Source organism: Microbacterium paludicola, assembly GCF_015235415.1.
In the GTDB taxonomy this organism is placed as follows: domain Bacteria; phylum Actinomycetota; class Actinomycetes; order Actinomycetales; family Microbacteriaceae; genus Microbacterium; species Microbacterium paludicola.
This window is the reverse complement of record NZ_JADGLL010000018.1, coordinates 1-55982: the sequence shown is the minus strand read 5'-3', so window position 1 is coordinate 55982 and position 55982 is coordinate 1. Positions and strand designations below refer to the sequence as shown.

The following is a 55982-nucleotide window of genomic DNA, read 5'->3' as shown; positions in this document are numbered from 1 at the left end:
CCGGGGCCTCGTCGTCAGCGGGCCGAGACCCGCAGCCGGCGGAAGGCGTCCCACACCGACCAGACGCCGATGCCCACGATCACCACCCCGAGGAAGACGGTGAGCACCTGCAGCGCCGTCGCCGGGATGGGCAGGACGGTCTCGATGAACGCGGGGTGGATGAGCCGGCCCTGCACGAAGAGGATCATCGCCAGGATCGTGCCGACCGCGGTCACGACCGCGCTCGCGATCGCGAGGCCCCGCGTCCATCGACGGCGGATGTAGCCGAGGAGCCCGATCAGCGCGGAGGCGGCGGTGAGGGCGAGGCCGACGGCGATCCACCACGGCCACAGGTCGTCGTGCAGGAAGGGGATGCGCCGCCCCTCGGCGACCGGCCCGAACACCACGCCGAAGGCGCGGTCCCAGAACACGAAGCCCGTCGCGAGTGCGAGCCAGACGAACGAGGCGACGACGTCGCCGAGCGACTCGCGCCGCTGCGCGGTGAGCGGCAGCAGATCCGGGTTCCACGGGCCGATCCCCTTCGCGCGCTTCGGGCGGATGGCCGCATCGCGCTCGAGGATCGCGAACACGAGCGTCACCCAGAAGGCGACGTGCACGGCAACGGAGAGCGCCAGCCCGATGGCGCCGCCGATGATGCCGCCGATCCGGTCGCCGAGGTCGCCGGTCGCACCGTCGGCGAAGGCTCCGGAGAGCGCGCCGCCGAGCGCCGCGAAGGGAACGACGATCCAGAGCAGCAGGATGAGCAGCCGCTTCCAGTCGGCGAAGTACTTGGGGCCGATGAGGTGAAGCGGCCGGTCGCTGTACTTCGCGGCGAGGATCTCGGGGTCGCCGAGCTCGGTGAGCACGGCGCGCTCGGCGGCTGCATCCGGCTCGCCGCCGGCGAGGCGGTCGTCGAGCTGATCGGCGATGGAGGCGCGCAGCTCGGAGGCGATGTCGTCACGCGAGGCCTGCGGGACGGAGCGCGTGGCGGCCTCGACGTAGCGGTCGATGAGTTCGGACATTCGTGTTCCTCCTTGGAACGGGTTCAGTCGGAGAGTCCGCCGAGCGCGCCGGAGATCGCGCGCCAGTCGGAGAAGAGGATGTCGGCGAGGGCGGTGCCCTCGGTGGACGTGCGGTAGAACTTGCGGGGCCGCGCCTCGTCGGTGTTCCACTCGCTCGTGAGGTACCCCTGCTTCTCGAGCCGGCGCAGCAGCGGGTACAGCGTGTTGGCATCGGCGGGGAAGCCCGCCGCGTCGAGCTGCTCGAGCAGGCCGTAGCCGTAGCCGGGCGAGCGCAGCATGCTCAGGCAGGCAAGGACGAGCGTGCCCCGGCGCAGCTCCTGCCGGTGGGTCTCGATGTCGTCGCGTTCGCTCATGTCCATCACATTACTGTGTGGCACACACTATTGCAACGGCAACATTGTTAGTCGTTGCGATCTGGATAGCCTGACCGCATGCAGACCCTCGACGACGGCGCCGTCCTGCGCCGCGCCACCCCCGCCGACGTGCCGGGGATCTTCGCGCTCATCACCGAACTCGCCGTCTACGAACGCGAACCGGACGCGGTCGAGAGCACCCCCGAGCTGATCCACGAGGCGATGTTCGGCGAGCGGCCGACCGTCTACGGGCACGTCGTCGAGCGCGATGGCGAGATCGCCGGCATCGCGATCTGGTTCCTGAACTTCTCGACGTGGACGGGGCGCAACGGCATCTACCTCGAGGACCTGATCGTCAGCGAACGCCACCGCGGGCGCGGCTACGGCCTGGCGCTGATGCGGGCGCTCGCGCGCGAGTGCGTCGAGCAGGGCTACACCCGCTTCGAGTGGGTGGTGCTCGACTGGAACGAGCCGGCCATCCGGTTCTACCGGGCGATCGGCGCGGTGGGCATGGACCAGTGGAGGGTGCAGCGTCTCGACGGCGCGGCGCTCGCGGCGCTCGCGGCAGGCCGAGCCGGGCGGGGCAGGATGAGAGCATGCACCGCATCGACAGCCCCGAGCCTGCCGCGATGACGCCGCAGCTCTCCGACATCCTCGCCTCGCTGCGGGTGGTGTCGCTGCCGCTCGTGACGCGCTTCCGCGGGGTGGATCATCGCGAGGCCGCGCTCATCGAGGGGCCGGAGGGATGGGCGGAGTTCTCACCCTTCCTCGAGTACGGCGACGAGGAGGCGGCGACCTGGCTCTCCGCGGCGGTCGACTTCGCCTGGCAGCCGCAGCCCGAGGCGCGGCGCACCGCCATCCCCGTCAACGCGACGATGCCGGCCGTGGCCGCCGACCGGGTCCCCGACGTGCTCGCCCGATACGACGGCTGCCGCACGGTGAAGGTGAAGGTCGCCGAGCCCGGACAGTCGCTGGATGAGGATGTCGCGCGCGTGCGGGCGGTGCGCGCCGCGATGGGGCCCGAGGGGCGCATCCGGGTCGATGCGAACGGCGGCTGGAACGTCGACGAGGCCGAGCACGCCGCGCACGCGCTTTCCGAGTTCGACCTCGAGTACCTCGAGCAGCCGTGCGCCACGGTGGACGAGCTCGCCGAGCTGCGCGAGCGCCTTCACCGCTGGGATCTGCCGATCGCCGCGGACGAGAGCGTGCGCAAGGCGCAGGATCCGATCGCGGTCGCGCGCGCGGGAGCGGCCGACCTGATCGTCGTGAAGGCGCAGCCGCTGGGCGGCGTGCGGAGGGCCCTCGAGATCGTCGCGGAGGCCGGGCTGCCCGCGGTGGTCTCCAGCGCGCTGGACACGTCGATCGGCCTGTCGCAGGGCGCCGCACTCGCGGCCGCCCTGCCCGAGCTCGACTTCGACTGCGGCCTCGGCACCGCGTCGCTGCTCGCCGCCGACGTGGTGCGGGATCCACTCCTCCCCCGCGGCGGGGTGATCCCTGTCGGGCGACTCACGCCCGATCCGGCACTGCTCGACCAGCACGCCGCGTCGCCGGAGCGCCGACAGTGGTGGCTCGAGCGGATCGAGCGGTGCTACGCGGTGCTCGCAGGTCGCGGGGAGCCTGAGGTCCCGGCTTCGACTCGCTGACGCTCGCTCAGCCCGTTTCGACGTTCGTTCGCTGGCGCTCACTTCCGCTCAACGAGCGGGGGAAGGCTCAGCGATCTCGCTCGTTGAGCGGGGCGTCGGCGCGAGCGTGCGAGCCGAGAAAGACTGCGAGCGAGCCGAAGCCGCCCGGCACCTGCCGCGGTTTCAGTCCCGCGCGATGATGAGGTGGGCGATGCGGCCGACCTCCTGCGCGCGCGCCTCAAGAAGCTCCTTCTCCGGGAGGCCGGCCATGATCGCGCGGGTCGCCGCGCCCTCCCAGGCGGTGAGCACCGTGCGGGCGGCCTCGTGGGCGGGCAGCGCGAGGTGCAGGCCCTTCGCGTGTGCGATCTCCTCGAGCAGCTGCGCGATCTCGCCGAGCAGCTGCGCATCCTGAGCGAGGTACGCCTCCGCGGTCTTGGCGTCGCGCATCGCGCGGCCCTTGATCTCGCTCATCAGCAGCACCGCGAGCCGGACGTCGCCGGGGACGTCGAGCGCCTCGACGAGCCCGACCATGCCGGCCTCGTCGCCGTCGACCTCGGGGCCGCACTCGATCAGGGCGGCGACGCGTCGGCGCACGCCGTCGACCTGCTGGCTGGCGAATCGGCCGGCGAGCTCGACGAACAGCTCATCCTTCGATTCGAAGTTCGAGTAGAACGCGCCGCGGGTGAATCCGGCGCGCTCGCAGATGGCCTCGACCGAGGCCTCGCCGAGGCCGACCTCGGCGAACACCTGCGCGGCGGCGTCGAGCAGGCGCGCGCGGGTGTTCTCGCGGCTGCGGGTCTGCGGTCTCGCCGCCGCATCCTGCTCGCTCACTTCGTCCTGCTCTGCGTGCTGCATCCCGCTCCCCGGTTCATACCGAACGCTCAGCCCGGTTTGCCTCTCGGGCTATTACGATACACACTTGTATCGGATACAGCGCTGTATCGAAATCCCCTGTCAGTGCTCTTCCGGAGGCGCCCTGTGTCCACCCTGCTCTACTCGCTCGGTCGCTGGTCATACCGTCACCCGTGGCGCGTGCTGCTCGGTTGGCTGCTCATCCTCGCCGCCGTCGGCGGGGCCGCGGCCGGGCTGAACAAGGGGTTCGACAACGCCTTCTCGATCCCCGGGACCGAGGCGCAGGAGGGCCTGTCGCAGCTCAGCCGCACCTTCCCGCAGGTGTCGGGCACGAGCGCGCAGTTCATCGTCGTGGCCGCGGACGGTGACGACGTGACGGACGCCGCCTACCGCGATCCGATCGAGGACACGGTCGCCGCCCTCGAGGACGTCCCGGGCGTCAGCAGCGTCACCTCGCCGTTCGACGAGATGGTCACCGGCATGGTGTCGGACGACGACTCGGCCGCGATCGTGCGGCTGCAGTTCGAGGGGACGATGACCGACGTCACGGCCGACGACAAGGAGTCGCTCCACGTCGTCGTCGACGACCTCGCGGAGCAGCTCCCCGAGGGCGCGCAGACGGCGCTCGGCGGCGAGCTGTTCGCGACCGAGCTTCCCACCATCACGCTCACCGAGGCGGTCGGCGTGATCATCGCGCTGCTCGTGCTGATCATCACCTTCCGCTCCTTCGTGCTCGCCGGCCTCCCCCTCGGCATCGCGCTGATCGGCGTCGGCGTCTCCCTCCTCGGCCTCGTCGCCTCCACCCAGTGGGCGACGGTCTCGGCGACGACCCCGATGCTCGCCCTCATGCTGGGCCTCGCCGTCGGCATCGACTACTCGCTGTTCATCGCCGCGCGCCATCAGGATCAGCTCCGCGAGGGGATGGATCCGGAGGAATCGGCCGGGCGCGCGACGGGCACCGCGGGGTCGGCGGTCGTCTTCGCCGGCGTGACGGTGCTGATCGCCCTGATCGGCCTTGGCTTCGCGAACATCCCGTTCCTCACCACGATGGGCATCGCGGCGGCCGTGGCGGTCGCGATCGCCGTGATGATCGCCGTGACCCTCACCCCGGCGGTGCTCGGCTTCGTCAAGCACCGCGCCATCGGCCGGATGCCCAAGCCGAAGAAGGAGCGCGCCCCGCGCACGGGGTTCGCTGCCCGCTGGGTCGGCATGGTCACACGCCACCCCGTCGTCACGACCGTCGCCGTCGTCCTGGGTCTGGGTCTCATGGCCGCCCCCGTCGGCAGCCTCGCGCTGTCGCTCCCCAACGCGGGAGTGCTGCCCAAGGACAACGAGGCGCGCATCGGCTTCGACCTCACGTCCGAGCACTTCGGCGCCGGCTTCAACGGCCCGCTCATCCTCACCGGCACGATCGTGACGTCCACGGATCCGCTCGGGCTGATGAACGACCTGAAGGACGAGGTCGAGGCGATCGACGGCGTCAAGGAGGTCGCGCTCGCGACCCCGAACGAGACGGCCGACACCGGCATCGTGCAGATCGTGCCCGAGACCGGACCGGACGACCCGGCCACGAGCGAGCTCGTGCGCGAGCTGCGCGCCCACCACGACGAATGGCTCGACGAGTACGGGATCGACCTGAAGGTGACCGGATCCACCGCGGTCGGCATCGACATCTCCGACCGCCTCGGCGGGGCCCTGGTGCCGTTCGGGATCTTCGTTGTCGGGTTGTCGTTCATCCTGCTGATGATCGTGTTCCGATCGGTCTGGGTGCCGCTCAAAGCCGCCCTGACCTACCTGCTGTCGATCCTCGCCGCGTTCGGCGTGGTGGCCGCGGTGTTCTCGTGGGGCTGGGGCGCCGACCTGCTCCACGTCGCCCGCACGGGCCCGATCATCGCGTTCATGCCGATCGTCGTGATGGGCGTGCTGTTCGGCCTCGCCATGGATTACGAGGTGTTCCTCGTATCCCGGATGCGCGAGGACTACGTGCACGCCGGCCGCAAGAAGGGCTTCACACGGGACGTCGCGGTCGACGCGGTGCGCACCGGATTCGCTGCCTCGGCCCGGGTCGTCACGGCCGCCGCGGTCATCATGTTCGCGGTGTTCGCGGCCTTCGTCCCCGAGGGCGACTCGAACCTGAAGCCAATCGCGCTCGCGCTGGCGGTCGGCATCGCGATCGACGCGTTCCTCGTCCGGATGACGCTCGTCCCCGCCGTCATGGCGCTGCTGGGCGAGAAGGCGTGGTGGATGCCGCGCTGGCTCGACCGCATCCTGCCGCACTTCGACATCGAGGGCGAGGCGGTGGAGCGCGAGCGCGCCCTCGCCGACTGGCCGGAGCCCGGATCCACCGCGGTCATCGCCGCCGACGACCTCGAGGTCGCGGCCGAGGACACCGTGCTCGCGTCCGGCGTGACCCTGCGCGCCGAGCCGGGCGAAGCGCTCGTGCTCACCTCGGCCGATCCTCGCTCGGCGCGTGCCGTGGGCCTCGCGATCGCCGGGCGTGCGATCCCGTCCGACGGCCTGCTGCGCGTGTCGGGGCATCTGCTGCCGGGACGCGCCGCCTGGGTGCGCGCGCATGTCGGCCTGGCGCTCCTCGGCGCCGAGTCGGCGACCGCGGCGCGCGCCGTGCGCGACGCGCTCCGCGGCGGCACGCGCCTCGTCGTCGTCCACGGCGCCGACGCGCTCGAGCCCGCCGCGCGCGACCAGGTCGCGGCCGTGCTGCGCGATGCGCGCCACGCGCTCTCCCCCACCGAACTGACGGTGGTGCTGACCGGATCCGATCCGCGCGCCGCCCAGATCCTCCTCTCCGACGCAGGCTGGGACGCCGTGCAGCTGCACGACGTCGCGGCCGCTCCCACTCACTTCGAGGTGAACGTATGAGCCCCCTCCGCCGTCTCGCCGCCACCGGCATCGAGCGCGCCCGCAGCACAAAGCCCGTCTCGTGGCTGACGCTTGTCGGCGTGCTGCTGCTTCCCGCCCTGATCGGCGGCGTGCTGGTCGCCGCGCTGTACAACCCGACCGAGCGTCTCGAGAACATGACCGCGGCCATCGTGAACAACGACGAACCCGTCACGGTCCAGGATCAGGTCACCCCTCTCGGCCGCCAGCTCGCGGCCGGCCTCGTCGAGGGATCCGACGACACCCCCAGCAACCTCACGTGGGTGCTGTCCAACGAGGAGGACGCCGCGGAGGGGCTCGCTGACGGCACCTACCAGGCCGTCATCACGATCCCCGAGGAGTTCTCGGCCGCCGCGACCTCGGCCGGGCAGCGGATGTCGGGTGAGGACGCCGAGCCCGAGCAGGCGCGCATCGAGGTCACCACGGCACCGGACTCGCGACTCGCCGACGAGGCGATCACCAACCAGGTCGCCACGGTCGCCGCATCGTCGATGGGGCAGATGCTCTCGGAGGCGACGCTGTCGAACGTCTTCATCGGCTTCACGACGCTCGGCGACCAGCTCAGCGAGGCCGCCGACGGCGCCTCGCAGCTCGCGGACGGCGCCGGCGAGGCCCAGGAGGGCGCGACCGCGCTCGCCGACGGGGCGACCCAGCTCGGCAACGGAGCGGGCGAGCTCGCGACGGGCGCCACGCAGCTGGCCGACGGCGCCGGCGAGCTCGCGGGAGGTGCCGGGGGCATCTCCGGCGGCGCGGCCGAGCTGTCGAACGGCGTCGCCGGCATCGCCGACGGCGCAACCGGTCTCGCGGACGGCGCAAGCCAGCTCTCCACCGGCGCGAGCACGCTCTCGGAGGGCCTGAACGGTCTCGCGGCAGGGATGACCGGCGACGGCACGGCCGAGAACCCGGGCCTCGTCGGCGGGGCCGACAACCTGGTGGACGGCGCGCAGCAGCTCGCCACCGGCCTCGCCGGCGACGGCACCGCGCAGAACCCGGGCCTCGCGCCGAGCCTGCGCCAGCTCGCGGACACCGCAGCCCCCATCGGGTCGGGGCTCACCGCGGGCGCCGACGCCATCGAGCAGAACGGCCTCATCCCGGTGGAGATCACCGAGGGAGCGGCGGGAGTCGCGACGGGCCTGACCGCCCTGAGCGAGGAATGCGCCGCCACCGGCGCGTCCGCGGACTTCTGCGAGCGGCTTGCGGGGTACGCGACGGGCGCCAGCACGGCCTCGACCGCCCTCGGTCAGGTCGCGGCGGAATCCCCCGCCACGCTGGTCGCGCAGCTGCGCGGCGCCGCCGCGCTCACGGAGCAGTTCGAGCTGCTCGCGACCGGCGCCGAGAGCGCCGCCACGGGAGCCGGCGACCTCGCACAGGGCCTGCGCGAGTACGCCGCCGGCGTCGCCACGACCGCGGAGGGCGCGACCGCCCTCGCCGGCGGCGCGAGCGAGCTGTCGACGGGCGCGAGCCAGCTGTCGAGCGGCGCGTCCGAGCTCACCACCGGAGCGGGCCAGGCGGCCGAGGGCGCCGGCACGCTGTCGACGGGAGCCGCGCAGCTGGCGACCGGGGCCAACGGCCTCGCCGACGGCTCGTCGCAGCTCGCAGGCGGCGCCGGTGAGCTCTCCACGGGAGCCGGCCAGCTCGCCACCGGCACCGCCGATCTCGGCGACGGCATCGGCGAGCTCGCCGGGGGAACGCGATCGCTCGCGGACGGCCTCGGCACCGCGACCGAGCAGATCCCGTCGTACACCGACGACGAGGCGGACGACCTCGCGACGGTCGTCGCCGATCCGGTGTCGTCGTCGGCTGGCGGCGAGGTCTCGCTGTTCGGCGCGGCGGCCGTGCCGCTGCTCGCGGCGATCGTGCTGTGGTTCGGCGGGCTCGCGACCTTCCTCGTGATGCGTTCGGTCACCGGGCGGGCGCTCACCTCGCGCCGCGCCTCGGTGTCGCTCGCGGGCGGAGCGCTGCTCCCCGCGGCGATCGTCGGAGCGGTGCAGGGAGTGCTCGTCGCGGCCGTCGTGCAGGTGGTCAGCGGCTACGAAGCGGGAACTGCCGCGGCGCTGTTCGGCCTCTGCGCCCTGATCGGCGTCGCGTTCGCCGCGGTGCACCAGGCGCTCGTCGCCGTGTTCGGCGGCGCGGGGCATTGGATCGGCGCGCTGGTCGGCGCGATCGGGATCGCCACCGGCATCGTCTCGACGCTTCCCGAGTGGCTCGCGGGCATCTCGGCCGCCCTGCCGACGGCCCCGGCCTACCGCGCGCTCCTCGGCGCCGTGACCGACGCGGGCGGCACGGGCGGTGCCATCGTGGCGCTGCTTGTGTGGGCGGTGCTCGCCTTCATCGCCACCACGATCGCGGTGGGCCGCAAGCGCACGCTGCCGGCCCGGGCGCTGCTGGAGGCCGCGCCGGCCTGATCCGCCCGCCGGAGTCCCGGCGCCGCCCGCCGGGTTCTACGGAGATGCCGGGTTCTCAGGATGCGATCCGCGAAGGATCTCCGGAGAAGCCGGCATCTCCGTAAAAGAGGGCGGCTAGAAGGGCGGCGTCAGGCGGCGACGGCCTCCACCCGACGGCGGGCGAGGCGCTTGAGCCCGACGACGGCGAACCCACCGACCAGCACACCGGCGAGCAGGGCGATCGCGAAGCCCCACAGCGGGTCGATCGCGAAGAACACGAACGCTCCACCGTGCGGGGCGCGCGAGCCGACCTCGAACAGCATGCTCAGGAACCCGGTGACAGCACCACCCAGCATCGACGCCGGGATGACTCGCAGCGGATCGGCGGCGGCGAACGGGATCGCCCCCTCCGAGATGAACGACAGGCCGAGCAGCCACGCGGCCTTTCCGTTCTCGCGCTCAGGCTCGCTGAATGCGCCCCGGTCGAGCACCGTCGAGGCGAAGGCCATCATCAGCGGCGGCACCATTCCCGCGGCCATCGCCGCGCCCATGATGTAGAACGGCACGGGGTTCTCGGCCGAGCCCGCGCCCAGCCCCGCGACCGCGAAGGCGTAGGCGACCTTGTTGATCGGTCCGCCGAGGTCGAAGCACATCATGAGCCCGAGGATGATGCCGACCACCGGCAGCAGGCCCGACGTGGCGAGGCCGTTGAGCCCGCCGGTGAGGGCGGTCATCAGCGCCGCGATGGGCGCCGCGAGGAACAGGATGAGCAGTCCGCTCGCGAAGATCGAGCCGAGCAGCGGAATGATCACGACCGGCATCAGGCCCCGCAGCCACCGCGGCACGGTGAGGGATCCGAGCCACATCGCGGCGAGGCCCGCGAGGACGCCGCCGACGATTCCGCCGATGAAGCCCGCGTTCATCAGCACCGCGACGGATCCGGCGACGAAGCCGGGCGCGATCCCCGGCCGGTCGGCGAGCGCGTACGCGATGTAGCCGGCGAGCGCCGGCACCAGGAAGCTCATCGAGATGTTGCCGATCGCGAACGCGACGGCGCCGAGGTACTGAAGCAGCCCGCCGTCCGGCAGGTTCCACAGCGCGTTCTCGACGGCGATCTTGTTCGCGACCTCGTTGATCTGGTAGCCGCCCAGCAGGAAGCCGAGCGCCATGAGCAGGCCGCCGCCGGCGACGAACGGGATCATGTACGACACGCCCGTCAGCAGCACGCGCTTGATGCGCGCTCCGATCGACTCGGCAGGTCGCTCGTTCTCCTCGGCCGCGCCGGCGGTGCCGGGAACGCGCTCGGCCGACGGGTCCTCCGCCGCGTGCGCTGCCTGTGTCAGCAGCTCGGTCGCGTGCTCGATGCCGGCCTTCACAGGGCGGCGGATCACGGGCTTGCCGGCGAACCGCTGCGGCTCGCGGACGTCGACGTCGACCGCGAACACCACCGCGTCGGCGGCCGCGATGACGGCCGGGTCGATCGCCGTGTAGCCGCTCGACCCCTGCGGCTCGACCTGGAACTCGACGCCGGCCTTCTTCGCCGCGGCGGTCAGCGCGTCGGCGGCCATGTAGGTGTGCGCGATGCCGGTCGCGCAGGCGGTGACGGCGACGATGCGGGCGGGGCGCCCGTCGACGACGATGGCGCCGTCCCCCGCGGCGGTCGGCACGGCGGCCGCGGCCGGCGCGGGGGCGGCCGCCGTCTCGCTCGCGGCCTCCTCGCCGATCGCCGCCCGCACGATCCGGACCGCCTCGTCGGCGTCCGCCGCGCCGCGGAGCGCGGCGAGGAAGTCCTCATCCATGAGGTTGCGCGCGAGCTTCGACAGCACGGCGAGGTGCTCCTCGGCCGCCGTGTCGGGCGCCGCGATCATGAACACGATGTCGCTGGGCTCGTCCTCGGCGCCGAAGTCGACGCCGGGCTTCAGGCGCGCGAAGGCGAGGGACGCCTGCGTCACCACGGCGCTCTTGGCGTGCGGGATCGCGATGCCGCCGGGCAGACCGGTCGCATCCTGCTCCTCGCGCTTCCAGGCTGCGGCGAACAGCGCGTCGGCGTCGGTCGCGCGGCCCTGCGCGACGAAGCGGGCGGACAGGGCGCGCAGCACGCTCTGCTTGTCGGGCCCGAGATCCTCGTCGAGGCTCACGAGCTGCGGGGTGATGGTGGACACTTCTCCTCCTCGAGGGAATGCGGCGCGGCGGGGGCCGCGACGACGATGCGGTGGATCAGGCGAGCTCGCGGACGGGGATGTCCGCGGTCGACAGGTCGGCGGGGGTGGCGAGGCGCGTGCCGGGAAGAGCGGCGGTGCCGGAGCCGTATCGGATGGCGGAGCGCAGGCGGCCGGCGCCGTCCTCGCCCGCGACGGCTGCGAGCAGGTACCCGGCGAGCGCGCTGTCGCCGGCGCCGACGGTGCTGCGGACATCCGTCTCGGGCGGCGTGGCGAACCACGCGCCGTCGCCGTGGACGAGCATCGCCCCCTCGCCGCCGAGCGTCACGAGCACCGCCCGCACCTGGTGGGGAACGAGCACGCGGGCGTACGCGAGCGCCGCCGTGGGGTCGGCGCGAAGGTTCTTCTGCATCTCGCTGAAGAACTCCATCGATTCGCGCGTCGTCGCGAAGCCGGAGTCGCGGGCGGTGCGCGCGAGCAGATCCATCAGCTCGACGTCGTTCGGCTTGATCAGGTCGACAGCGCCGCTGGCGACGGCCTCGGCGAGGGCCCGCCCGGAGGCGTCGACGGCGATCTTCGGCGGGCGCGCGCACCGCGCGCGCACGGCGAGGGCGACATCCACATAGAAGTCGGGGGCGAGGCCCGGCGGGAGCGAGCCGCACAGCGCGAGCCAGTCGGCCCCATCCACCTCCGTCACGACGGCGTCGATCAGCGCCCGCGCGGCGTCCTCACCGAGAACCGGACCGGGCAGGTTGATCTTGGTGGTCTCGCCGTCCGGATCCGTCAGGGTCAGATTCGCGCGGGCGTGCCCGGCGATCGGCACGGTCCGGACGGGGAGGTCGCCGAGCAGGGAGCGGTACGGGTCGTCCTCCGCGAGCGGCAGGACGGCGGTGACGGGCGCGCCCGATCCGGCGAGCACCCGGGCGACGTTGATCCCCTTGCCACCGGGGTCCTCCCGCGCCGCCAGCGCCTGCTGCACCTGGCCGCTCTCGAGCGCGGAGGCGAGCTCGACCGTCCGGTCGAGCGCCGGGTTCATCGTGAGCGTCACGATCATGCGACCCACACCTCCACATCCGCGGCGTCCAGCGCCTCACCCAGGGCTCCGGCGGGAGCCTCGTCGGTCACGAGCACGTCGAGTTCGTCCAGAGCGGCGAACCGGCGCAGCGACTCGACCTCGAACTTGGTGCGGTCGGCGAGCAGGATGACGCGGCGCGCGGCGCGCACGATCGCGCGCTTGACGTCCGCCTCCTCGGGGTCGGGCGTGCTCGCCCCGAACGCGGCCGAGAGCCCATTCGCGCCGACGAAGGCGACATCCGGCCGGAGGGACTCGATCGCGCCGACGGTGCCGGCGCCCACGGCGGCGCCCGTGATGCCGCGGATCCGGCCGCCGATCGTCGTGAGCTCGGTGTAGCCGGCGCCGGTGAGGCCCGCGGCGAGCACCACCGAGTGCGTCACAACGTGCACGTCGCTGCGGCCGGGCAGCAGGTCGGCGAGCGCGCCGGTCGTGGTGCCGGCGTCGAGCAGGACGGATCCGGTGAACCCCGTGCCGAGACCCTCGAGCGCGCGCCGGGCGATGGCGCTCTTCGCGGGCCCGCCGCGGCGGAGACGCTCGCGCAGATCCACCTCGGCCGCGCTCCCCCGGTCGGCCGCGACGGCGCCGCCGTGGACGCGCCGCAGCACGCCGTGCTCCTCGAGCACCGCGAGGTCGCGGCGCACCGTCTCGGTCGTGACGCCGAGCCGCTCGGCGAGCTCCGCCACCGACACCCGCGCCTCGTCGAGCAGCACCCGCTCGATCAGCTCCCTGCGCTCCGTCGCGTACATCGTCCTCCTTCGGATGCGATCGAGAATACAATCGAATCCCACAGAGAACAACACAAACGCAGATCGGATGCCACACCCTCGCGAGTGCCGTCGGTCGACGAGACAGCACTCCGCGGCCGACACAGCGATGCGCGTCCGAGACAGCAGCGCACACCCGCAGTCTCAGCCGCAGGATGCGCCCTCAGTCGCGGGGCGCAGTCTCAGCGGACGGATGCGACGCCCCTGACTCGTACCCCCGCGAGCGAAGCGAGCCGCTAGGACAACCCGCTGTACGCGTGGAGGCCCTCGAAGAACATGTTCACGATCGTGAAGTTGAAGATCACGGCGACGAAGCCGACGATCGACAGCCAGGCCGAGCGCGTTCCGCGCCAGCCGCGCGTCGCGCGGGCGTGGATGTAGCCGGCGTAGAGGACCCAGATGATGAAGGTCCACACTTCCTTGGTGTCGAAGCCCCAGTAGCGGCCCCATGCGTCCTGCGCCCAGATCGAGCCGGCGATGAGGGTGAAGGTCCAGAAGATGAAGCCGATGATCGCGAAGCGGTACGCGAGGCCCTCGAGCGCCTCGGAGCTCGGCAGCGTCCGCAGGAACGACCGCTTCGGCTCGGTCTCCTCGACGGCGATCCGCTCGCGCCGGGCCTGCAGCAGCTGCAGCACCGACAGACCGAAACCGAGGGCGAGGAACGCCGTCGCGAGCGAGGCGACGAACACGTGCACGACGAGCCAGATCGACTTGAGCGGATCCATCAGCGGCACGACGTCGACGTGATAGAGCGTCGCCCCACCCATCAGCACGGTGACGAGGCCGATCATGAACGTGCCGAGGAACCGCAGGTCGCGCCAGAACAGCACGCCGAGGTACACCGCCGTGATCAGCAGGGTGCCGGTCATGGCGAACTCGTACATGTTCGACCACGGCACGCGTCCGGCGGCGACGCCGCGCAGCACCGTTCCCGCGAGGTGGAACAGGAAGCCGAGCACCGTGAGCGACGTGCCGATCCGGCCCATCACGAGACGCGGCTTCTCGGCCGGCGCGGCATCCTGCGGCGCGCCGTTCAGCACCGTGCCGCGCCCCGCCGATCCGGATCCAACGCCGACGAGCTCGCGCGCCGCATCCTGCCGCTCGAGCGAGAGCTGCGAGCGCTTGGCGAGGTCGGCCCCGTACGCGACGAACGCCAGGGCGTAGATCACGATCGCCGTCCAGATCAGCAGCAGCGAGATCGCGTCGAGGGAGAGGGCGTCGGGATGCATGGGGGGATCCTACTTCTACAGGCTGTCGAGGTGCTTGGCGCGCAGCTGCTCGATCGCGGTCGCGAGCGTGGGGTCATCGCCGCGCGCGAGGGCGGCGTATTCGAGCCGGATGCCGGTCTCATCCGGCGTCGCCTTCACCCACACGCGGCGGCGCGGCACGAACAGGGCGGTGAGCAGGCCGAGCACCGCGAGGACGGCGAAGACGAGCACGAAGATCGAGGAGTCGTCGCGGTGGGTCTGCAGCGACGCGAATCGCTTGACCGACTCGGTCATCCCGACCTGGTCGCGGTCGGCGCCCTCGGGCGTCTCGTCCTCGAACGTCACGGTGCCGAGGCCGTTCGGCAGGTCCGCGGTCTCGCCGGGGGCGAGCTTGATCGACTCGACGCCGGTGTCGCCGCCCGTGAGCTGCTCCATCCCGCTGGGGTCGAGCTCGTACACGCTGCGCGGGACTCCCCCGTCGATGCCGAGGTCGCCCGAGTACACGTTGAGCGTGAGGATCGGGTCGAGCAGGTCGCCGTACACGGAGGTCAACGCGCCGGTCTCGAGCGTGGCCTGCGTCGGGTAGAGGAAGCCGAGCATGCCGATCTGCTCGGGAAGGCCGTCGGCGATCTTCAGCACGCCGAGGGACGTGAGGTTCGCGTCCTGCGGCAGGAACGGCACCGTCTCGCTGTACACCGGCGTGCCCTCGGCGTCGCGCACCGTGATGGTCGGGGCGTAGCCGTTGCCGAGCAGGTAGATGCGCTCCCCCGCCACCTCGAGGGGGTGGTTGACCCGCACGGTTCCCTTGGTCTCGTCGCCGCCCGGCTCGCGCACGGTGACGTTCGCGGCGAAGTCGCCCGCCTGCCCCGCGCCGCTCGTGAGGGGCGGCTGGTACGTGACGTCGAACGAGTCGAGGCGGATCGCGTAGGGCGTCAGCGCGTCGTCGCCGACGAAGCGGCCGCGGTTCATCGACGAGTAGTCGACGAGCGCGTTCACCACTGCCTGGCCCTCGTAGATCACCCGCTGGCCGGTGTACGCGAAGCCCCCGCCGATCCCGACCGCGAGCAGCACGCCGACGAGCGAGGCGTGGAACACGAGGTTGCCCGTCTCGCGCAGGTAGCCGCGCTCAGCGGAGACCGAGAAGCTCCCGCGCCCGTCGTACCGCTCGACGCGGTAGCCGGCAGAGCGCAGCTGCGCCTCGGCGAGGTCGACCGCGTGCTTCGCGTCATCCTGGTCGCCGTCGATCCGCTGCTCGAGGTGGTCGTCGAGGCGCGACAGCCGGGCGGGGGTGCGCGGCGGCCGGGAGCGCAGGGCCTTCCAGTGGTGCTTCGTGCGCGGCAGGATGCAGCCGACGAGCGAGATGAACAGCAGGATGTAGATCGCCGAGAACCAGGCCGACATGTAGACGTCGAACATCTGGATCGCATCCAGGATCGGGAACAGGTCGGGATTGTCCCGCTCCCACTGCGTCACGCCGTTCGGGTTCGCCATCCGCTGCGGGAAGATCGACCCGGGAACGGCGGCGATCGCGAGCAGCAGCAGCAGGATCAGCGCGGTGCGCATGCTGGTGAGCTGTCGCCATCCCCAGCGCAGCCATCCCACGATCCCGAGCGCGGGCGAGTTCACGCCGCTGTCGGCCTCGCCGTCGACGTGGTCGGAGGGCCGCAGCGGCTCGGATCCGTCGCGCTGCTGCACGGAGGCGTCCTCAGAGGAGAGTCGGGACACTGGCGAACACCCCCTGCAGGCGAGACATGATCATGGTCCAGATGCCGGTCACCATGAGCGCACCCAGGATGACGAGCAGCACGCCGCCGCCGATGTTCACCACGCGGATGTGGCGGCGCAGGAAGGCGATCGAGCGGGTGGCCCAGCCGAAGCCGAGCGCGACGAGCAGGAACGGGATGCCGAGGCCCAGCGAATACGCGAGGCCCAGCAGGCCGGCACGGGCGGGGTCGCCCTGCTGCCAGGCGATGGCGAGGATCGCGCTGAGCGTCGGGCCGATGCAGGGCGCCCAGCCGAGGCCGAGCGCGATGCCGAGCAGCGGGGCGCCGATGAGGCCGAGGTCACCCTTGAGCTGCAGCTTCGCCGTGCGCTGGGCGAAGCCGAAGAACCCGATGAAGACGAGCCCGAGCAGGATGATCAGCGCGCCGAGGATGCGGGTCACGAGGTCGCCGTACTGCAGCGAGAACCGCTGCATCGCGCCGCCCGCGAGCCCGCCGAGCACAACGATCGTGACGAACACGAGCGTGAAGCCCGCGATGAACAGCAGCACGCCGCCGACGAGCCGCCCGCGCCCGGCGAGCACGCCCGATCCGGCCTGCCTCGGCGAGACGGCGCCGCTGATGAACCCGAGGTAGCCGGGAACGAGCGGCAGCACGCACGGTGAGAGGAAGGAGATCAGCCCCGCGAGAAGGGCGACGGGGATCGCCGCCCACAGGGCGCCGTCGAGGACAAGGGCGCCGGGATTCACGCGCCGGTCACGCCTTCTCCTCGAGCGTGTCCGCGACGAGCGTGGACAGGATGGACGGGCTGTCGATCGCGCCGATGATGCGTGCGGCGACCCGACCCTCTCGGTCGAGCACGAGCGTGACGGGGGTCGCCTGGATCGGCGTCGCCGCCGCGAACGCGAGCTTCACAGCCGCGTCGTTCGCGTCGATCACGCTCGGGTAGGTGACGCCCCACTTCTCCGCGAACGACCGTGCCTGATCCGGCTGGTCGAACGTGTTCACACCGACGAACGAGACACCCTCGTCGCGGTACTCCTGCCACACGTCCTCGAGGTGGGCGGCCTCGACGCGGCAGGGGGCGCATCCGGCGTACCAGAAGTTGACGACGACGACATCGCCGAGGACATCCTCGCTCGAGAGCGGCTCGCCCGTGTCGGTCGTGCTCTCCCAGACGACGGGCTCACCGCGGTCGGCGAGGTCGATCTCGTCGACCTGGAACTCGCCGGCGATGTACCCGGTCTCGCTTCCCTGGCGGTACTGCTCGGTGACCGGATCGGGCGTGCACGCCGCGAGGGTCAGCGCGAGCGCCGCGGCGCCGATCACCGCGGTCAGACGACGGGGGGATCGAGCGGCTCGAGACACGCCACAATCCTACGTTTCCGCTTATGGCCGGGCTGTGTGCGAGCCGAAAGCAGGAGGGAAGCGGGCGCACGGAGCATCGTCAACCGGTGGGGCGTGGAGATTTCTTCTCGGACGCGCCCACCGCGTGCGAACGAAGTGAGCGTGGAGCGGAGCGACTGCCGACCATCTCGCAAACGCGACGTGCGTCATCGATGGAGCGGAGCGACAGCGCGCGATCGCGAGTCCCGGCGCTTGCGTCGGGCGAGTGATCGCGGTCGGGAGCTGCACTGCCCCGCGAAGCGGGAATTAAACCGCGCCGACGTCCACCGCGTCGTCCACGGCCGCCGGCTCGGCGTACGACACCTCGCGCCACACGTCGCCCACGCGCTCGAACGACGTGACGCTCGAGAGGGCGCAGCGCCGCGTGCGCGGGTCGTGCGGCAGGGGAAGGCCGGCCACCGACAGGTGCGTCAGCCAGATCGGCGCCTGGTGCGACACGATCACCACGTCCCCGCCCGGCGTGCTGTGCCAGGCCTCGTCGAGCGCTGAGCGCATCCGGTCCACAACGTGTGTGTAGGGCTCGCCCCAGCTGGGCACCGACGGGCGACGCAGGTGGTGCCACTTCCAGGGCTTGCGAAGCGCGCGGCTCATCCGCAGCCCGGCGAAGACGTTCGTCGGCTCGATCACGCGCTCCTCGAGCCGCGGCTCCAGGTCGAACAGCTCGGCGAAGGGCTCGGATGACTCCTGCGTGCGCTGCAGCGGCGAGCACAGCAGCGCGCTCACCGGACGCTCGAGGCCCCGGACGTGCTCGGCCGCGGCGCGTGCCATGCGGCGTCCGTCGTCGCTCAGCCGGAAGCCGGGAAGCCGCTCGTAGAGGACGCGGTCGGGGTTGTGCACCTCGCCGTGACGCACGAGATGGATGAGTTCGGCCGGCATGTGATCTCCTGCTGTTCAGCCCTCGGGCGGTCGCGCTCCCATCCTACGGAGCGCCGCCCCGGCCGCGGCGGGAAGCGCCGTTACCGTTGCCGGGTGAGGATCGAAGCGCGCCGCCCGGCCATCGCGGTCGCCGTTGCCGCCGCCCTCGTGCTCGGCCTCACCGCCTGCGTTCCCGAGCCGTCCGCCGGCGAGGCGCGGCGCGATCCGCTCCCCTCCTTCGCGGACGTCCGCACCACGCAGGTGGATCGCGACGGGGATCACTGGACGGCCTCCGGCGTGACGATCGACGTGCCGGCGGATGCCGTGACCGCGAATGTCGCGAACGTGGCGGTCGGCGCGCCGATCGGCGAGGCCGACTCGGGGATCGCCCTCGAGGTCTTCGGCGCCCCGGTGCGGTTCGAGTCGCCCGCGTCGTTCGCCGATCCGGTGACGGTCTCGTGGGACGTCGCGGGTCTTCCGGCCGAGGCGGCGGCCGCCGCGTCGCTCGTGCGCTGGGACGATCGCCGGCGCGTGTGGGTGCCGCAGCCCGATGCCCCGACCGTCGCCGACGGCGCCCTGACGGCCGAGCTGACCGACACCGGCATCGTGACGTGGGCGACGGTCGCGCTGGACGAGACGCCCGCCGAGCTGGCCGAGGCGACGCCTCCCACCTGCACGGATGCGGCCCTTCCCGACTGGCTCGCGACCGCGACGGATCCGGATCGCGCTCGTCCGGAGGCGACGATCGCGACGTGCGTCGAGGGCCACCAGTCGGATGTCCTCACGGTCAAGACGCGCAGCCAGGACGGCGTGACCCGCGCTCTCGAGCTCGACGGCGACGCCGAGTTCGCCTGGAAGACGCGCTCGGACACGGCGGGCGGCGACCGCTTCTGGCGCATCGCCGCGGGGCTCGTCGACGGGCCCGGCACCGCGCTGCTGCCGCCGCGCACGGGCGTCGACGTGGGTCTCGCCGCGCCGACCGATCCGGCCGTCCCCTATCGCGCGGTCGCCGGGGTGGATCCGCGAACGGCGACCGTCGACCTGCTCGCCGCGTTCACGCGCCGCGTCTCGTTCGGCGACGTGCCGGACCCCTCGGTCACGGCGCTCGTCTCGACCCTGTATGCGTGCGGATCGGCCGGTGCCGACGACGTCTCGGATGCGACCGACGTCGCCGACATCGGCCGCGCCCTCACCGGCTGCGTCGCCCATCCCGAGTCGGCGCTCGCGACCCGCCTGTCCGAGGCGGCGGGAGGCTCGGCCGAGGCGACGGAGGTCCAGGGGGCGCGGGCAGTGGCCTCCGCGATGCGGATCGCCGCGGGCGGCGCGTTCGACGCGCTGGCAGCCTCGGCGGCCGAGGGCCTCGTCGCCGCGGCGGCGACGCCTGCCGGCGGCGGCTCGTGGACCGTGCTCGCCGCCCGGGACGCCCCCGCGCCGGGATCGTGGCGCCCGACGTGCGACGACGCGGAGGCGGATGCCACCGCCCTGTTCGCCGAGCTTGCACTGCAGCCGGCGTACGCCTCGGGATCGCGCGAGCTCGCCTCCGACCCGCGCTGGCGCACCGCGGCCGCCGCATCCGTGAAGCCGCTCGCCGACTGCACACCGGAGGAGCGCGCCCGGTTCGCGGCGATCCTGCCGGACGAGTGGGCGGATCCGGCCGCCGCGCGTGTGGTGGTGGACGAGATCGCGGGCCTGGGCCTCGCGATGCTGTCGTGCGACGACCTGTTCGCGCTCGCGCAGCCGCTTGCCGCGGGGTTCCATCCGCTGCGCGGCATCGCGGCGCCCGGCACCGGCCGCGTCGCCTGCGGCTGGGCGGCGGAGAAGGGGAAGGCGGCGGACGACGCGACCGTGAAGTCCCGCGTGCAGGTGTGGGTCTCCCGAGAGGTCGCGGACGCGGACGAGGTCGCCCGCCGCCGCGTCGAGGCCGGCAAGGCCGAGCTCGGCGGCGTCCAGGACTCCCCCGCGCTCGACGCGGCGGGCGGCTTCGCCGTCGGCGCCTACGTCCCCAGCGGCGTGGAGCTGGAGTCGTGGCTTCCCGGCTACCGCATCGTCATCACGGCGGCGAGCGCCGACGACCCCACGCAGTGGCAGCTGCCCGAGGGCCTCGCCACGGTCGAGAACATCGCCGAGGCCCTCACCGCCGGCTGACGGCAGCCCCTTGCCCCGAACCGTCGCTTCGAAGCGGCCGGATGGGGCAAGAGCCCGCGCCGGTTGCCCCAAACCGCCGCCTCACACCTGCGGATCGGGGCAAGAGCGTTCCACCGGGGCACGGGCCATACGCTCGACCCGTGGCCGACTTCTTGATCGTGGTGAACGGGATCCCCGGCGCCGGTAAGACCACCCTCGCCGCGCCGCTCGCGCGTGAGCTCGGTGTCACCCTCGTTGCGAAGGATGCGCTGAAGGAAGCGCTCGCGGATGCCGTCGACGCTCCGCTCCCGACATCCCGGATCGGCGCGGTGGCCACGGATGCGCTCTGGGCGATCGCCGGGATGTTGGACGGCGTCGTGATGATCGAGTCCTTCTGGGCCTCTGGTCGGGATGAGCGGTGGTTCCGACGCGGGCATGAGAGCATCGGCGCCCCGGCGGGAATCGAGCTCTGGTGCGACGTGCCGCGGGACGTCGCCCGCCAGCGTGCGCGCGACCGGCCCCGCCACAAGGCGCACGCCGACGCGGGCCGCCGCGAGGAGTGGGAGGTGCTGACGGAGGGGGCCGCACCGATCTCGGGACTGCCGACGCTGCGAGTCGACACGTCTGCCCCTGTCGACCTTGCCCAGCTGATCCAGGACATCCGAAAGTCGTTGCCGGTCTGATACGGGATCGGCCACCCGCACGAGTGCGCGTCCCTGACCCCGAAGTGCCGCTCACAACCGGCAACTCGGGGACACGGCGCCGATCCGGTCCCCGACATGCCGGTCAGAACCGGCACCTCGGGGACACGAACCCTCAGCTGTCGCGCTTGTCGGCCCGGATCGAGCGGACGCGCGCGACGACGAACCAGATCACGGCGATCGCGACGACCGCAATCACGATGTTCTGGAAGACGTCCATGTACTGCTCGACGATGTGCCACGACTCGCCGAGGTACCAGCCGATGAGCACGAAGATCGTGTTCCAGATCAGGCTGCCGACCCCCGTGAGCAGCACGAACTTCCAGACCGGCATGTGCACGACGCCGGCCGGGATCGAGATCAGGCTGCGGAAGATGGGGATGAACCGGCCGAAGAACACCGCCGCGGAGCCGTGCTTGTGGAACCACGCGACGGTGCGGTCGACGTCCTCGACCTTCACCAGCGGCATCTTGTCGGCGATCCGGCGCAGGCGATCGATGCCGAACCAGGCGCCGATGCCGTACAGCACGAGTGCGCCCACGATCGATCCGACCGTGGTCCACAGGATCGCCTCCCACAGCGTGAAGGCACCCCGCGAGGCGGCGAGACCCGCGAGCGGCAGAATCGCCTCGCTCGGCAGCGGCGGGAACAGGTTCTCGGCCGCGATGCCGATGCCGGCTCCGTACGGGCCGATCACGTCCATCAACCCGACGACCCAGTCGACGAGTGCTCCGAGCCAGGATCCGTCGGTGTCGGCGGAAGCGGTCGTCATGCGTCTGGCCCTTCGGTCGTCGTGCGGTACTCGGTCGACGCTACCGGCGCCGCCTTTCCCCCGCCTGGGTGGCAACCGCCGATCCGGATCCGGTTATCCCCCTTCCGTTCCCCGGTCGGCACAGACTCCAGCCCGTAGAATCGACGGGTTGCCCATCCTGCTCCGGGCACCGCAACAGGAGGAATCCCCGTGCTTCGCACCCACACCGCCGGCTCCCTGCGCGCCGAGCACATCGGTCAGACCGTCACCCTCACGGGCTGGGTCGACCGCCGACGCGATCACGGCGGCGTGGCGTTCATCGACCTGCGCGACGCCTCGGGCATCGCTCAGGTCGTCATCCGCGACGAGGCCGTGGCGCATCCGCTGCGCAGCGAGTTCGTGCTGAAGGTCACGGGCGAGGTCGGCCGTCGCCCCGCGGGCAACGAGAACCCGAACCTCCCGACGGGCGAGATCGAGCTGGTCGCGACCGACGTCGAGGTGCTGAACGAGTCGGCTCCGCTGCCGTTCCAGGTCTCGGGCGGCGAGGGCGCCGACCCGATCGGCGAGGAGGTGCGCCTCAAGCACCGCTACCTCGACCTGCGCCGCCAGGGGCCGGCGAACGCGATCCGCCTTCGCTCGCAGGTGTACAAGGCGATCCGCGACGTCCTGCACGGGCGCGAGTTCGTCGAGGTCGAGACCCCGACCCTCACCCGCTCGACGCCCGAGGGCGCCCGCGACTTCCTCGTCCCCGCCCGCCTCCACCCGGGCAGCTGGTACGCCCTGCCGCAGAGCCCGCAGCTGTTCAAGCAGCTGCTGATGGTCGGCGGCGTGGAGAAGTACTTCCAGATCGCGCGCTGCTACCGCGACGAGGACTTCCGCGCCGACCGCCAGCCCGAGTTCACGCAGCTCGACATCGAGATGAGCTTCGTCGAGCAGGAGGACGTCATCGAGATGATGGAGGACGTCATCACGGCGATGTGGAAGACCATCGACGTCGACGTGAAGACGCCGCTCCCCCGCATCACGTACGCCGACGCGATGGCGAAGTACGGCTCGGACAAGCCCGACCTGCGCTTCGGCCTGGAGCTCGTCGAGGCGACCGAGTACTTTGCGGACACCCCGTTCCGCGTGTTCCAGTCGGAGTACGTCGGCGCGGTGCTCATGCCGGGCGGCGCGAGCCAGCCGCGCAAGACCCTCGACGCGTGGCAGGAGTGGGCCAAGCAGCGCGGTGCCCGCGGACTCGCCTACGTCCTGTTCAACGAGGACGGCACGCTCGGCGGCCCGGTCGCCAAGAACCTGTCCGAGACCGAGCAGGCGGGCCTGATGGAGCTCGTCGGCGCGAAGCCCGGCGACTGCGCGTTCTTCGCCGCGGGCGACACCAAGGCCTCGCGCGCCCTCCTCGGAGCCGCCCGCGTCGAGATCGGCAAGCGCCTCGGCCTGCTCGACCCCGACACGTTCGCCTTCACGTGGGTCGTCGACGCCCCGATGTTCGAGCCCGCGTCCGACGCCGTCGCCTCCGGCGACGTCGCGGTGGGCGCCGGTGCCTGGACGGCCGTGCACCACGCCTTCACCGGCCCGAAGCCCGAGTTCGAGGACACCTTCGACACCGACCCCGGATCGGCCCTCGCCTACGCGTACGACATCGTCTGCAACGGATCCGAGCTGGGCGGCGGATCCATCCGCATCCATCGCGAGGACATCCAGAAGCGCGTCTTCAAGATCATGGGCATCGACGAGGAGCAGGCGCAGGAGAAGTTCGGCTTCCTGCTCGACGCGTTCAAGTTCGGCGCCCCGCCGCACGGCGGCATCGCGCTCGGCATGGACCGCGTGCTGCAGCACCTGACCAAGACGGAGTCGATCCGCGAGGTCATCGCGTTCCCGAAGTCGGGCGGCGGCTTCGACCCGCTGACCGAGGCCCCCGCCCCGATCACGCCGCAGCAGCGCGCCGAGGCGGGCGTCGACGCCGAGCCGGAGGCCGTCGAGGCCTGAGCCCTTGTCGAACCCGTGAGGGCTCATCCATCGGGTGGGCCCTCACGGGTTTTCTGTGCCGCGTGCGAGCGGAGCGAGCGATGCTTCTATGTGTGTCAACTGGCTTCGAGGAGTCGGTAGAGGGTGCGGGCGAGGTAGCGCTTGAGGATGCGGCGGATGTCGCGGTCGGTGCGGCCTTCGGCTCGGCGGCGTTGGGCGTAGGCGAGGGTTTCGGGGTGTGAGCGCCAGCGGGTGATGATCACCCGGTGCAGGGCGGCGTTGAGGTGTCGGTCACCGCCGCGGTCGAGGCGGTGGCGGGAGTGATCGCCGCTGGAGGCGGGTTTGGGGGCGGTGCCGGCCAGGCGGGCGAAGGCCGCTTCGGAGCGGACCCGGCCGGGGTGGGACCAGGAGGCGAACACCTGAGCTGCGGTGACGGGGCCGATGCCGGGCTGGGTCAGCAGTTGCGGGGCGAGCTGCTCGGTGAGGTGGCGCAGGGTCGTCAGGTTGCGGGTGATGTCGGTGCGCAACGCGAGGATGCGAGCGGCCAGGCGGATGGTCTCCGTGCGGGCGACGTGAGTGTCGACGGGCTCGGTCTTGCGTGGGCGCCAGGCGGCGACCTGCCGGATCTGCGCGGCGGTCAGCGACCGGCGGGCGTCAATGCCGAGGTCGAACCGGCGAGCCAGGGCGGTGAGCCGGTTGATGGCCTGAGTGCGCTCCCGGGTCATCTCCGCCCGCGCGGTCAGGAGGATCTGGATCGCGTCGCGTTCGGCGCCGCTCTTGCGGTCGTTGAGAGCCGTGTCCTCAAGGGGCAGAACCGCAGCAGCCGCGGCGCGCGCGTCGAGACGGTCGTCCTTGCCGGAAGGGCGGTAGCGGATCTTGGGGGCTTCGACGACGCGGATCCCCGCCCCGCCCAGAGCCTCGGCCAGGGGGCGCCCGTAGGAGCCGGCGCCGTCGATGGCGACCAGCATCTCGGCCGCGCCGCTGAGCCCTGCAAGCCAGGTGCGAGCGCGGGTGATCCCCGCCGGGTCGGTCGGGAAGGACCGCTCCTGAAGGAGCCGGCCGGTGGGATCGACGACGGCGTACTGGTGCTTCTTTGAATGGGTATCGACCCCGGTGATGAACCGGTAACGGTCTGCGACGATGGTCACTGCGATCACTTCCTTCTTCAGCGGTTGGACGGTCGTAGCCGACGTCCGGGCACTGAGAAAGTCGTCGCGGGACGGAACTGTCATGAGCCACTGCGAATGGCCGTGCTTCTATCAAGTCACCGCGGCGGGCAGCGCCCGGCGTCGGCACCCCCACCGGGCGGACGAATCGCTTCGCAGGACACACACGCACGCGTGGTCAGTGGAGCGGTGAGTCACACCCGGCAGGAGCACCAGCACCGACCCTGCCAGCAAGGCACGGCCAGCCACCATCACACTGACAGTGGAGCGGAGCGACTGCCGACCCCGCTCGCGACGCGACGTCCGTCGTCGGATGGATCGCAGCGACAGCCCGCGAACGTGAGCGCCGGCCCGAAGGGTCGGCGCGAGCGTTCCCGAACGCGACCGCCTGTTCCTGTAAGAAAAGAACATGACCGACATCGTCGTCGTAGGGGCCGGGCTCGCGGGACTCGTGGCGGCGGCCGAGGCCGCCGACCGCGGCAAGAGCGTCGTGCTTGTCGATCAGGAGGGCGAGCAGAGCCTGGGCGGCCAGGCCTTCTGGAGCCTGGGCGGGCTGTTCCTCGTGAACAGCCCCGAGCAGCGGCGCCTCGGTGTGCGCGACTCGCTCGAGCTCGCGCGGCAGGACTGGTTCGGCAGCGCGCAGTTCGACCGGCCCGAGGACCGCTGGCCGCGCGCGTGGGCCGACGCGTACCTTCACTTCGCGGCGGGCGAGAAGCGCGCGTGGCTGCGCGAGATGGGGCTGCGGATCTTCCCGGTCGTCGGCTGGGCCGAGCGCGGCGACGGCCGCGCGGGCGGGCACGGAAACTCGGTGCCGCGGTTCCACATCACCTGGGGCACGGGGCCGGGCGTCGTCGGGCCGTTCGAGCGGCGCGTGCGCGCGCATGCCGAGGCGGGGCGCATCCGGTTCGCGTTCCGGCATCGCGTCGACGGCCTGATCCTCGAGGCGGGCGCGGTGGTGGGCGTTCACGGCGCGATCCTCGAGCCGTCGGACGTCGATCGCGGGCGCCCCTCGAGCCGCATCAGCGTCGGCGAGTTCGACCTGCGGGCGCAGGCCGTCATCGTCACGGCGGGCGGCATCGGCGGCGACCACGATCTTGTGCGCGCCGCCTGGCCCGAGCGCCTCGGCACTCCCCCGCGCAGCATGGTCAGCGGGGTGCCCGCGCACGTGGACGGCAGGATGCTGCGCATCACGCAGGACGCGGGCGCCAGCGTCATCAATCCCGACCGGATGTGGCACTACGTCGAGGGCATCCGCAACTGGGACCCGATCTGGGCCGATCACGGCATCCGGATCCTTCCCGGCCCGTCCTCGCTCTGGCTCGACGCGACCGGCAGGCGACTCCCCGCGCCGCTGTACCCCGGCTTCGACACGCTCGGCACGCTCAAGCACCTGCGCGCGACCGGGCACGACTACTCGTGGTTCGTGCTGACGCAGAAGATCATCGAGAAGGAGCTCGCCCTCTCGGGCTCCGAGCAGAACCCCGACCTCACCGGTCGCGATCTGAAGCTGCTCGCGAAGCGGATCGGCAAGGGCGCGCCCGGGCCCGTCGAGGCGTTCAAGGAGCACGGCGAGGACTTCGTCGTCGCCGACACCCTCGCCGAGCTCGTGGCGGGCATGAACCGGCTCGCCGGTGCGGATCCGACCGGGCCCGCGATCGACGAGCAGGATCTCCGCCGGATCATCGAGGAGCGGGACCGGGAGATCGCCAACCCATTCTCGAAGGACGCGCAGGTCACCGCCCTGCGGGGCGCCCGCAACTACCTGGGCGACAAGCTCATCCGCGTCGCGTCCCCGCACCGGATCCTCGATCCGAAGGCCGGGCCGCTCATCGCGGTGAAGCTCCACATCCTGTCGCGCAAGACGCTCGGCGGTCTCGAGACCGACCTGCAGGGACGGTGCCTGCAGCCCTCGCCCGACGGGACGGGCGCGCCGATCCCCGGCCTGTTCGCCGCAGGCGAGGTGGCCGGGTTCGGCGGCGGCGGGATGATGGGCTACAACGCGCTCGAGGGGACGTTCCTCGGCGGCTGCCTGTTCTCGGGCCGGGTCGCCGGCCGGGCGGCGGCCGCCGCGGTCTGACTCAGACCGCGAAGTCGATCGCGGCGCGGGCGTCCGTGCGGATCGTGGAGACGTAGTCGATCACCTCGAGGTGAGCGGGGTGCGTCGCGTAGCCCTCCACAGCGGCGATGTCGTCGAAGTCGCCGACGACCGCGAAGTCGTAGTTGCGCTCGTCTGCCAGCACGTTCTCGACGAGGTCGAGCTCGCGCACGCCGGGGACCACGCCGACGAGACCGCGGATGCGGCGGCGCGCCTCGGCGAGCTGCTCGGCGCGCTCGGCGGGGTCGGTGGAGGCGAGCTTGAACAGCACGACATGGCGGATCATCCGGGTTCTCCTTCGGGTCAGGCGCGCGTGTCCGCGGCCTCGGTCAGGGCGGCGCTCAGCCGCTCGGGCGCGATGCGCCAGTGTCCGTGCAGGCGGTCGTCGATGAGGACGACCGGGATCTTCTCCCACCACAGGTCGTAGAGCGCGGGGTCATCCTGGATGGACGCCTCGCGCACCTCGACATGGTCGGCGACGTCGTCGGGCAGGTCGGCGAGCACCTGGTCGACGACCTCGCGCGCGACGTCGCAGAGGTGGCAGTCGGGCTTGCCGATCAGCGTGAGGGTGGTCACGCGCGTCAGAGGTCGACGGGGTAGCCGGCTTCGCGCCAGGCGCTGGTGCCACCGGCCACGTTCGTCACCTCGTAGCCGCGCTGGCTGAGCGCCTCGACGACGCGGCCCGAGCGTCCGCCGAGCTCGCAGATCACGTCGAACGGCTCGGCCGGCAGCTCGCCGACCCGCTCGTTCAGCTCGGACATCGGGATGTTGATCGCTCCCGGCACGTGCCCGGCCTCGTATTCGTGCACCTCGCGCACGTCGACGAGCGGGACGTCCTTGCGCGCGTGCAGGTCCTGGACGGAGATCTCGTTCATATGCCAAGTATCGCCGCTGCGGGGCGGGTCAGGCCGCGACGAATCGACGCGTGTGCCATCCGGTGGCGCCGTCCGGCGCCGGAGGGGCGGTGTCGGACGTCTGCGTCGTGCCGTCGGCGCTCAGCGCCCGGCAGCGAAGCACATGCTCCCCCGGGGCCAGCACTGCGCGCAGCGACCACTGCACCCAGGTGTCGGCGGAGATCGCCGTGGCGAGGCGCGCGGGCATCCACGGTCCGTCGTCGACCTGCACCTCCACGCCGGCCACGCCGACGTGCTGGTGCCAGGCGACACCGGCGACCGTGACCTCACCGGCGGGGATGTCGTGTGCGCGCGGCACGTCGATGCGCGACTGCAGCTTGATCGGGCCACGCTCCGACCAGCCGCGGTCGCTCCAATAGGCGCGGGCGCGGTCGAAGCGGGTCACCTCGAGGTCGACGACCCACTTTGTCGCCGACACGTAGCCGTAGAGCCCCGGCACGACCATCCGCACGGGGAAGCCGTGCTGGATCGGCAGCGGCTCGCCGTTCATCCCCACGGCGAGCAGCGCATCCCGGTCGTCGGTCAGGGCCTCCAGCGGTGTACCGGCCGTGAACCCGTCCTGCGACCGCGAGAGCACCATGTCGGCTTCGGGAAGGGGCCGGGCCCGGGCGAGCAGCTCGCGGATCGGATAGCCGAGCCAGCGCGCGTTGCCGATGAGGGCTCCCCCGACCTCGTTCGAGACGCAGGCGAGCGTGACGATGTGCTCGCTCAGTGGCAGGGACAGCAGCTCGTCCCACGTGATCTCGATCTCGTTCTCGACGAGTCCGTGGATGCGCAGGCGCCACGCGGCGGGATCGATCTCGGGGACGATCAGCGCGGTGTCGATCCGGTAGAACTCGTCGTTCGGCGTGATGACGGGCGCGAGATCGGGGATCCCGAGATCGGCGCCGCCGGGCACCGGCTGGGTCGAGCGCGGCGCGGGAAGCCGCAGGGCCGCGCGGATCGCCGCGACCGAGCGCTCCCCGGTGGCCCGGGTCGTCGCCCAGACGGCGGCGGCGATCCCCACCACGGTCGCCGCACCTCCCGCGATCAGGAGCGACCGGCGCGACATCCCGGCGTCCGTCCCGGGGCCGGCCGCCGCCCTCCGCCGCAGCAGAAGGGTCAGGGTCACGGCCGCCACTGCGCCCGCGATGATCGAGGGTACGGGGGTGAACACGCCGGCGTCGGCGCGGGTGACGGCCGCGATCGCGCCGAGCACGCCGAGGGCCGCCGCGAGCACGGCTCCCCACGGTGCCCGGCGCCGCTCGAGCAGCCCCGCCACGGCAGCGACCCCGAGCAGCACCGCCCCGATCAGCACAAGCAGCGCGATCTTGTCGGCAGTGCCGAACAGGGCGATCGCGGCGTCCTTCGCCCAGGCAGGCGCGAGGTCGATGAGGGCCGAGCCGATCGCCGCGAACGGGCTCGCCCGCGGGGCCAGCAGCGCGGCGAGCGCCTCGCCGACGCCGGCGCCGAGCACGACCGCGGCGACGCCCGCGCCCGCCGCGAGACCGCGGTCCGTCCGGCCGGCGGCGCCGGTGCCCGAGGCGATCCGCGATCCGGCCTCAGCGGGAGGTGTCATCCTCGCAGTCGTCCTTCATCGCCTCGTCGTCCATCGGCTCCTCGGTCATCGAGTCGTCATCCATCGACTCGTCATCCATCGACTCGTCATCCATCGATTCGCCGCCCATCGGCTCCTCGCTCATCGACTCGTCCATCGGCTCTTCCGTCTCGGACATCATCTCGCTCGGCGAGCACGAGGGCATCGGCTCCTCCATGTCGTCCGACGGTGCGGCGCCGGCGCAGCCGGCGAGCAGCAGCGCGAGGGCGGCGAGGGCGGTGACGGCGGGCGTTGACTTTCGCATCGGCTTCTCCAGTGCTCGGGCCGCGGGATTCGCGACGATTCGAGGCAACCAGAGCCGACGTCGCCTCCCGCGAGTGCTTTCGGAACCGTAAGGAAGTCCGCGCGGGCGGCGGCGCTGGCTATCGTCGGGACATGGACGGTGCGCCTCGCGTGATGGTCGTCGAGGACGATCACACCGTGCGCACCGTGATCGGCGAGTACCTCCGCTCCGCCGGCTACGCCGTCGAGCTTCACGGTGACGGCGCGACCGCCGCGGCGGCGCTCGGCCGAGAGATCCCCGACCTCGTGGTGCTCGACCGCATGCTTCCCGGCGTGAGCGGCGACGAGCTGTGCCGGCAGGTGCGCGCGGCGTCCGACGCCCCGGTCCTCATGCTCACCGCGCTCGGCACCGTGGAGGACCGCATCGCCGGGCTCGAGCACGGCGCGGACGACTACCTCGCCAAGCCGTTCTCGATGCGCGAGCTTCAGCTGCGCGTTGCCGCGCTGCTGCGGCGGCGGCGGGCCGCGGATCCGGTCGCCGTCATCTCCGCCGGACGGTTCCGCATCGATCCGGCGCGGCGCCGCGCCTGGGTGGACGGCCGCGAGGTCGGCATGACGACGCGCGAGTACGACCTGCTTCTGCACCTCGCCCGGCACGCCGGCGAGCTGATCCCGCGGGACGCGCTCCTGCGCGAGGTGTGGGGCTGGGCGGGAAGCGACGCGTCGACGGTCACCGTCCACGTGCGGCGGCTGCGCGAGAAGATCGAGCCGGATCCGGCCATCCCCGTCTATCTGCGGACGGAATGGGGACGCGGATACCGCTTCACACCGGACGGGGACGCCGGCGCATGGACCTGATGATGCTCGGCGTGGCCGACGTGCTGCTCATCGTCGCCACGGCCGCGGCCTGCACGGCGGGCGTCGTCCTGCTCACGTTGCTCGCGCTGCGCGCCAACCGGCGCGGCCCCATCTCGTCGCAGTTCGCCATCGTGCTGCTCGGCGCGGTCGCCGCGATGGTGGTGTCGACCTCCGCCGTGATGGGCCAGATGTTCGTGTCCCCGCACGACCTCGCGGTGTTCGTGTGGGTGGTCGGCGTCTCCGCGACGCTCAGCCTCGCCGTCGGGTTGTTCATCACCCGCCGCACCGCCCGTGCGGCGACCGCGGCCCTCGTCTCGTCCGCGCGCGAGGTGGGAGGCGGCGCCGTCGTGACCGCCCGCTCGGGATGGCGCGAGTTCGAGCAGGTCTCCGCGCAGCTGGCCGAGGCGTCCGAGCGGCTCTCGGAGGCACGCGCCGAGATCGCCCGGCTGGATGCCGCCCGCCGGACGTTCCTCGCCGGGGTCTCGCACGACCTCCGCACGCCGCTCACGGCGATCCGGGCGACCGCCGAGTCGCTCGAGGACGGGATGTCGGACGATCCGGAGGCGGCGGGCCGGCTGATCCGGGCGAAGACGGATGCGATCGCGCGCATGGTGGACGATCTCCTGCAGCTGTCGCGCATCGAGACCGGCGGCCTGGAGCTTCGCCGCGAGCGCATCGATCTGCTCGACGTGATCTCCGACGCGGTCGCCGATGTGATGCCGCAGGCGGGGCCCCGGGAGGTCCGCCTGGTGCCGGATTGCCCGGCCTCTCACATGCTCTGGGCCGACCCCGCGGAGCTCGGGAGGGCGATCGGCAACCTGCTCGCCAACGCGGTGCGGCACGCGCCCCGCGACAGCGAGGTCACGGTCTCGGCGACACCGACCGAGGACGGACGGATCGCCGTGACCGTCCGCGACCGCGGCGACGGGGTCGCGGAGGCGGACCTCGAGCGGATCTTCGAGGTGGGCTGGCGCGGTTCGCACTCGCGCGGCAGCGACGGCGCCGGCTTCGGGCTCGCGATCGTCCGCGGCATCGCGCACGCGCACGGCGGCGAGGTGCGGGCGGCGAACCGGGCCGACGGCTTCGAGGTCACGCTGCTGCTATCCGCCACTGGCTGACCCCCGGGAACCAGAAACGCCGGCCCGAGAACGGGACCGGCGTCAGTGGTTGCAGCCGCTTACTTCTTGTTGCGGCGCTGGTGGCGAGTCTTGCGAAGCAGCTTGCGGTGCTTCTTCTTCGCCATGCGCTTGCGGCGCTTCTTGATGACAGAACCCATGGAAACCTCACGATGTCAGGGGGTTGGACGCCGAGCCTGCGGCGTCCGGGATCGGGCACGGCGGAAGCGTGCCTTCGGGACAGTCTACTCTATGCGGCGCCTGTCCCTTGCGGGCGCCTGTCAGCCGACGTCGGCGATCGGGCGCTGCAGCGCGGCGGTGACCGCCGACTCGGGGACGCGGTAGCTGCGTCCGAAGCGCACGGCGGGGAGCTCGCCCGAGTGGACGAGGCGGTACACGGTCATCTTGGACACGCGCATGATCTCGGCGACCTCTGCGACGGTCAGAAACCGCACGTCCGGCATCTCAGGCACTGGGCCTCCCTCTTCCCACTATTCGCTTCACTGTAGGGGTTGCGCGGGTCGGATGTAAACCCGAGTGGCCAGTGGTACCCATGTGACTGGCGCCACGGAAAACCGCGTGATCCCGCGGCGATCCGGCAACAGCCAGCCGTTGCGCTGCGCGGCCCGGGCGGCCTCGACCCGGGTAGCGGTGCCCGTCTTCGCGATCGTCACACTGAGGTAGTTGCGCACCGTCCCCGGCGACAGGTGCACGCTCGCCGCGACCGCCGCGACGGGACGCCCGTCGAGACACTCGCGCAGGATCTGCCGCTCCCGTTCGCTCAGCGGGTTCGCGCCGCCGCGATCGGCCTCGCATCCGGCAGCCCCGACGCGGCGAGCATGTACGGGTTCATCCTGCTGTTCCTGCCCTACGTGTCGAGCGCGTTCGTCCCCGTCGAGAGCATGCCCGACTGGCTCGAGCCGATCGCGGCGCACCAGCCGCTCACCCCGGTGGTCGACACGCTGCGGGCCCTGCTCACCGGCGGAGATGCGGGATCGGATCCCGCGTGGGCCGTCGGATGGTGCCTCGCGATCCTCGCGGTCGCCGTCGCGGCGGGCGCCTGGCTGTTCGCGGCGAAGGCGGGCCGCCGCTGATCCTGCTCCGAGCCGAGAGCACGTCGCCGCACGGCGGCGTGCTCTCGCGGAATACGCGGAGCGGCGTCTATGCCCCGAGGCGCTTGAGGGCCGACTGCACGACGTTCTTCGCCGAGGCGGCGGCGCGCCCGACGGCATCGGCGGCGCGTGCGGCGGGCTCGGGCAGGGTCGCACCGAGCTCGGCGATCTCCTCGAAATCGCCCTCGGCCACGAAGAAGGGGACGAGCCAGTCGTCGACCTGCTCGAGCGGCTCGGGCGACAGGCTGTAGTAGCGGTGCTGGCCCTCCTCGCGCACCGAGACGAGCCCCGCCTCGCGCAGCACCTTCAGGTGCTTCGAGACGGTCGGCTGGCTCACGCCGAGCGCGGCGACGATCTGCGAGACGCTCGTTCCGGTGTCCGCCTCCGACGCTCGCCGCAACAGCAGCTGCAGGATCTCGCGCCTCGTGCCGTCCGCGATCACGTCGAAGATGTCCGCCATGGGGACAGGGTAGCCGGGCGCCCGGCGGAGTACCATGTCACGGGCCCGGGTTCATGCCCGCCGCGACGTATCTCGGATCGCAGAAGGGGGAGCGATGACGCCGACCGCGTCGTCCGTGCCCCGCGCGGCATGGAACCGCATAGGCGACGCCCTTGGCGACTTCTTCCGCGACCTGACGACCTCGTCGCCCGCACGGTTCGCGATCCTCGTCTTCATCTCGCTGATCCTCATCTTCACCGCGCTGCTGTCGCTGCCGATCGCGTCGGCGGATCGCACTGTCACGCCGATCGCGGACGCGCTGTTCACGGCGGTCTCGGCGGTGTGCGTGACGGGCCTCGCGACCGTGGACATGTCGACCCACTGGTCGTTCTTCGGCGAGGCGCTGATCTTCCTCGCCGCCAACATCGGCGGCCTCGGTGCGCTGACGCTCGCGTCGGTGCTCGGCCTTGTCGTCTCGCGCCGGCTCGGCCTGCGCGCGAAGCTGATCGCCGCCGGCGACACGAATCCGCTCCGCTCCCACGGCGGCCCGGTCAACGAGTCGCAGACGGTGCGCCTCGGCGAGATCGGCCAGCTGCTGCGCATCGTGGCGCTGTCGACCGTGATCATCGAGGCGGCCGTCGCGATCCTGCTGTATCCCTCGATCGTGATCGCCGGCCACAGCTGGCTCGAGTCGCTGTGGCTCGCGCCGCTCTACGCCGTGATGTCGTTCACGAACACCGGGTTCTCGTTCAACCCGGGTGGGCTCGAGGCCTTCCAGTACGACTACTACTTCCTCACGGTGCTGATGGCGAGCGTGTTCCTCGGCAGCATCGGCTTCCCCGTGATCTACGCGCTCTCCAAGCAGCTGCTCACGCCGCGGCGCTGGAACCTGCACGTGAAGCTCACGCTGATCACCACGGTGATCCTGTTCTTCGTCGGCTCCGGCGCCTTCCTCGCCCTCGAGTTCCTCAACCCCGGCACGTTCGGCACGCGCGATGCGTGGGACACGACCTTCCAGGCGTTCTTCCTGTCGGCGATGACCCGCTCCGGCGGGTTCTCGGTCGTCGACATCGGCGAGCTCAACGGATCGTCGCTGCTCGTCGGCTCCATGCTCATGTTCGTCGGCGGCGGATCCGCGTCGACGGCGGGCGGCATCAAGGTGACGACGCTCGCCGTCCTCGCCCTGGCCGTGTGGTCGGAGGCGCGCGGCCGCGCGAGCGTCGAGGCGTTCGGCCGCCGCATCCCGAGCGACGTGCAGCGCGTGTCGGTCGCGGTCCTCGCCTGGGGCGCCACGATCGTCGCGCTGGCGACGATCGTCATCGCCCAGATCACGCTGGCGCCCGTCGACAAGGTGCTGTTCGACGTCATCTCCGGATTCGCGACCGTCGGCCTGTCGACGGGCCTGACCGAGGACCTCCCGGACCCCGCGGTGTACGTGATGGCCGTGACGATCTTCATGGGCCGCGTTGGTACAGTGACGCTGGCCGCCGCCGTCGCGGCATCCTCCCGTTCGCAGCTCTACTCGCTGCCCGTCGAAAGGCCGATCGTTGGTTGAGCAGATCCGCAGCGACGCTCCCGTCCTCGTGATCGGACTCGGCCGCTTCGGCGCCGCGTGCGCCGGCGAGCTCGACCGTCTCGAGCGCGATGTCCTCGCGATCGACGAGGACCTCGGCCTCGTGCAGAAGTGGTCGGAGCGCGTCACCCACACGGTGCAGGCGGATGCCCGGAACATCGAGGCGCTCAAGCAGATCGGCGCGCAGGACTTCCAGGTCGCCGTGGTCGCCGTCGGCTCCAGCATCGAGGCCTCGGTGCTGATCACCGCGAACCTCGTCGACCTCAAGGTGCCGCAGATCTGGGCGAAGGCGGTCTCGCAGTCGCACGGGAAGATCCTCGCCCGAGTCGGCGCCAACCACGTGATCTACCCCGAGCGCGAGGCCGGCGAGCGCGTCGCCCACCTCGTGAGCGGCCGCATGCTCGACTTCATCCGGTTCGACGACGACTTCGTGCTGGCGAAGATGTACCCGCCGAAGTTCGTGCGGGGCGTCGGGCTCAACGAGTCGGGCGTGCGCACCAAGTACAACGTCACGGTCGTCGGCATCAAGAGCCCCGGCAAGCCGTTCCGCTACGCCGAGGCCAACACTGTCGTCACGAACCACGACCTGATCATCGTGTCGGGAACGAACGTCGACGTCGAGCGCTTCGCCGCCCTCGACCGCTGAGCTCCTGCGGCGTCAGGGGCGCTGCCGCGGAAGCATGCCGCGCATCAGCTCGGTCAGCTGGGCGCGGGTGAGCGCCGTCATGGCCGGAAGCCGCAGCACGTAGCGGGCGAACACGACCCCGACGACCGCCACGGCCACGCGCCGCGCCGGCCCGGTGCCGATCACGGCGCCGAGCGCGTCGAACACCGAGTGCTGCAGGTACTCGACGAGCACGGCCGAGCGCGCGGATCCGGATGCGGCCTCCCGCGCGAACGCGACGAGCGGCTCGCGAGACTCCGGTCTCTCCCACACCTCGACGAACCCGCGGGCGAGGCGGTCGAGATCGAGCACGCCCCGGGCGTCGGTGCTCGCGGCGATCACGTCGTGCGGGGCGATCCGCAGCGCGATGGCCGCGGCGACGAGCCCGTCCCGCCCGCCGAAGTGGTAATTGACCAGCGTGTGGCTCAGGCCTGCCTCCGCGGCGAGCGCGCGGGTGCTCGTCTCCTCGAGATCCCCCGCCTCCAGGTGCGCCCGCGCGGACGACAGGAGTCGCTGACGCGCGTCGGACCCGCCCACCGGCCTGCCCCGGTTATTGACCATGCTCGCATCCTGTCACGGCGGGGAGCATCGTGACAGGCATGGACGACACCACTCGACGCCCCGAGCGCCTCACCGCCGACTGCGTCATCGCGGGCGGCGGCCCGGCCGGGCTCATGCTCGGGCTGCTGCTCGCCCGCGCCGGCGTGGACACGATCGTGCTCGAGAAGCATGCCGACTTCCTGCGCGACTTCCGCGGGGACACCATCCACCCGTCGACCCAGGACGCGCTCGCCGAGCTCGGCCTGCTCGACGAGTTCCTGCGCCTTCCGCACGCGGACATGAGCCAGGTCGGCCTTCGCTACCGCGGGCAGGATGTGGTGCTCGCCGACTTCTCGCGCCTTCCCACCCGGCGTCACGCGATCGCGTTTATGCCCCAGCACCATTTCCTGGATCTCCTCGCGAGTGCGTCCGCCCGCGAGCCGCGGCACCGGCTGCTGCGCCGCACGCGCGTGACCGGGCTGATCCACGACGGCGAGCGCGTCGCGGGCGTGCGGGCCGAGGGCCCGGACGGCCCGGTCGAGGTGCGCGCTCGGCTCGTCGTCGGCTGCGACGGCCGCGACTCCGATGTGCGCCGGGCCGCCGGGCTCGTGCCGCGGCGCACCCGCAACGCGATGGACGTGCTGTGGTTCCGGCTGCCGCGGATCGGGGACGAGCGGCTGCCGCTGTTCCACGCCGGCGACGGCGCGCTCGTTGTGATCGACCGCGGCGACTTCTTCCAGGTCGCCCACATCATCCGGGCGGGCACGTGGGATCCGACCCCCGACGCCCTCGACCGGATGCGCGAGCGGGTGGCCCGGCTGACGCCGACGCTCGCCGAGCGGATGGCCGCGCTCACCCTCAACGACGTCAAGCTGCTGACGGTGCGGATCGAGCGCCTGCGCCGGTGGTACCGCGACGGGCTGCTGTGCATCGGCGACGCCGCGCACGCGATGTCACCCGCCGGCGGCGTGGGCGTGAACCTCGCGATCCAGGATGCGATCGCCACGGCGAACCTGCTCGCTCCCCTGCTGCGGCGTGGCCGCCCGACTCCCGCCGCCCTCGCCCGCGTGCAGCGCCGGCGCGCGTTTCCCGCGGCCGCGGTGCAGCTCGTCCAGAGCGCGATGCAGCGGCCGATGCTCTCCCACCTCGACCGGGGGCCCGGATCGCGCGCCGGGCTGCCGCTCGCGCTGCGCATCCTGCGCCGGGTGCCGTTGCCGCGGCACGTGCTCGGGCGCCTGATCGGCCTGGGACTGCGCCCGGAGCACGTCCGCCAGCGCTGACTCCCCACCGGTTGCTGAGCGAGCGAAGCGAGCCGAAGCCACCCGCCCCACCGCTCGCTGAGCGAGCGCCAGCGAGCCGAAGCCACCCGCCCGACCGCTCGCTGAGCGAACGCCAGCGAGCCGAAGCGACCCGCCCCACCGGTTGCTGAGCGAGCGAAGCGAGCCGAAGCGACCCGCCCCGAACCTACTCCCCGCTCTGCGGAATGGCGTCGGTGACCGGCGCCGACTCCCCCGCGAGCTCCTTGGCGCGGGCGAGGGCCGCGGCCGTCGCCTCTCGGAAGATGCCGCCGAGATCGGCGCGCTCGAGCACCGCGATGGCGCGCTCGGTCGTGCCCTTGGGGCTCGTGACCCTGCGGCGCAGCTCGGCGGGCTCCTCACCCGTCGCCTCGAGCAGCGCGGTGGCGCCGATGAACGTCCCCTCCGCCATGGTGCGGGCGTCGGCCTCGTCGAAGCCGCGGTCGACCGCCGCGCGCGTCAGCTCCTCGATCAGCAGGTAGACGTAGGCGGGGCCGGATCCGGAGATCGTCGACAGCGCGTCGATCCGGTGCTCGGGCACCTCGATGACCGTGCCGACGGTCTCGAACAGGCGCCGCGCGATCCCGATCGCCGCGGTCGAGGCCCCCTCGCCGGCGGCGAGGCCCGTGACCCCCTTGCCGACGAGGGAGGGAGTGTTCGGCATCGACCGCAGCACGGTGACGCCGGTGCCGAGGATCGACGTGAAGGTACGCAGGGTGACGCCGGCGGCGAGGCTGATCACGATGGCGTCCTCGCGGAGGTGCGGGGCGATCTCGCGCAGCAGATCGGGCACCATGGCGGGCTTCACCCCCACCAGCACGACCTGTGCCTCGGCGGCCGCGCGGGCGTTTCCGTCGGGCTCGTCCTCGAGCGCGATGCTCTGCACGCCGGCGAGGGAGGCGAGCTCGGCGGCCTTCTGCGCCGTCCGGTTCGTCGCGAGGATCCCGCCGTCGACCGGGATGCCGCTCGCGATGACGCCGCGCAGGATCGCGCCGCCCATCGAACCGGCACCGAGGAACGCGAGCGAGGGCAGCGTGTCGACCATGCTTCGAGCTTATTCCTCGGCGGTCGTGGCGGGTCTGGCCAGACGGGCGATCCGTCTCCGCCGCCTCGGGTCGGTTCAATAGAGTGGTGCCATGAGCGGACATGGCGGCGGCAAGGCGATCCTCGCGGCGTTCCTGGCGAACATGGGCATCGCGATCGCGAAGTTCATCGGCTGGGCCCTGTCGGGCTCGGCCTCGATGCTCGCGGAGGCGATCCACTCGGTCGCCGACTCCGGCAATCAGCTGCTGCTGATGCTCGGCGGCCGCAAGGCGAGGCGCGCGGCCGACCGCGAGCACCCGTTCGGCTACGGCCGCGAGCGCTACGTGTACGCCTTCGTGGTGTCGATCATCCTGTTCTCGGTCGGCGGCCTGTTCTCGATCTACGAGGGCGTCGAGAAGCTCACGCACCCGCACGCGCTCGACGCGCAGTGGCAGTACCTGCCCGTCGCGATCCTCGTCGTCGCGATCGCCCTCGAGTCGTTCTCGCTGCGCACCGCGGTCAAGGAGAGCAACCTCGTGCGGGCCAAGGGCCAGTCGTGGGTGTCTTTCATCCGCCACTCGAAGGCGCCCGAGCTTCCCGTTGTGCTGCTCGAGGACCTCGCCGCTCTGCTCGGCCTCGTGTTCGCCCTGTTCGGCGTGGGGATGACGATCATCACCCACAACTCGTTCTTCGATGCGCTCGGCACCCTCATGATCGGCGCGCTGCTGATCATCGTGGCGATCGTCCTCGGCATCGAGACGAAGAGCCTGCTCGTGGGCGAGGGCGCGACGATGGCCGACTTCGACAAGATCGTCCACGCGATCGAGAAGGGCCCCGAGGTCGACAAGCTCATCCACATCAAGACGCTCTACGTCGGGCCCGAGGAGCTGCTCGTGGCCGCGAAGGTCGGCGTCCCGAAGGACAAGCTGCTCGCCGACGTCGCGTCCGACATCAACGTGGTCGAGAAGCGGATCCGCGAGGCGGTGCCGATCGCCCGCGTCATCTACCTCGAGCCGGATGTCTTCCGCCCCGCCGACGCCGAGAACCTGCCGACCGAGTCGGTCATCCTGAAGTCCTCCGACTGACGGCGCGCCACCGGCCGGCCTGATCATGTGGATCGGATGGATCGAGTTCGACCTGCTGCTGGGCGACGTCCACTCCCTCAAGGAGAAGCGGTCGGTGATCCGGCCGATCCTCGCCGAGCTGAGCCGTCGCACGGAGGCCTCGGCCGCGGAGGTCGGCGACCACGACCTTCACCGTCGCGCCCGGATCGGCGTCTCCGTCGTCGGAGCCGAGCCCGGCCACGTGCGGGATGTGCTCGACCGGGCTGACCGACTGATGGCCGAGCGCCCGGAGATCACGCTGCTGTCGGCCCGCCAGGGACTGGCGTCGAGCGACGACTGAGCCTCGGCGGCCGCCCGCCGACAGGCCGGATGTGACGCGAGTGACCCACCGGGGCCAGAGAGCCTGCATCCCGGCCCGCCGGCCTGTGCGCGGGCGGGTTCAGCCCGCGCGACGGCGCGCGATGTCCGCCAGCGCCTCGCCCAGCTCGGGCCACGCGAACGCGAACCCCGCGGCCTCGAGCCGCTCGGGGACGACCCAGCGGCTCTTGAGCACAAGCTCGGTCTCGGTCCGGATGAGGATCGCCCCGATCTCGAGCATCCACCGCGGCATCGGGAACGAGACGCGTGCGCCGACGGCCCGGCGCACGGCCGCCATGAACGCGACGTTGTCGACGGGGTTCGGCGCCGACGCGTTGACGGGGCCCTCGAGCTCCGGATGCTCCTCGAGGAAGTCGATGATGCGGGCGACGTCCTCGATGTGCACCCAGCTGAACCGCTGCTGACCCCGACGCGCACCCGGGTGATGAGCCGTGCCGGCCGCGCGCCGTGCGCGCGTCACCGGCCACCAGCCGTCGTACTGCGGGCCCGCGAGGCCCAGCCGCGCGAGCCGGCGCAGGGTGCCGAACACCCCGCCGTCGCCGAGCACGATCGCGCTGCGCAGGGCTACGCGGCGCGTTCCCGGCAGGTCGTCGGCGAACAGGGCCCGTTCCCACGCCTTCGCCACCTCGACGGAGAATCCCGTGCCGAGCTCGCCGCCGCTCTCCGTCATCGGGCGGTCCTCGGCGTGGCGGTAGATCGTGGCGGTCGACGAGTTGACCCACAGCGGCGGAGGCGTCTCGGCTCTGGCGATCGCGCGGCTGAGGGCCGCGGTGGTCACCTCGCGCGAGCGGAAGATCTCGGCCCGGTTCTCGGGGGTGTACCGGCAGTTCACGCTCTTGCCGGCGAGGCCGATCACGAGGGCGGCGCCGTCGACGGCCGCGGCGATCCCTTCCTCGTCGTCCCACGTGAGGTCGGCTCCCGACCGCGAGATCGTCACGACCTCGCGCCCGGCCGCGCGGTATCGCCGCGCGAGATAGGTGCCCATGAAGCCGGATGCCCCGCCGATCACCACACGTCCGCCGGTCATGATTCCTCCTCGATGCGGTAGGCGAACGAGCCGCCGTACTGGTAGATCCGACCGACCAGCGGTGCGTCCACCGTCAACCGGATGCGCTGCCGGCCCGAAGCCGCGTCGAACCCCTCGTTCACGGTCACGACGGGCGAGACGAACCTCGGCAGGCGCATCCGCACTCGTCCGATCCGGATGCCGACAGCGCGGCTGGTGAGGCGGAGGCCGCCGTCTCGCACGTCGAGATCGAAGCTCGCGACGACGCCGATCGGGGCGCCGACCTCGTCGACCAGGCGCCCGTGCGCGTTCAGCCCGACGCTGTCGCGCATCGTCCACTCGCCGCGCGGGAACCCGAAGAGGCGCTCGCTGACGGCCCTGCCACCCTCGAGGCGGTTCGTGATCCGGAACGGGACGTCCCGGCCCCACCCGCCGTAGACCGCGCCGAAGGGCTGAAGCAGGGCGAGCAGCGGCCGCGTCCACGGGCGCGGTGCTCCGGTAGCGTCGAACACCCCCTCGCCGCGGCCGACGTGGCCCTCCGGCACCGAGGAGAAGTAGCGCCGCAGCGTCGGATGAAGCTGGTCGATCCGCTCGCCGAGCGCGCGTTCGTAGGGCGAGATCCGGCTCATCCGACGACGAGGGCGACCAGCGTGAGCACCACCGCGATCAGCGGGAACACACCCTGCGTGGTCGCCGCCCGGAGCTTCGTGCGGTCGGAGGCGGCGAGGTAGAGCGCGGCGCCGAGCATCGATCCGGTGCCGGCGAGGATCAGCGCGATGCCGGCCGCGGGGACAGCGAAGACGAGTGCGATGCCGACGGCCGTGACGATCGCGAGCATCAGGTTGTAGACGCCCTGGTTCGCCGCGAGCGGCCGCGTGATGCGGGCATCCTGCTCGCTCGTGCCGAAGATCTGCCGCGTGCGCGGCGCCTCCCAGCGCAGGGTCTCGAGCACGAAGATGTAGACGTGGACGAGCGCGGCGAGGCCCGCGAGCACGACGGCGGCGATGAGCATGCGCTCACGCTATCGCCGGATGTCGCCGCCGGCTCAGCGGCGGGCGGCGAAGAACTCCCGCAGCTGCGCCTGCGCCTCGGCTTCCCGCACGCCGCCGACGACCTCGGCGCGTACCGGAAGGCGACGATCGCGCACGACGTCGTACACCGATCCTGCGGCCCCGGCCTTGTCGTCCCAGGCCCCGAACACGACGCGCGAGATGTGGGCCTGCAGCAGCGTGCCCGCGCACATCAGGCACGGCTCGAGGGTGACGACGAGCGTGCAGCCCTCGAGGTTCCAGGACCCGATCGCGCGGGCGGCCTGGCGCATCGCGACGACCTCGGCATGAGCGGAGGGATCGTGGTCGCGCTCGCGCCGGTTGCGGCCGGTGCCGATCACCTCGCCCGCCGGGTCGAGGACGAGCGCGCCGACGGGCACCTCGCCCTCCCGCGCGGCCTCGGCGCCGAGCGCGAGCGCGCGCTGCATCGCCGCGTCGTCGCGCTCGCTCGGGACCATGCCCCGAGCCTAGTTATCCGGCGGCCGCGCCCGGAGCGCAGCCTACGGTTTGCCTTGAGTCCGCGGCGATCGTCGCCGCTAGCCTTGACCCATGCGCCTGCACGTCGCCGACCACCCGCTCATCACGCACAAGCTCACCGTGCTGCGCGACAAGAACACCCCGTCGCCGGTGTTCCGTCAGCTCACCGAGGAGCTCATGACGCTCCTCGCGTACGAGGCGACGCGCAACGTGCGGGTCGAGCCGTTCGAGATCGAGACGCCGGTCACCACGACGACGGGTGTGAAGATCGGCGACCCGAAGCCGCTCGTGGTTCCCATCCTGCGTGCGGGCCTCGGCATGCTCGAGGGAATGGTCAAGCTCATTCCCACCGCCGAGGTCGGCTTCCTCGGCATGGCCCGCGATGAGGTGACGTTCGAGCCGGTCACCTACGCCGAGCGCCTTCCCGACGACCTCAGCGACCGCCAGTGCTTCGTGCTCGACCCGATGCTCGCGACCGGTGGATCGCTCGGCGCGGCGATCGAGTTCCTCTTCAAGCGCGGTGCGCAGGATGTCACGGCCGTCTGCCTGCTCGGCTCCCCCGAGGGCGTCAACGCGATCCAGAAGCAGGTGAACGGCCGCGACGTCACGCTCGTGCTCGGTGCGCTGGACGAGCGCCTGAACGAGAAGGGCTACATCGTGCCCGGTCTCGGCGACGCGGGCGACCGCCTCTACGGCACCGTCTGATCCGCTTCCCCTCCCTTGCTCGTTGAGCGAGGGAGCGGAGCGACCGAGTCGAGACGCCCGCGAGCTCCCCTGGAGTTCCGGTGTCGTCCGGCCCCTCCCCTGGACCGTAGGGCCGATCCGCACCGGATCCCGCGCGTCAGACGTGCGTCGCGGCTCGCGCATGCGCGCCGCGCCGGTGCGAGCTCTGGATCAGGCGGGGCAGATGCCCGGACGGTGGATGACCGAGGTTCAGGTGACGGGCGCGCCCACGGCGGCCTGCTCGGCCACGTCGGCGCCGACGAGCCGCGCGAACGCGCTCATCCGGGCGACGCCGTCGGCGTGCCGGGGCAGGTCGTCGAGCAGCGCCGGCGAGTGGATCAGGTACGCCGCGACCATCGCGCGCGACACGGCCACGTTGAGCCGGTTCTGCAGCAGCAGGAAGTCGGATCCGCGGGGCGCGTCCCGGCCGCTCGAGGCCGCAAGCGTGACGATCGACACGGCCGCCTCCTGACCCTGGAACCGGTCGACGGTGCCGACCCGCACGTCGCCGAAGCCCGCCTCGGCGAGGGCCTGCTCGACGCACTGCACCTGCGCGTTGTAGGGCGCGACGACGATCACATCGGCCGGGGTGAGCGCGCGCGGCGGGCACGGGGACGCGGTGCCACCGTCGCCGATTGTGATGTCGGTGAACGCCCGACCGACGACCTCGCGCACGATCCGGACGACCTCCGCCGCCTCCTCGGGCGACTCTGTCGCGTTGCCGTGGTGCCGGATGGGCAGGACGTGCAGGCCGGGTTCGACGCCCTCGATCGCCCGCAGTGCCGCAGGTTCGTGCGAGGCGAGCCTGCCGGCGTACGAGAGGCCGGACACCGCGGCGGACACGGCGGGGTGCATGCGCCACGAGCGAGCGAGGAAGTAGCCGTGCGTGGCTGGGATGACCTGCTCGCCGTCCATCACCCAGCCGAGCGCCGACGTGTCGACCGGCTCGGGGTGGGTGCCCTGGCTCACCTGCGGCAGCTGCTGCGGGTCGCCGAGCAGCAGCAGGCGGGTGGCGGCGAGCGAGACGGCGATGGTCGAGGCGAGGGAGAACTGGCCTGCCTCGTCGATCACGAGGAGGTCGAGGCTGCCGCGGGGAACCCGCGCCTCGTGGGCGAAGTCCCACGCGGTGCCGCCGATCACGTAGCCGCCGGGCCGCTCGGCCGCGAAGCCGGGGACGCCGTTCTTCTGGATCACCGTGAAGGACGGCTCGGCCCCCGCGGCGCCCGACTTCAGCGCCTTGCCGACGAGCGAGGCGGGAACCCCGGCGCCGACGACCCGGTCGAGCATGTTCTCGACGACCGCGTGCGACTGCGCGACGACGCCCACCTTGAAGCCGTGCTCGGTCACCAGCTTCGCGATCACGTGCGAGCCGACGTAGGTCTTGCCCGTGCCGGGAGGGCCCTGCACGGCGAGGTAGCTGCGGTCGAGGTCGCGGACGGCCGCGACGATCGCGGCGACGTCGTCGCCCTCCGGCGCGGGCAGAGCGCCGCCGCGGGTGCGGGGCGGGCGTCGTCGCAGGATGTCGGTTGCCGGGTCGGCGGGGAAGCCGCCGCTCGCGAGCAGCGCCTCGGCCCAGGCGTCGATCGACTTCTGCTGGTTTCCCGCCTGCGGCGGCGCTGCGGGGGTGACGGCAAGCGGCAGCGCATCCCACGTCATCCCGCCGATCGAGGTCTCCGACACCACGACGCCGTCGTCGAGCTCGGCGACGACCTCGACGCTGCGGGCGACGTGGATCCACCGCGAGGAGGCGTCCGCCTGGAAGGGCGCCGGTCGTCCGTAGAGCACGAACGGCTGCGCGCCCTCCTTCAGCCGCGTTCCGGGGGCGACGTCACCGCGCAGCTCGACGATGCGGCGCACCGCGCGGCCGCCCTCGGGCACGTCCCAGTCGTGAAGCACGCGGGCGCGGGCGGCGTCGATCGCGATCACGTCGCGGGTGTCCGCCCACAGCGACAGCGGCTCGCGCAGACGCTGGAAGTGCCCCTGCCAGAAGCTCTTGCGCTCGCGCGGGTAGTAGTCGATCGCCGCGGCGCCGAGGCGCAGCGCCACCGCGTCGGGATGATCCGGATCGCCGTCGGCCGCCCGCGCGGTCAGAGCGAGAGCGAGGGGCGACGGCTCGTAGGTGAAGGCCTCGAGCTCGTCGGGGCGGGCCGGGAGCATCCGCGTCTCGCGGGCGCGCTCGACGAGCCAGTCGCGCAGGCGCCGCGTCGAGACGCAGTCGTAGCGGTTGTAGTCGGCCAGGTCGTCGAGGATCGCCCGCGCCGCCGGCTCGTCGCCCGCGGCCAGCAGCTCGCGCGCCTCCACGTAGCGGAGGATCGAGTCGCCGCCCTGCTTGACGTCCTGCGTGCGCACCTCCTCGCCCATGTACAGCGGCTCGAGCTTCTTGATCGAGTACGACCGCGAGCCGACCCGCAGGGCCCGCCGCACGATCGGGTACAGATCGACGAACAGCTCGTCGCGCAGCATCCGGTCGACGTCCGCCTCGCGCACGCCGTGTCGCGCGGCCATGGCGGCGAGATGCGTCGGCTCGTACGGCGCGTAGTGGTAGATGTGCATCCCCGGGTGGGCGGCCCGGCGGGCGGCGACGAAGTCGCAGAAGCGCTCGAGCGCCTCCTTCTCCTCGGCGAACGTGTGCGCCCACAGCGGCGTGTACTGCTCCTGCAGGTCGGTCCAGCCGAACAGGTAGTCGATCCCCCACCGGTCGGCGCCGGCGCCGGGCTCGGTGTAGAGCGGGTCGCCCTCGAAGTCGAAGAAGATGTCGCCGAGATCGGGTCGCGGCATCGTCGCCAGGGCCTCGGGCAGCACCACCTCGTACAGCGGCGCGGCCGTCTCGGACTCGCCGGACGGATCCGGGACCCCGGCCGGGGACGCGAGCTGCAGCCGGGCCTGCGTGCGCAGGCCGGCGAACGTGTCGGGGTTCATCCCCTGGGGCCCGTGCTCGGCGGCGGCGAGGTCGTCGATCGTCCGGATGCCCGCGGCCCGGAGCCGCTCGCGCTGGACGGGACGCATCCCCGCGACGAGCAGCACATCGCGCGTGGCGACGACCTCCTGCTCGCACGTCGCGCAGCGCCCGCACGCGACAACGCCGAGGTCGCCGCGCGGGTCTGCCCACGCGATGGGGTCGCCGACGACGCCGAGGTCGAGGCGGCGGTCGGCGATGAGGGCCCGCAGTCGCGCGCGGCGCACGAAGAAGAGCGGCATGAGGTCGGCCACGAGGTGCGTCGAGGTCGTGCCGTCGCCGAGCAGCAGGTCGACCTCATCGGAGCGCGGGATGCCGAGCCGATCGAGCTGATCGACGTACGCGGCGAGCTGCATGAGCGCGGTGACCTTCGCCCGCCGCGCGAGCTTCGAGTCCTGCACGCGCCAGCGCCCGTCGTCGTCGCGCTTGAGGAAGTCGGCGAACCCGACGAACTCGTGCGTCGAGAACGCCGCCTGGAAGACGATCCGGGCATCCGGATCCTGCAGCCCGGCGATCGTCGCCTCGAGCGCGACGGCCATCGCGTCGGCGTCCGACGACGACGCCCGGGCGATCTCGACCACGCGGGGGCCGAACTCCTCGCGGTACCGCTCGAGCACCTGCTCCTCGTGCCGGTCGCCGAGGCGGGCCGCCCGCTCGAGCATCTCGTCCTCGGGCTCCTCGACCGCGGGGATGCGGCCGAGCTTCGCATCGAGCGCCCGCAGCCACGCGAATTCGCACTCGGCGGCCGCCTTGAGGTCGCTGGCGCTCCAGACGACGCGGGCTTCGGACTCGATGTATCTCACGTTCCGAGGCTAGATGGGGGTTCTGACATTGACGCGCGTGTGCCCAACCCCGCTCAGCCGACGCTGCGCGGATCCCGCCCCCGCGCCCGATGCCGGCGCTCAGGCGTCCTGCGCCGCGTCCGCCTCGACGGCCGCGGCAGGCGCCGGTCGCCCTCGTTCGCGCCGCACGACGAAGTACACGCCGAGCGCGATGACGAGCGCGCCGATGGTGAGGGGCACAACCGCGCCGAACCACTCGGGCCGCAGACCGAACAGCATCGGCCGGATCCAGCCGGCGACTGCATCCGGATCCGGGACGGCAAGGATCAGGATGCCCGCCCCCGCGGCGAGCGCGAAGAGGGCACCCCAGACGATTCCGGCCCAGCGGGTCCCCGGCTGAGTCTTCGTGTCGCTCATCGTTCCGCCCTCTGCACCTCGATGTTGACCTGGACCTCCTGCTGATCCAGCACGATCGTCCGGGTGCGGGACGTGTCCTCGTCGTTGTACGACCAGGTGAAGGCGCCGTCGCGCGCCTGCACGATCTCGTCCCGCACGAGTTCCATTCCGTTGCCGCTCCAGTAGTTCACGGTGACGGACCCGCGATCGCCGGTTGTCCTGAACTCGACGTCGATTCCGGGGTACACAACGATCGTGATCGCCCCCGTGCCCTTCTCGATGCGGCTGATCCCCGGATCGTCGTAGTTGCCTCCCGCCTCGAGCGTGAGATAGCCGAAGGGCTGAGCGATCGATTCGTCCGGTTGGTTCAGTGGAACATACCGATCCGGCCCCGTCAGGTCGCGGAGGAGATACGGCACCGACCCTGAGCCGCCGATGACAAGCAGCACCGCCGCCACCGCCGCGAGGAACCCGCTGCGCCGCCGGAGGATCCCGGCGACGACCATCGCCAGGCCGGCGACCGCCGCCGCCCCGAGCACCGCGGCCGGCAGGGCGCGCTCGGGCGCCTCCGGCTGGAACGCGAGCCACACGATCGTCGCCGCCACGAGCGCCGCGCCCAACGCGATCGCCACGAATGCCACGGACGTCCGCGGCTTCGACGCCCGCCGCTCTGCCCGCACGCGCGCGGCCTCGGCCCGGAACGCGGCCCGCTCGGCGGCGCGGCGCGCGCGCTCCTCGGCGTAGGCGGCCTGCTCGCCGCCCGCCTGCTGCCGGCGCCACTGCTCGTGCTGCTCGCGCCAGGCGGCGTGCTGCTGGCGCCACGTCTCGAGGTCCGCCTCGGTTGCCAGCTCGGTGGCGAGCGGCTCGGGCGGCTCGGGAAGGAATGGGGGCGGGGTGGCGCGATTCTCTGACCCGACAGAGAAGGCCACCCCGCCCGAGACGGCGGCTGTGCCCGACACCGCGCCGTCGGCCCCCGGGTGGGGGAGCGGATGTTCCGACCTGCGCCGGAAGATGAGGATGAGGACAACGGCGATCGCGCCGAGCGCCGCGAGCCAGAGGCCCGCCTCGATCGCCGAGCGGAACCAGCCGTCCGAACCCGAGTACAGGATCGCCTCGAACAGGGTGTTGCCGAGCCACAGCGCGAGCAGGCCCACCGCGAAGGTGGCGGCGACGCCGAGCAGCGCGGGAGCGGATCCGGCGCGCATCTGCAGCGGGATCCGGCCGGACCCGTCGGGAAGGAGCGCCCAGGCGAGGGCGTACAGCCACAGGCCGGGGAAGCCGAGCACGGTGACCGCGACGACGATGCCGCGCACGATCAGCGGATCGATCCCGGTCCGCTCGGCGATCGCGGCGCACACTCCGCCGAGCCAGCCGCCGTCGCGCACGAGGCCGAGGTCGCGCAGCCAGGTGAAGAACCTGCCCTCGGCGTCCTGCGCGGGCGTCGCCGGCGCGGCGGGCGGACGCTGCGGCGTCTCGGGCTCCGCGGCGGGAACGGTGTTCTGGGTCATGAGTCAATCGTGCGGCCCGGGGGCACCTCAGCGACATGAGGGACATCCCTGACCGCACCCCCAAAGCCCCGTCAGGCGGGCGACGGCGGTGGTTACATGAGGACATGACGGTTCTCTCGAGTGCGGTGGGCGCGCGATCCGGCGTCCCGCTTGTGCGGCCACACGACGTCGTGCTCTCCGGTGTCAGCACGGGCGTGGCGCGGCACCTCGGCTGGCCCGTGGGCACCGTGCGGGCGCTGTTCATCGCGACCACCGCGGTCTGGGGCGTCGGCGCCCTCCTCTACCTCTGGCTGTGGGCGCTCGTGCCCGCCGAGCCGGCGCCCACGAGCGCCACGCGGCGCGTTCCCGTCGCGGCGCTGCTGCTCGGGGCCTCGGCGCTGCTGCTGTTCCTCTCGATCGGCCGCTACCACAACGGCATGGGGCCCGCGTGGGTTCCGCCGGCGACGCTGATCCCCGTCTACCTGGGCGTCGGGCTCGCCCTCGCCGCCGGGATCTGGTCGGCCCTCGTCGACCGCCGGGATCCGGCGCGTGGCGCGCGGCACGACATCGCCGTGCGGATCGTCGCGACGGCGCTGGCCCTCGCCGCCGTGCCGCTGTTCCTCGGCGCGGCCGACAACGGACGCGGCAACTTCCAGTTCATGATGCTCGTCAGCTCCCTCGGCGCGATGGTCTGCGCGGCAGCGGTCTGGACGCCGAACCTCGTCGCCCGGCTCCGCGAGCTGCAGACCGCGCGGGTGAAGTCGATCCGCGACGAGCACCGCGCCGAGATGGCCGCGCACCTCCACGACTCCGTCCTGCAGACGCTCGCGCTCATCCAGAACCGCGCGGGCGCGTCGAGCGAGGTCGGCCGCCTCGCCCGCGCACAGGAGCGCGAGCTGCGCGCCTGGCTGTACGACGGCGACACCCCCGCCGACAGCGACCTGGCGACCGACCTTCGCGACTACGGGTCGGCCCTCGAGCTCGACTACGAGGTCGTCATGACGGTCGTCTCCGCCGGCACGTCCACCGAGCGCGCGAGCGGCGAGGTCGCCGCGGCGGCGCGCGAGGCGATGCTCAACGCCGCGCGTCACGCGGGCGGCGAGGTCTCGGTCTACATCGAGGGCTCCCCCGGCTCGGTCGACGTCTACGTCCGCGACCGCGGGCCGGGCTTCGACCCGCAGGAGGTTCCCGCCGACCGCCTCGGCGTGCGCGAGTCGATCATCGGGCGGCTGCGCAGGATCGGCGGATCGGCGACGGTCACGCCCGGCGCCGGGGACACCGGCACGCAGGTGCACATCCGCTACCCGGCGGGAGGCGCCCGTGGCTGACCTGCGCGTGGTGATCGTCGACGACCACTCGATCTTCCGCTCCGGCCTGCGCCACGACCTGGATCCGGGGATCGAGGTCGTCGGTGAGGCGGCGGATGTCGCCGAGGCCGTCGCCGTGATCGCCGAGTGGCAGCCGGACGTCGTGCTGCTCGACGTCCACATGCCGGGCGCCGAGAACGAGGCGACGGGCGGCGAGGCGGTGCTTCGCCGGGCGGCGCCCCTCTCCCCCGCGACCCGCTTCCTGGCGCTCAGCGTGTCGGATGCGGCCGAGGATGTCGTGCGCGTGATCCGCGCCGGCGCCCGCGGCTACATCACAAAGGGCGCATCCGGATCGGAGGTGTCGCGCGCCGTGCGGACCGTCGCCGACGGCGACGCGGTGTTCTCGCCGCGGCTTGCGGGCTTCGTGATCGACGCGTTCGGCGCCGCCGCGGGAGAGACGGCCGCGACGGATGACGAGCTCGACCGGCTCTCGGCACGCGAGCAGGAGGTGATGCGCCTCATCGCCCGCGGCTACGCCTACAAGGAGGTCGCGACCGACCTGTTCATCTCGATCAAGACCGTCGAGTCGCACGTGTCGGCGGTGCTGCGGAAGCTTCAGCTGTCGTCCCGCCACGAGCTCACCGCCTGGGCGAGCGCGCGCCGCCTGCTCTGACCGGGAGCGACCGTCGCCCGTCCGACCCCGCGTGCCAGACTGGACGCGTGAGCGACTTCGACTTCGGCAGCGCCTACCGCCACGGCTTCGCCCGCGTCGCGGCGTGCACGATCCCGCTGGCCATCGCCGACCCCGCGACCAACGCGCAGCACGTGCTCGACAGCGCGCGCGAGTGCCACGACGACGCCGTCGCCGTCGCGGTCTTCCCCGAGCTGTGCCTGTCGGGCTACGCGATCGACGACCTCGTGATGCAGGATGCGCTGCTCGACGCGGTGCAGGAGGCGATCGCCCGCATCGCGCGCGAGTCGGCCGAGCTGCTGCCGGTCATCGTCGTGGGAGCCCCGCTCGCCCACCGCAACCGCATCTACAACTGCGCGGTGATCATCCACCGCGGCGTCGTGCTGGGGGTCGCGCCGAAGTCGTACCTGCCGACGTACCGCGAGTTCTACGAGCGCCGCTGGTACGCCCCGGGCGACGACCAGCGCGGAACGATCGCCGTTGCCGGTGCGGAGGTGCCGTTCGGCCCGGATCTGCTCTTCGAGGCGACGGACATCCCGGGTCTCACGGTGCACGCCGAGGTGTGCGAGGACGTCTGGGTTCCCATCCCGCCGTCCGCCCACGCCGCCCTCGCGGGCGCGACCGTGCTGCTGAACCTCTCGGGAAGCCCGATCACGATCGCCCGCGCCGAGGACCGCAAGGACCTGTGCAAGTCGCAGTCGCTGCGCTGCCTCGCCGCCTACGTCTATGCCGCCGCCGGCATGGGCGAGTCGACGAACGACCTGTCGTGGGACGGCCAGACCATGATCTACGAGGGCGGCAACCTACTCGCCGAGACCGAGCGGTTCCCGGATGGCCCCCGCCGCTCGGTCGCCGACGTCGACCTCGACCACCTGCGCCAGGACAGGATCCGGCAGGGCACGTTCGACGACAACCGCCGGGCCGAGGACGCGCAGTTCCGCACGATCGCCTTCACGCTGAACCCCCCGACCGGCGACGTCGGCCTGAAGCGACACCTCGACCGCTTCCCGTTCGTGCCGGACGACCCCGCCCGCCTCGCGCAGGACTGCTACGAGGCGTTCAACATCCAGGTCGCGGGGCTCATGCAGCGCATGCGGGCGATCGGCGACCCGAAGCCAGTGATCGGCGTGAGCGGCGGCCTCGACTCGACGCACGCGCTGCTCGTGATCGCGCGGGCGATGGATCGGATGGGCCGGCCGCGCAGCGACATCCTGGCGTACACGATGCCCGGCTTCGCGACCAGCGACCACACGAAGTCGAACGCGATCCGGCTCGCCGAGTCGGTCGGCGCGTCGATCGAGACCATCGACATCCGGCCGGCGGCGACCGAGATGCTCGCGCAGCTGGGGCATCCGTTCGGCAGGGGCGAGCCCGTGTACGACGTCACGTTCGAGAACGTGCAGGCGGGGATGCGCACCGATTACCTCTTCCGCCTGGCGAACCACCACGGTGGCATCGTGGTCGGCACGTCCGACCTGTCCGAGCTGTCGCTCGGCTGGGCGACGTACGGCGTCGGCGACCACATGAGCCACTACGCCGTGAACTCGGGCGTGCCGAAGACGCTGATGCAGCACCTGATCCGGTGGGTCGTCGCCGAGGGCGAGGCGCAGGGTGTCTCGCCCGAGGAGGCGGAGGTGCTGCAGTCGGTGCTCGACACCGAGATCAGCCCCGAGCTCGTCCCCGCCGGCCAGGACGGCGAGGTGCAGTCGACCGAGTCGACGATCGGCCCGTACGCGCTCCACGACTTCTCGCTCCACCACATCCTGCGCTTCGGCTACCGGCCGTCGAAGATCGCATTCCTCGCGATGCATGCGTGGTCGGATCCGGATGCCGGCGAGTGGCCCGTGGGCTTCCCGCGGGATGCGCGCTTCGGCTACGACCTCGAGACGATCGTGAAGTGGGAGAAGGTCTTCCTGAAGCGCTTCTTCGGCTTCGCGCAGTTCAAGCGCTCGGCGATCCCGAACGGCCCGAAGGTCGCCCCGTCGGGTTCGCTCTCGCCGCGCGGCGACTGGCGCGCACCGTCTGACGGCAACGCCCGCGCCTGGCTCGCCGAGCTTGACGAGGCCCTCCCCCAGTTCGCCGGCTGACCCGCCGCACGCCGCCGCACCCCGCGCGTCAACCCCCGCGCGCCCCTCGCGCGCCCCGCCCTAGCCTTCTGCCATGGAAGGCTTCGCGGCCCCCGACTTCGCGCTCGCGCGCGAGGTGCTGCAGCGCGGCATCGCGGCGCTGTTCTTCGTCGCGTTCCTCTCCAGCCTGAACCAGTTCCGCGTGCTGCTCGGCGAGCGCGGTCTCCTCCCCGCGCCCGAGCTGCTCGACTGGGCAGCGTCGTCGCCGCACGCGGCGAAGCTCATCCGCCCGACGCTGTTCCGCCTGATCCGGTACACGGATCGCCGCCTCGCCGCGCTCTGCGTGGGCGGCATCCTGATCTCGTCGCTCCTCGTCGCGGGTGTGCCGCAGCTCGGCCCGCCGTGGGTGCCGATGCTGTGCTTCCTCGCGCTGTGGGGCGGATACATGTCGATCGTGTCGATCGGCCAGACGTTCTACGGCTTCGGCTGGGAGATGCTGCTGCTCGAGGCGGGGTTCCTCGCGGCGTTCCTCGGATCGGCCGATCAGCCGCCCACCGTGCACGTCCTCGTGCTGTTCTGGTGGCTTGTGTTCCGGCTCGAGTTCGGCGCGGGGATGATCAAGATGCGCGGCGGGCGCGAGTGGCGCGATCTCACCGCCCTGACCTACCACCACGAAACGCAGCCGATGCCGGGGCCGTTCAGCCGCCAGGCACACCTGCTTCCGCGCTGGGTGCACAAGGGCGAGGTGCTCGGCAATCACTTCGCGCAGCTCGTCGTGCCGTGGCTGCTGTTCGCGCCGGTCCTGGGGCTGTGGATTCCGGATCGGGTCCCGCAGGTAATCGGCACGGTGGCGGCGGCGATCCTGATCCTGTCGCAGCTGTGGCTTGTGGTGACCGGCAACTTCGCCTGGCTGAACTGGTCGACGATCGTGCTGGCGTTCGCGGCTGTCGCGGCGCCCGGCGTCCTGCGCCCGAGCGGGGACATCCCGCTGTACTGGCTCGTCATCACCGGCGCGGTGACGGTGCTGTACGTGGTGCTGAGCGTGCCCGCGGTGCGCAACCTGTTCTCGTCGAACCAGCAGATGAACGCGGCGTTCAACCGCTGGAACCTCGCCAACGCCTATGGCGCGTTCGGCACGGTGACGAAGCAGCGGATCGAGTGGATCATCCAGGGCACGGTGAGCGAGGATCCCACGCGCGCCGAGTGGCGGGAGTACGAGTTCAAGGGGAAGCCGGGCGACGAGCGGCGGATCCCGCGCCAGTTCGCGCCATACCACCTGCGGCTCGACTGGCTGATGTGGTTCCTGCCGCTAGGGCGGCGCCTCGAGGACTGGTTCCGCGCGCTGATCGTGAAGCTGCTGCAGGCGGATCGCGCGACGCTGCGGCTGCTGCGCGTCGACCCGTTCGGCGGTGAGCGTCCGCGGTGGATCCGCGTCGTCGCCTACCGCTACCGCTTCGCGACGCGCGCCGAGCGCCGCGAGCACGGCGTCGTCTGGATGCGCGACCACCGCCGCGTCATCCTGGACCCGGTGACCCTCTCGGACCGGGACTCCCGCGGTCGTTGAGCGAGCGAAGCGAGTCGAAACGCGCAACACCCCCGCGGGCGCAACCCGCCTGGCTCTCAGTCCTCCTCGACCCGATCCCGCAACCCGACCCGATCCGGGATCTCGAACGGAAGCCCCGGCAGCCAGCTCGCCGGCTCGGGCCACGGGCGCGACGCCGGCAGGGCCCGCAGCAGCTGCCGGATCGCCCGGTCGCGGGGAGAGTCGGGTGCCCGCGAGGGCAGGATGCGCCGCGGGGCGCGGTGTCCGAGCGCGCCGCACCACCAGTGACGCCAGGTGTCGGATGCCTCTTCGGGCTCCAGCACGATGTAGTAGTCGGGCATCACCGCGGTGCCGCCGGCGAAGTGCTCGAGTGCCTGCTGCACTTCGAGTTCGAGTGTGCCGAGGGTCGAGCGCTCCTCGAACAGTTCGACCCAGGCGGCCGCGACGTGTTCGAGGGGGTCGGCGTTGTGGACGATCCACGGGCGCGTGGCGGCGGCGATGCGGCGGGTGGCGAGTGCGGGCTCGGTGTCGCGCAGCGACAGGGTCTCGATCCCGTCTACGCCGTCGAGGCTGTCAAGCACCTCATCGGAGGCGGATCCGACGACGGCGACCATGGTTCCGGTCCGTGACATCGAAAGCGAAGGCTCCATGCCTCACTCTAAGACGCCGTCCCCCACGGGCGGGAGCCCCTCGCTGACCGGTTACTCCCCAGATCGCGCGTTGTACACCGTCACCGTGCCGCCATCGACGGCGTCCCGGTAGGCGCGGAACACGTCCACCGCCTCCTCACGCCGGATCCCCTCGATGACCCGGATGCCGCGATCCTCGAACGCGGCGGCCCAGTCGTCGATCATGGGGCCTTCGTCGAAGGTGGTGAGCTCCTCGCATTCGGGGCCGGAGCCGGCGAGGACGAGGGTGCGGATGCCCGACCACATGGCGGCGCCGTAGCACTGCACGCAGGGGCGCCAGTTGACGAGCAGTTCGTGCGCGGGCTGCGGGGTGCCGTCGGCGCGGACGCCGCCGAGGTCCCACGCGCCGAGCCGGGTCTGGGCCATGCCGATCGCGGTGACCTCGGCGTGACCGAGGGAGATGTTCGTGGCGAGCACGACATTCACGCCGACCGACACGATGCGTCCGGTGTCGGTCTCGGCGATGAGTGCGGCGAACGGTCCGCCGTTCCCCTCGCGCCAGTTGCGGTCGGCGAGGCGGTTGACGAGCGCCATCCGCTCGTCCCGGTCCGGGATCACGTCGGGCACGTTCGCGAGTTCGTCGCGGATCCACTCGGGAAGCGAGACGGTGAAGCTGTTCGACAGCGGCGGGAAGTCCATCCGGATCAGTCCCCGTTCCGGTTGCCGACGAGCGAGCGCAGGGCGAAGAACACAAGTGCGGCGATGATCGCGACGGCCACGAGCTTCGCGACGAACCACATGACCGAGAACAGCACCTCGATCAGGAACCACGCGATGACGACGGCGATGATGACGCCGAGGATCGTCCAGACCGAACCGGTTTTCATGCGACCGAGCCTACCGGCGCGGTGTTGCCGGCTTGTTGCGCCCCTCCCCGCCCTCGCTCAACGAGCGGGGTGGGGCGGTGGGCGAGGG

General features: G+C 72.0%; 55 protein-coding genes. 21 read left to right on the top strand and 34 right to left on the bottom strand.

Features of this window, described 5'->3' with window-relative positions; all coding sequences use genetic code 11:
* Positions 1-14 precede the first annotated feature (14 nt).
* Both IR155_RS08965 and IR155_RS08960 read right to left on the bottom strand, forming a co-directional pair.
* Positions 15-1001, bottom strand: coding sequence for a permease prefix domain 1-containing protein (locus tag IR155_RS08965; protein ID WP_135114495.1), 987 nt, complete (start codon positions 999-1001; stop codon positions 15-17).
* 23 nt (positions 1002-1024) lie between these two features.
* On the bottom strand, positions 1025-1354 hold the full coding sequence (locus tag IR155_RS08960; protein ID WP_135114494.1) for a PadR family transcriptional regulator: 330 nt from the start codon (positions 1352-1354) through the stop codon (positions 1025-1027).
* Positions 1355-1432: 78 nt separating this feature from the next.
* On the opposite strand from IR155_RS08960, the gene IR155_RS08955 reads away from it, so the two are divergent.
* Entirely contained in the window at positions 1433-1987 is a 555-nt protein-coding gene (locus IR155_RS08955; protein ID WP_135114493.1) for a GNAT family N-acetyltransferase, read from the top strand.
* The gene (locus tag IR155_RS08950) at positions 1984-2997 is read left to right on the top strand and encodes an o-succinylbenzoate synthase (protein WP_135114503.1); all 1014 of its coding nucleotides are present in this window, start codon (positions 1984-1986) and stop codon (positions 2995-2997) included. Before IR155_RS08955 ends, IR155_RS08950 begins: the two co-directional genes overlap by 4 nt.
* 162 nt (positions 2998-3159) lie before the next feature.
* Here the strand turns inward: IR155_RS08950 and IR155_RS08945 are convergent, their stop codons facing one another.
* Positions 3160-3831, bottom strand: a complete 672-nt coding sequence (locus tag IR155_RS08945) for a TetR/AcrR family transcriptional regulator (RefSeq protein ID WP_135114492.1) — start codon at positions 3829-3831, stop codon at positions 3160-3162.
* A gap of 123 nt (positions 3832-3954) precedes the next feature.
* On the opposite strand from IR155_RS08945, the gene IR155_RS08940 reads away from it, so the two are divergent.
* Positions 3955-6705, top strand: coding sequence for an MMPL family transporter (locus IR155_RS08940; RefSeq protein WP_135114491.1), 2751 nt, complete (start codon positions 3955-3957; stop codon positions 6703-6705).
* Positions 6702-9128, top strand: coding sequence for a YhgE/Pip domain-containing protein (locus IR155_RS08935; protein WP_135114490.1), 2427 nt, complete (start codon positions 6702-6704; stop codon positions 9126-9128). The genes IR155_RS08940 and IR155_RS08935 overlap by 4 nt, the downstream gene beginning before the upstream one ends.
* A 128-nt stretch (positions 9129-9256) precedes the next feature.
* On the opposite strand, the gene IR155_RS08930 is transcribed toward IR155_RS08935, so the two are convergent.
* The 8 genes from IR155_RS08930 to IR155_RS08895 all read right to left on the bottom strand — a co-directional run bounded on the left by IR155_RS08930 (position 9257) and on the right by IR155_RS08895 (position 18317).
* Positions 9257-11269, bottom strand: coding sequence for a PTS fructose transporter subunit IIABC (locus tag IR155_RS08930; RefSeq protein WP_135114489.1), 2013 nt, complete (start codon positions 11267-11269; stop codon positions 9257-9259).
* Between the two features lie 55 nt (positions 11270-11324).
* Positions 11325-12320, bottom strand: a complete 996-nt coding sequence (locus IR155_RS08925; RefSeq protein WP_135114488.1) for a 1-phosphofructokinase family hexose kinase — start codon at positions 12318-12320, stop codon at positions 11325-11327.
* Positions 12317-13087, bottom strand: a complete 771-nt coding sequence (locus IR155_RS08920) for a DeoR/GlpR family DNA-binding transcription regulator (protein ID WP_135114487.1) — start codon at positions 13085-13087, stop codon at positions 12317-12319. The genes IR155_RS08925 and IR155_RS08920 overlap by 4 nt, the downstream gene beginning before the upstream one ends.
* A gap of 254 nt (positions 13088-13341) precedes the next feature.
* The gene (gene ccsB, locus IR155_RS08915) at positions 13342-14334 is read right to left on the bottom strand and encodes a c-type cytochrome biogenesis protein CcsB (protein ID WP_135114486.1); all 993 of its coding nucleotides are present in this window, start codon (positions 14332-14334) and stop codon (positions 13342-13344) included.
* 15 nt (positions 14335-14349) lie between these two features.
* Positions 14350-16008 carry a cytochrome c biogenesis protein ResB gene (gene resB / locus IR155_RS08910; RefSeq protein ID WP_233441159.1) on the bottom strand — a complete coding sequence of 553 codons (1659 nt, stop codon included), beginning with the start codon at positions 16006-16008 and terminating at the stop codon, positions 14350-14352.
* Between the two features lie 10 nt (positions 16009-16018).
* Positions 16019-16783: a cytochrome c biogenesis CcdA family protein gene (locus IR155_RS08905; RefSeq protein ID WP_135114484.1), complete on the bottom strand. Its 765-nt coding sequence runs from the start codon at positions 16781-16783 to the stop codon at positions 16019-16021.
* A gap of 7 nt (positions 16784-16790) precedes the next feature.
* Positions 16791-17402, bottom strand: coding sequence for a TlpA family protein disulfide reductase (locus IR155_RS08900; protein WP_233441158.1), 612 nt, complete (start codon positions 17400-17402; stop codon positions 16791-16793).
* Between the two features lie 285 nt (positions 17403-17687).
* Complete coding sequence (locus tag IR155_RS08895; RefSeq protein WP_135114483.1) at positions 17688-18317, bottom strand: histidine phosphatase family protein; 630 nt, start codon at positions 18315-18317, stop codon at positions 17688-17690.
* A gap of 93 nt (positions 18318-18410) precedes the next feature.
* Between IR155_RS08895 and IR155_RS08890 the strand changes: the two genes are divergently transcribed.
* Both IR155_RS08890 and IR155_RS08885 read left to right on the top strand, forming a co-directional pair.
* Entirely contained in the window at positions 18411-20441 is a 2031-nt protein-coding gene (locus tag IR155_RS08890) for a hypothetical protein (protein WP_135114482.1), read from the top strand.
* 140 nt (positions 20442-20581) lie between these two features.
* Entirely contained in the window at positions 20582-21103 is a 522-nt protein-coding gene (locus tag IR155_RS08885) for an AAA family ATPase (protein ID WP_167760745.1), read from the top strand.
* Between the two features lie 133 nt (positions 21104-21236).
* Here the strand turns inward: IR155_RS08885 and IR155_RS08880 are convergent, their stop codons facing one another.
* Positions 21237-21893, bottom strand: coding sequence for a DedA family protein (locus IR155_RS08880; RefSeq protein WP_135114480.1), 657 nt, complete (start codon positions 21891-21893; stop codon positions 21237-21239).
* 189 nt (positions 21894-22082) lie between these two features.
* On the opposite strand from IR155_RS08880, the gene aspS reads away from it, so the two are divergent.
* Positions 22083-23861, top strand: a complete 1779-nt coding sequence (gene aspS, locus IR155_RS08875; RefSeq protein ID WP_135114479.1) for an aspartate--tRNA ligase — start codon at positions 22083-22085, stop codon at positions 23859-23861.
* Between the two features lie 95 nt (positions 23862-23956).
* Here aspS and IR155_RS08870 read toward each other — a convergent pair whose 3' ends face one another.
* Complete coding sequence (locus IR155_RS08870) at positions 23957-24988, bottom strand: IS110 family RNA-guided transposase (RefSeq protein ID WP_135114478.1); 1032 nt, start codon at positions 24986-24988, stop codon at positions 23957-23959.
* A gap of 427 nt (positions 24989-25415) precedes the next feature.
* Between IR155_RS08870 and IR155_RS08865 the strand changes: the two genes are divergently transcribed.
* Positions 25416-27083 (top strand): FAD-binding dehydrogenase, encoded by a 1668-nt coding sequence (locus IR155_RS08865; RefSeq protein WP_135114477.1) that lies wholly within the window; start codon positions 25416-25418, stop codon positions 27081-27083.
* Position 27084: 1 nt separating this feature from the next.
* On the opposite strand, the gene IR155_RS08860 is transcribed toward IR155_RS08865, so the two are convergent.
* The 5 genes from IR155_RS08860 to IR155_RS08840 are packed head-to-tail and all read right to left on the bottom strand — an operon-like array spanning position 27085 to position 29856.
* Positions 27085-27387, bottom strand: coding sequence for a Dabb family protein (locus IR155_RS08860; protein ID WP_135114476.1), 303 nt, complete (start codon positions 27385-27387; stop codon positions 27085-27087).
* A 17-nt stretch (positions 27388-27404) separates the two neighbouring features.
* Positions 27405-27677, bottom strand: coding sequence for a glutaredoxin family protein (locus IR155_RS08855; protein ID WP_135114475.1), 273 nt, complete (start codon positions 27675-27677; stop codon positions 27405-27407).
* A 5-nt stretch (positions 27678-27682) separates the two neighbouring features.
* Entirely contained in the window at positions 27683-27976 is a 294-nt protein-coding gene (locus IR155_RS08850) for a rhodanese-like domain-containing protein (RefSeq protein WP_135114474.1), read from the bottom strand.
* 28 nt (positions 27977-28004) lie between these two features.
* Complete coding sequence (locus tag IR155_RS08845; RefSeq protein WP_135114473.1) at positions 28005-29573, bottom strand: molybdopterin-dependent oxidoreductase; 1569 nt, start codon at positions 29571-29573, stop codon at positions 28005-28007.
* Positions 29557-29856 (bottom strand): hypothetical protein, encoded by a 300-nt coding sequence (locus IR155_RS08840; RefSeq protein WP_135114472.1) that lies wholly within the window; start codon positions 29854-29856, stop codon positions 29557-29559. The genes IR155_RS08845 and IR155_RS08840 overlap by 17 nt, the downstream gene beginning before the upstream one ends.
* A gap of 131 nt (positions 29857-29987) precedes the next feature.
* Between IR155_RS08840 and IR155_RS08835 the strand changes: the two genes are divergently transcribed.
* Together IR155_RS08835 and IR155_RS08830 are read left to right on the top strand one after the other, a co-directional pair.
* On the top strand, positions 29988-30692 hold the full coding sequence (locus IR155_RS08835) for a response regulator transcription factor (RefSeq protein ID WP_209306760.1): 705 nt from the start codon (positions 29988-29990) through the stop codon (positions 30690-30692).
* Positions 30683-31810, top strand: a complete 1128-nt coding sequence (locus IR155_RS08830; protein WP_228066914.1) for a sensor histidine kinase — start codon at positions 30683-30685, stop codon at positions 31808-31810. The genes IR155_RS08835 and IR155_RS08830 overlap by 10 nt, the downstream gene beginning before the upstream one ends.
* 59 nt (positions 31811-31869) lie before the next feature.
* Here IR155_RS08830 and IR155_RS08825 read toward each other — a convergent pair whose 3' ends face one another.
* From IR155_RS08825 to IR155_RS16235, 3 genes are all read right to left on the bottom strand, one after another.
* Entirely contained in the window at positions 31870-31968 is a 99-nt protein-coding gene (locus tag IR155_RS08825) for a 30S ribosomal protein bS22 (RefSeq protein ID WP_003792170.1), read from the bottom strand.
* Positions 31969-32088: 120 nt separating this feature from the next.
* Entirely contained in the window at positions 32089-32280 is a 192-nt protein-coding gene (locus tag IR155_RS08820) for a helix-turn-helix domain-containing protein (protein ID WP_135114471.1), read from the bottom strand.
* Between the two features lie 27 nt (positions 32281-32307).
* Positions 32308-32568: a LuxR C-terminal-related transcriptional regulator gene (locus IR155_RS16235; protein WP_322783516.1), complete on the bottom strand. Its 261-nt coding sequence runs from the start codon at positions 32566-32568 to the stop codon at positions 32308-32310.
* On the opposite strand from IR155_RS16235, the gene IR155_RS15960 reads away from it, so the two are divergent.
* The gene (locus tag IR155_RS15960; protein ID WP_322783517.1) at positions 32515-32901 is read left to right on the top strand and encodes an ABC transporter permease; all 387 of its coding nucleotides are present in this window, start codon (positions 32515-32517) and stop codon (positions 32899-32901) included. The genes IR155_RS16235 and IR155_RS15960 overlap by 54 nt on opposite strands.
* Before the next feature lie 67 nt (positions 32902-32968).
* On the opposite strand, the gene IR155_RS08810 is transcribed toward IR155_RS15960, so the two are convergent.
* Entirely contained in the window at positions 32969-33379 is a 411-nt protein-coding gene (locus IR155_RS08810; protein ID WP_135114469.1) for an ArsR/SmtB family transcription factor, read from the bottom strand.
* A 94-nt stretch (positions 33380-33473) separates the two neighbouring features.
* Here IR155_RS08810 and IR155_RS08805 point away from each other — a divergent pair, with 94 nt between their 5' ends.
* Together IR155_RS08805 and IR155_RS08800 are read left to right on the top strand one after the other, a co-directional pair.
* Positions 33474-34913 carry a TrkH family potassium uptake protein gene (locus tag IR155_RS08805; protein ID WP_135114468.1) on the top strand — a complete coding sequence of 480 codons (1440 nt, stop codon included), beginning with the start codon at positions 33474-33476 and terminating at the stop codon, positions 34911-34913.
* Positions 34906-35577 carry a potassium channel family protein gene (locus tag IR155_RS08800; RefSeq protein ID WP_135114467.1) on the top strand — a complete coding sequence of 224 codons (672 nt, stop codon included), beginning with the start codon at positions 34906-34908 and terminating at the stop codon, positions 35575-35577. Before IR155_RS08805 ends, IR155_RS08800 begins: the two co-directional genes overlap by 8 nt.
* 12 nt (positions 35578-35589) lie before the next feature.
* Here the strand turns inward: IR155_RS08800 and IR155_RS08795 are convergent, their stop codons facing one another.
* Entirely contained in the window at positions 35590-36156 is a 567-nt protein-coding gene (locus IR155_RS08795; RefSeq protein ID WP_135114466.1) for a TetR/AcrR family transcriptional regulator, read from the bottom strand.
* Positions 36157-36194: 38 nt separating this feature from the next.
* Here IR155_RS08795 and IR155_RS08790 point away from each other — a divergent pair, with 38 nt between their 5' ends.
* Positions 36195-37415, top strand: a complete 1221-nt coding sequence (locus tag IR155_RS08790) for an FAD-dependent oxidoreductase (RefSeq protein WP_135114465.1) — start codon at positions 36195-36197, stop codon at positions 37413-37415.
* Positions 37416-37599: 184 nt separating this feature from the next.
* Here the strand turns inward: IR155_RS08790 and proC are convergent, their stop codons facing one another.
* Positions 37600-38475, bottom strand: a complete 876-nt coding sequence (gene proC, locus IR155_RS08785; protein WP_135114464.1) for a pyrroline-5-carboxylate reductase — start codon at positions 38473-38475, stop codon at positions 37600-37602.
* A 91-nt stretch (positions 38476-38566) separates the two neighbouring features.
* Here proC and IR155_RS08780 point away from each other — a divergent pair, with 91 nt between their 5' ends.
* Together IR155_RS08780 and IR155_RS08775 are read left to right on the top strand one after the other, a co-directional pair.
* Positions 38567-39538: a cation diffusion facilitator family transporter gene (locus IR155_RS08780; RefSeq protein ID WP_135114463.1), complete on the top strand. Its 972-nt coding sequence runs from the start codon at positions 38567-38569 to the stop codon at positions 39536-39538.
* A 25-nt stretch (positions 39539-39563) separates the two neighbouring features.
* Complete coding sequence (locus IR155_RS08775; protein WP_135114462.1) at positions 39564-39857, top strand: DUF503 domain-containing protein; 294 nt, start codon at positions 39564-39566, stop codon at positions 39855-39857.
* Positions 39858-39956: 99 nt separating this feature from the next.
* On the opposite strand, the gene IR155_RS08770 is transcribed toward IR155_RS08775, so the two are convergent.
* Genes IR155_RS08770 through IR155_RS08755 form a run of 4 tightly spaced genes read right to left on the bottom strand, consistent with a single transcriptional unit; the run spans position 39957 to position 42408 of the window.
* Positions 39957-40922, bottom strand: a complete 966-nt coding sequence (locus tag IR155_RS08770) for an epimerase (RefSeq protein ID WP_135114461.1) — start codon at positions 40920-40922, stop codon at positions 39957-39959.
* Positions 40919-41530: a DUF4166 domain-containing protein gene (locus tag IR155_RS08765; RefSeq protein ID WP_135114460.1), complete on the bottom strand. Its 612-nt coding sequence runs from the start codon at positions 41528-41530 to the stop codon at positions 40919-40921. The genes IR155_RS08770 and IR155_RS08765 overlap by 4 nt, the downstream gene beginning before the upstream one ends.
* Complete coding sequence (locus tag IR155_RS08760) at positions 41527-41913, bottom strand: DUF1304 domain-containing protein (protein WP_135114459.1); 387 nt, start codon at positions 41911-41913, stop codon at positions 41527-41529. Before IR155_RS08760 ends, IR155_RS08765 begins: the two co-directional genes overlap by 4 nt.
* A gap of 33 nt (positions 41914-41946) precedes the next feature.
* Entirely contained in the window at positions 41947-42408 is a 462-nt protein-coding gene (locus tag IR155_RS08755) for a nucleoside deaminase (protein ID WP_228066912.1), read from the bottom strand.
* 91 nt (positions 42409-42499) lie between these two features.
* Here IR155_RS08755 and upp point away from each other — a divergent pair, with 91 nt between their 5' ends.
* Positions 42500-43132, top strand: a complete 633-nt coding sequence (gene upp / locus IR155_RS08750; RefSeq protein ID WP_135114458.1) for a uracil phosphoribosyltransferase — start codon at positions 42500-42502, stop codon at positions 43130-43132.
* A 228-nt stretch (positions 43133-43360) separates the two neighbouring features.
* Here the strand turns inward: upp and IR155_RS08745 are convergent, their stop codons facing one another.
* The 3 genes from IR155_RS08745 to IR155_RS08735 form a co-directional block, all read right to left on the bottom strand.
* Positions 43361-46909 carry a TM0106 family RecB-like putative nuclease gene (locus tag IR155_RS08745; RefSeq protein WP_135114457.1) on the bottom strand — a complete coding sequence of 1183 codons (3549 nt, stop codon included), beginning with the start codon at positions 46907-46909 and terminating at the stop codon, positions 43361-43363.
* Between the two features lie 99 nt (positions 46910-47008).
* On the bottom strand, positions 47009-47305 hold the full coding sequence (locus IR155_RS08740) for a hypothetical protein (RefSeq protein WP_135114456.1): 297 nt from the start codon (positions 47303-47305) through the stop codon (positions 47009-47011).
* Positions 47302-48792 (bottom strand): PspC domain-containing protein, encoded by a 1491-nt coding sequence (locus IR155_RS08735; protein WP_135114455.1) that lies wholly within the window; start codon positions 48790-48792, stop codon positions 47302-47304. The genes IR155_RS08740 and IR155_RS08735 overlap by 4 nt, the downstream gene beginning before the upstream one ends.
* A 104-nt stretch (positions 48793-48896) precedes the next feature.
* Between IR155_RS08735 and IR155_RS08730 the strand changes: the two genes are divergently transcribed.
* The 4 genes from IR155_RS08730 to IR155_RS08715 all read left to right on the top strand — a co-directional run bounded on the left by IR155_RS08730 (position 48897) and on the right by IR155_RS08715 (position 54399).
* A complete protein-coding gene (locus IR155_RS08730; RefSeq protein ID WP_135114454.1) occupies positions 48897-50099 on the top strand; it encodes an ATP-binding protein in 1203 nt (400 codons plus the stop codon).
* Complete coding sequence (locus IR155_RS08725; protein ID WP_135114453.1) at positions 50092-50751, top strand: LuxR C-terminal-related transcriptional regulator; 660 nt, start codon at positions 50092-50094, stop codon at positions 50749-50751. Before IR155_RS08730 ends, IR155_RS08725 begins: the two co-directional genes overlap by 8 nt.
* 47 nt (positions 50752-50798) lie before the next feature.
* Complete coding sequence (locus tag IR155_RS08720; RefSeq protein ID WP_135114452.1) at positions 50799-52856, top strand: NAD(+) synthase; 2058 nt, start codon at positions 50799-50801, stop codon at positions 52854-52856.
* A gap of 73 nt (positions 52857-52929) precedes the next feature.
* Positions 52930-54399, top strand: coding sequence for a lipase maturation factor family protein (locus IR155_RS08715; protein WP_135114451.1), 1470 nt, complete (start codon positions 52930-52932; stop codon positions 54397-54399).
* Positions 54400-54455: 56 nt separating this feature from the next.
* Here IR155_RS08715 and IR155_RS08710 read toward each other — a convergent pair whose 3' ends face one another.
* The 3 genes from IR155_RS08710 to IR155_RS08700 all read right to left on the bottom strand — a co-directional run bounded on the left by IR155_RS08710 (position 54456) and on the right by IR155_RS08700 (position 55894).
* Positions 54456-55010: a hypothetical protein gene (locus tag IR155_RS08710; RefSeq protein WP_228066903.1), complete on the bottom strand. Its 555-nt coding sequence runs from the start codon at positions 55008-55010 to the stop codon at positions 54456-54458.
* A gap of 69 nt (positions 55011-55079) precedes the next feature.
* Complete coding sequence (locus tag IR155_RS08705; protein ID WP_135114449.1) at positions 55080-55706, bottom strand: nucleoside deaminase; 627 nt, start codon at positions 55704-55706, stop codon at positions 55080-55082.
* Positions 55707-55711: 5 nt separating this feature from the next.
* Positions 55712-55894: a hypothetical protein gene (locus tag IR155_RS08700; protein WP_135114448.1), complete on the bottom strand. Its 183-nt coding sequence runs from the start codon at positions 55892-55894 to the stop codon at positions 55712-55714.
* Positions 55895-55982: the final 88 nt, after the last annotated feature.

Coding starts and splice junctions, on each gene's coding strand:
- IR155_RS08965 (WP_135114495.1), bottom strand. CDS start 1,001: ATGTCCGAACTCATCGACCGCTACGTCGAGGCCGCCACGCGCTCCGTC.
- IR155_RS08960 (WP_135114494.1), bottom strand. CDS start 1,354: ATGAGCGAACGCGACGACATCGAGACCCACCGGCAGGAGCTGCGCCGG.
- IR155_RS08955 (WP_135114493.1), top strand. CDS start 1,433: ATGCAGACCCTCGACGACGGCGCCGTCCTGCGCCGCGCCACCCCCGCC.
- IR155_RS08950 (WP_135114503.1), top strand. CDS start 1,984: ATGACGCCGCAGCTCTCCGACATCCTCGCCTCGCTGCGGGTGGTGTCG.
- IR155_RS08945 (WP_135114492.1), bottom strand. CDS start 3,831: ATGCAGCACGCAGAGCAGGACGAAGTGAGCGAGCAGGATGCGGCGGCG.
- IR155_RS08935 (WP_135114490.1), top strand. CDS start 6,702: ATGAGCCCCCTCCGCCGTCTCGCCGCCACCGGCATCGAGCGCGCCCGC.
- IR155_RS08925 (WP_135114488.1), bottom strand. CDS start 12,320: ATGATCGTGACGCTCACGATGAACCCGGCGCTCGACCGGACGGTCGAG.
- IR155_RS08920 (WP_135114487.1), bottom strand. CDS start 13,087: ATGTACGCGACGGAGCGCAGGGAGCTGATCGAGCGGGTGCTGCTCGAC.
- ccsB (WP_135114486.1), bottom strand. CDS start 14,334: ATGCATCCCGACGCCCTCTCCCTCGACGCGATCTCGCTGCTGCTGATC.
- IR155_RS08895 (WP_135114483.1), bottom strand. CDS start 18,317: ATGCCGGCCGAACTCATCCATCTCGTGCGTCACGGCGAGGTGCACAAC.
- IR155_RS08880 (WP_135114480.1), bottom strand. CDS start 21,893: ATGACGACCGCTTCCGCCGACACCGACGGATCCTGGCTCGGAGCACTC.
- IR155_RS08865 (WP_135114477.1), top strand. CDS start 25,416: ATGACCGACATCGTCGTCGTAGGGGCCGGGCTCGCGGGACTCGTGGCG.
- IR155_RS08860 (WP_135114476.1), bottom strand. CDS start 27,387: ATGATCCGCCATGTCGTGCTGTTCAAGCTCGCCTCCACCGACCCCGCC.
- IR155_RS08850 (WP_135114474.1), bottom strand. CDS start 27,976: ATGAACGAGATCTCCGTCCAGGACCTGCACGCGCGCAAGGACGTCCCG.
- IR155_RS08845 (WP_135114473.1), bottom strand. CDS start 29,573: ATGACACCTCCCGCTGAGGCCGGATCGCGGATCGCCTCGGGCACCGGC.
- IR155_RS08840 (WP_135114472.1), bottom strand. CDS start 29,856: ATGCGAAAGTCAACGCCCGCCGTCACCGCCCTCGCCGCCCTCGCGCTG.
- IR155_RS08835 (WP_209306760.1), top strand. CDS start 29,988: ATGGACGGTGCGCCTCGCGTGATGGTCGTCGAGGACGATCACACCGTG.
- IR155_RS08830 (WP_228066914.1), top strand. CDS start 30,683: ATGGACCTGATGATGCTCGGCGTGGCCGACGTGCTGCTCATCGTCGCC.
- IR155_RS08825 (WP_003792170.1), bottom strand. CDS start 31,968: ATGGGTTCTGTCATCAAGAAGCGCCGCAAGCGCATGGCGAAGAAGAAG.
- IR155_RS08810 (WP_135114469.1), bottom strand. CDS start 33,379: ATGGCGGACATCTTCGACGTGATCGCGGACGGCACGAGGCGCGAGATC.
- IR155_RS08805 (WP_135114468.1), top strand. CDS start 33,474: ATGACGCCGACCGCGTCGTCCGTGCCCCGCGCGGCATGGAACCGCATA.
- IR155_RS08795 (WP_135114466.1), bottom strand. CDS start 36,156: ATGGTCAATAACCGGGGCAGGCCGGTGGGCGGGTCCGACGCGCGTCAG.
- IR155_RS08790 (WP_135114465.1), top strand. CDS start 36,195: ATGGACGACACCACTCGACGCCCCGAGCGCCTCACCGCCGACTGCGTC.
- proC (WP_135114464.1), bottom strand. CDS start 38,475: ATGGTCGACACGCTGCCCTCGCTCGCGTTCCTCGGTGCCGGTTCGATG.
- IR155_RS08780 (WP_135114463.1), top strand. CDS start 38,567: ATGAGCGGACATGGCGGCGGCAAGGCGATCCTCGCGGCGTTCCTGGCG.
- IR155_RS08775 (WP_135114462.1), top strand. CDS start 39,564: ATGTGGATCGGATGGATCGAGTTCGACCTGCTGCTGGGCGACGTCCAC.
- IR155_RS08770 (WP_135114461.1), bottom strand. CDS start 40,922: ATGACCGGCGGACGTGTGGTGATCGGCGGGGCATCCGGCTTCATGGGC.
- IR155_RS08765 (WP_135114460.1), bottom strand. CDS start 41,530: ATGAGCCGGATCTCGCCCTACGAACGCGCGCTCGGCGAGCGGATCGAC.
- IR155_RS08760 (WP_135114459.1), bottom strand. CDS start 41,913: ATGCTCATCGCCGCCGTCGTGCTCGCGGGCCTCGCCGCGCTCGTCCAC.
- IR155_RS08755 (WP_228066912.1), bottom strand. CDS start 42,408: ATGGTCCCGAGCGAGCGCGACGACGCGGCGATGCAGCGCGCGCTCGCG.
- upp (WP_135114458.1), top strand. CDS start 42,500: ATGCGCCTGCACGTCGCCGACCACCCGCTCATCACGCACAAGCTCACC.
- IR155_RS08740 (WP_135114456.1), bottom strand. CDS start 47,305: ATGAGCGACACGAAGACTCAGCCGGGGACCCGCTGGGCCGGAATCGTC.
- IR155_RS08735 (WP_135114455.1), bottom strand. CDS start 48,792: ATGACCCAGAACACCGTTCCCGCCGCGGAGCCCGAGACGCCGCAGCGT.
- IR155_RS08730 (WP_135114454.1), top strand. CDS start 48,897: ATGACGGTTCTCTCGAGTGCGGTGGGCGCGCGATCCGGCGTCCCGCTT.
- IR155_RS08715 (WP_135114451.1), top strand. CDS start 52,930: ATGGAAGGCTTCGCGGCCCCCGACTTCGCGCTCGCGCGCGAGGTGCTG.
- IR155_RS08710 (WP_228066903.1), bottom strand. CDS start 55,010: ATGTCACGGACCGGAACCATGGTCGCCGTCGTCGGATCCGCCTCCGAT.
- IR155_RS08705 (WP_135114449.1), bottom strand. CDS start 55,706: ATGGACTTCCCGCCGCTGTCGAACAGCTTCACCGTCTCGCTTCCCGAG.
- IR155_RS08700 (WP_135114448.1), bottom strand. CDS start 55,894: ATGAAAACCGGTTCGGTCTGGACGATCCTCGGCGTCATCATCGCCGTC.